The organism is Flavobacterium sp. HTF, from assembly GCF_003105115.1.
GTDB lineage: Bacteria > Bacteroidota > Bacteroidia > Flavobacteriales > Flavobacteriaceae > Flavobacterium.
In genome coordinates this window covers 115,343-173,013 of sequence record NZ_QETH01000001.1, presented here as the reverse complement: position 1 = coordinate 173,013, position 57,671 = coordinate 115,343, and the positions used below count along the sequence as shown (strand labels likewise).

Below are 57,671 nucleotides of genomic sequence, written 5' to 3'. Positions count from 1 at the left end.
AATAAAATCTTTATTCGAATTTTCCATCATATTCCGCATCAGATTCGAATACGAGGTCAGGTATTTATTGGCTTCCAGTTCTTTATTTTCAGAAATAAACTGATTGACACTATTCAAACTGTTGAAAATAAAATGCGGGTTCATTTCCCGTCGAAGTGATTGAAGAGCAATTTCTTTGTTTTTGATTTTAATGGAATACAAAGCCTTCACAATAAATAAAAACAGAAGCAGTAATAAAACCACGGATCCAATCAGAAAATAATTGAAGGTATTTTTCTTTGAAATCAGTTCGTCTTTTAAAGTTTTCTCCTTTTCCAGCTGACGGATTTTATCCTCAGTAATCTGAAATGTTTTGGCATCGATCAAAGTAGTATCAGAACGAATCAGCTTTTCGAAGTTTTCAAAAAACTGCTCATACAACGCCATGCTTTCCTTATTCTGGCCTTTGTTTTTATAATATTGAATCAGGGAAGACAGGCTTTTTTTGGCTTCCGCCGAATTTCCTTTTTGAAACGATATATCATATGCCTGCTTTAGGGATGAAATGGCTTTTTCGGGTTCTTTTTTCTCAAAATAAAGAGATGACAGAGATTGCAGTTGTTTTATCTCGGCAGTGTAATCTTTATTTTTCCTGGCATCGCTCAGTAATTTTTCATTAATAGCAAGTGCTTTATCAAACTGATTATCTTCTACATAAACCTTTGCAATTTCATTTTTGATTTTAATAACGTCTTCCGGTTTATCTTTTGCATAAACTAATGCCTTTTTATAGCTTTCTATTGCAACTTTTTTATCTTTTAAGTCTAATGAATTTTGCGCTTTCTGCACATAAGCCTCAGAAACTTCTTTGGATTTCTTTTCTTTTTTGAGCAATTCGATGTTAGAATCTACATAATCTGTCTGACTTGCAGGATTTGATGCATTTTTAAGTCGGTTTGCGTCATTTATATTTATCTTTTCTTCAGAGACATCTTTTGCCAATGAACCTGCAACTTCATAATTTTTAATCGCCGAATCGAAGTTTTTCTGATTTTCCTGTGCTTTGGCCAGACTTCTTGTCACACGCGTTTTGTCTTCGGTGAGTTTTAATTTGGTGTAGCTGTTTAATGCTCTTTTAAAATATTCCTCTGCTTTGGCATTATCACTCTTATTTAAAAATTCATTGGCTAAATTTTCATAATTCTGAGCAATTTTTGCTTCATCATTTTCATCTAATGATTTGGATAAATCATCGGCTGCTTTACTGATTTTGGCCTGCTTGCTTTTTTCACTTTTCTGCACAGGAAATGCCTGCGCTACTGTTCGGTGCGGAAACAATAGTACTGCACAAAGCAAACTAAAACTAATTAAGAATTGACGTTTCACAAATACTTTATTTTAAAAGTGTAAAGTAACCTAATTTCAAATTCCTATCCTATATTTTTCACCAAGTCAAATGACCTGTTGACCCATTCTTCCAAAAATACGTTTTTTCGATCAATACATTTGATCCATAATTCTTAAAAACCATAATCATGAAAAAACTATCCTTTACCTTTTTAGCATTATTATTCTCTTCATTTGTAATCGGACAAGCTTCGGGAAATATCAATTATCAGAATCAGCAGCATTATCCGAACCAAACTATAAACATTGATTTTCCTCAAAATACTGATATTGTTGTAAGTGTAAAAGGCCTTGCAAACGTTAAGGCAGATGCTTACACAGCCATTTTCAGCACAACCCAAACCGGCAAAACAACGAAGGAAGTTAATGAATTAATTGATCAGAGAATTATGCAGTCTCTGAATGAAATTAAACTTAAAAAAGGTGTTGAAACCTTTGTTGACATGATTTCATTTGTTCCTGTTTATGAGTATGAAACTGAGAAAAAAGTTTTTAATCGCAAAACGTATAATGAAGTGCCTGCAGGATTTGAAGTAAAGAAAAACATTCATATAAAATACTCCGATCCCAGTCAGCTGAACGAGTTTATTTCAATTTTATCCAATAATGAAATCTATGATCTGGTACTGGTTGATTATTTCTCGAATACGTTAGAAACAGTTAAGAAAGAAATGGCGAACAAAGCTAAACTTATGGTGCAGGAAAAAATAAAAAACTATCAGGAACTGCTTGGAGAAACATTTGCAAATGCTGAAAAAAGAATCGCCGATGGTTATATGGTAAATGTACCTGTTGAAATGCACAAATCATATGAAGCTTATAACAGTTCTTCCTTAAACTTAAAAAGGGCAGCAAACATCAATCAGGTTAACAAATCTGTGACACTTTATTACCAGCCGGTATTAAACAAAGAGTTTGATTTTGTAATTAACCCTGCTGTATTAGAACCTGTTATTCAGATTCAATATGAAATTAAAATAGTAATCAACAAAGAAAAGAAACAGGTAAAAACAGATAAAGAGCTTATTCTGGTTACACCAAATGGTGATTTAAAAACACTTAATATGAATACTTCCAGACAAAACTATTAATCAGGCGATAATATTTCACCAAGTCAAAATGCTGTTTCACCATTTGTCCGGAAAACGTGCTTTTTAAGTTTTTAAGTTTGGTCTGTAATCATCCAATTAAAACTAAAATTATGAAATCAAATCTTTTTATCACAGCGCTTTTTACTGCAGTAATTTCTTTGGGCTTTAATTCTTCAGAAGCAAATTCAAAATACAGAACTAAAATCGAAAAACCTGCAGAAAACACTAAAATACAGGTGGCTCTTTTGCTGGACACATCAAGCAGTATGGACGGATTAATCGATCAGGCGAAATCAAGATTGTGGAATATCGTGAATACTTTGACAACTTTAAAATACGATGGAAAAACACCGGATATCGAAATTGCCTTATACGAATATGGCAATGACGGCTTATCGCAAAAATCAAATTATATCCGACAAATAACTCCTCTTTCGACCGATTTAGATCTGATTTCAGAAAAATTGTTTGCACTCAGAACCAACGGCGGAAATGAATACTGCGGTGCTGTCATTCAGGATGCGACAAAACAGTTACAATGGGCAAAAGAAAGCAATAACATGAAACTGATTTATATTGCCGGAAATGAAGAATTTAATCAGGGTGGTGTGAACTACAAAGAAGCCATCAGCAATGCCCTGAAAAATGATATTTATGTGAATACTATTTTTTGCGGGGATAAAAAGGAAGGCATCAGTATTTTATGGAAAGATGGTGCCGATTACGGAAAAGGCAAATATTTTAACATTGATGCCAATCAGGCTGTAGAATATATTGCAACACCTTATGATGAGGAAATCTCAAAATGTGATGAAAAAATAAACAAAACGTATATCAATTACGGAGCAAAAGGAGCAGCAAAAAAAATGAATCAGGTAACGCAGGACCAAAATGCCAAAAAAGTTTCGGCTGCCAATTATACGGACCGCGCCGTGAGCAAATCAAAAGCGGTTTATAAAAATGAAAGCTGGGATCTGGTTGACAAAGTAAAAGATGATGCAGGAGCGATTTCAAAACTAAAAAAAGAAGAACTCCCAGTGGAACTTCAGAATAAATCGACCGCAGAACTTCAGCAAATAGTGACTGAAAAAACAAAAGAAAGAGAAACCATTCAGAAAGAAATTAGTGTCCTGGCCAAAAAACGCCAGCAATTTATTGACACTGAATCTAAAAAAACGAAAAAACAAGATGATTTGGGCAATACGATTAATACCTCGATTGTAGCTTTTGCAAAAGTGAAAGGGTATACGGTTGAGAAATAAATGATGTCGAAATTCAATCTTTTAAAAATGAAAAAGAGCATTTTCATCTTGCTTTTGACTGGCTTTTCCTGTGTGCTTCTGGCTTGCAGAAATGACAACGAAAAGCCATCAAAAATTATAAATTCAAAACCGGTTTATTCTTATGAAGAGAAATTAAAAAGTGAGATTACTGAAATCAGGAGTTTTTTGGGGAAAACGCCTAAATACAATTCAGATATTGCTTTCTTTTTAGATATGAAAATAGAATCAGGAAGAAATCGGTTTTTTATTTACGATTTAAAAAACAGCAAATTAGTCAGTAAAGGATTAGTGGGTCACGGCTCCGGTTCTGAAACAGGAATTCCGGGACAACTTCAATTCAGCAATACCAAAAATTCCAATTGCAGTTCATTAGGAAAATATGCCATTGGCGGTTCTTATTCGGGAAGATTCGGGAAAGCTTATAAGCTTTACGGTTTAGACAAAACCAACAGTAATGCATTTGACAGAAATGTAGTGCTTCATAAATATATTGACGTTCCTTTTGAAGAACAATCATACCCGATTTGCAACAGTCTGGGATGCCCGATGGTGAATGAGAAGTTTTTTGCCGTACTGGAGAAAACAATTGACAATTCTAAAAAGAAAATAATCCTTGTAATGTATTATTAAATCAATTCATCTTTTGATATTTGTAATCTCTGTCTTTCAAAAAAAATAATTAAATATAAACCGATGACTAAAAAACAAGCCACAGCACTTTTACTCTTAATGGTCACTTTTGCTTTTGCGCAAAAACCCATTTTTACAACTGCCAAAGTAAAAGCCGCAACCGTATATTTTAATGCCGCCGAATTATCTCAAACTGCAAGCGCAACAATACCTGCCGGTGCAAGCGAGATTGTAATCAAAAATGTGGCGGTAAATTTAAATGAAAGTTCAATACAGATTGGAGCACCTGCGAGTGTAACTGTCCTTTCGGTTCAGTTTACCAATAATTATATTTCTGAATATGAAACGGATGCTAAATCACCGGCACTTAAAATAGTGCGTGACAGTATTGTTTTGGTTCAGAAGGAAATTCAGAAAGTGAATAATACGATTAATTCGGAAAACAAAACGATTCAGCTTCTAGATAAAAACCAACAGATTTCAGGCATAAATTCTGGTTTGAACGTAACCGAGTTAATGAAAATGGTGGAGTATTATAAAAACAAGCAAATTGAAATTGCCAACAACATCAACACACTTACTGAGAAACAACAAAAACTGAATGAAACATTACGAAAACTCAATAACAAACTTGAAGTCAATGCGAATAAAGAAGAAAAAACATCGTCAGGAAAACTTGTTTTGCAGGTAATGAACCAGACGGCCGGAATTATTCCGTTTGACATTTCGTATTTGACCAATAATGCAGGCTGGACACCTTTTTATGATTTACGCGCCGAAAGCGTTACTTCGCCGATTAATATGATGTATAAAGCTCAGGTAGCCCAAAACACCGGAATCGACTGGAAAAAAGTAAAACTAACTTTGTCAAGCGGCATTCCAAATCAAAACAATCAGGCGCCAATATTGAGTTCATGGTTTCTGGCCAATCAGGTATATAATGATGAAGTTGTTGTTACTGGTTATGGAACGACGAAGAAAAGAAATCAGATACAGGGAAGTCTTGCAAAAGTAAAAATGGCGGATCAATCTATGGAAATGGCGGCTCCGATAATGGAAGAATCATCCGTTTCTAATTATACAACTGTAGCAGAAAATCAGCTTAATATTTCTTTTGATATTGATATTCCGTATGATATTTTATCGAATGGAAAAATACACAGTGTTTCTTTAAAAGAAATAAAACTGCCGGCTTCATATAAATATTATTCGGTTCCAAAAGTCGAAAATGAAGCTTTTCTGCTTGCAGAAATTGCCGATTACAGCAAATACAATTTACTGAGAGGCGAAGCTAATATCATTTTTGAAGGCATGTATGTTGGTAAAACTTTTATCGAGCCGAACCAAACCGGAGATACTTTAAACCTGAGCATGGGACGAGATAAAAAAGTATCGATCAAACGTGAAAAAGTCGCTGATAAATCGGGAACTAAATTTTTATCTGCCAAAAAAGAACAGACTTTTACTTTTGATATTACAGTAAGAAACAATAAAAAAGAAGCAGTCGAATTGTTATTGAAAGACCAATATCCGCTCAGCACCAATAAAGAAATTGAAGTAGAATTACTGCAAAGTGACGGTGCTAAAATAAATACCGAAACCGGAATCCTGACCTGGCAATTGCAGTTGAAACCTAATGAAAACAAGAAATTCAGAATTAGTTACAGAGTGAAATACCCAAAAGACCAGATTTTGAACTTATAAACAGATAACATTTTAAACACGAATTCCACAAATTAACACAGATCAATCCGTGAAAATTTATGGAATTCGTATTTATAAAAGGCCTTCTCCCAAAGCCTCGGGATCGCTCAGGCTGACATTCGGATTACGGCGCAGGATCTGGAATAATTGCCTGAACATGATTGATTTCGGCTATAATTTCTTTTGATAAAACCACATCAATTGTGGCGATATTTTCTTTTAACTGATCCATTGTTGTTGCTCCAATAATGGCACTTGTCAAAAATGGCTGTTGTAAAACGAATCCCATTGCCAGCTCCGTCAATGTTAATCCATGTTTTTTAGCAATTTCCTGATACAATTTTGTTGCCTGCGTGCATTGTTCGCTTTTATAACGAGTATATTGTGGAAAAAGATTAACTCTCGCATTTGGATGTGCTTCGCCAGTTAAAAATTTACCCGTTAAAACTCCGAATGCTAAAGGTGAATAAGCCAGTAAACCAACATTCTCATATTTTGAAACTTCAGCAGAGCCCACTTCAAAAAGTCGGTTCAATAAATTATACGGATTTTGAACGGTTTTGATTCTTGGAAGGTTTTGATATTTGCTTTCTTCTAAAAGACGCATCATTCCCCAGGCATTTTCATTTGAAACCCCAATATGTTTTATTTTTCCTTCTTTGATCAATACATCAAATGTTTCTAATGTTTCTCTAAAGCTGTCTTCCCAGACATCATCATGACCATTGAAACCACGCTGACCAAAATAATTGGTTTTGCGTTCCGGCCAGTGCATTTGGTACAAATCGATATAATCGGTTTGAAGGCGTTTTAAGCTGTTTTCAACCGCATACTTAATACTTACGGGAGAAAAATCCAATTTTTCACGCATATAACCAAAATTCGCGTTCGGACCTGCGATTTTAGATGCTAAAACCACTTTATCTCGATTTCCTGATTTTTTAAACCAGGTTCCGATAATTTTTTCTGTACTTCCATAAGTTTCCTGACGTGCCGGAACCGAATACATTTCGGCAGTATCAAAGAAGTTAATCCCTCTTTCGAGGGCATAATCCATCTGGGCATGCCCCTCGGCTTCTGTATTTTGCTGACCGAAAGTCATCGTTCCAAGGTTGATTTTACTAACTTTTATATCGGTATTGGGTAATGTAGTGTATTTCATTTACTAAGGTTCTGAGTTGCTGAGATTCTAAGGTTCTAAGTTTACCTTCTTTTTAATAATAACTTTCCAAAGGTACAAAGTGATTTTTCAATTCAGAATTTGACAAAAGTTAAAAAAACTACAAGGTTTTTTTGAGGTGCTAAGATAGTAAGCTAAATTTATGGTGATTTATCTCTCCAGCAAGTTTCCAAAACCTTGCAGATATAGATTATTTTTTCTGAAGCAACTAAACCTACAAGGTTTTGAAAACCTTGCAGGACAAAAAAAAGGTTCAAAGTTTTACTTTGAACCTTTTTTATAAATCTTAGAATCTCAAAACCTTAGAATCTCAGCAACTCAGTACCTTAGTCCCTTAATTAATACTATTAAGCATTTCAGCGATTTCATCTAATCTAGGAGTTAAGATGATTTCGATTCTACGGTTTTTAGCTTTTCCTTCCGGAGTTGCATTGCTGGCCAAAGGAGAAAATTCACTACGTCCGGCAGCCGTTAATTTTTGCTTATTGATTTTATTATTTTCACTTAAAATTGCTACAATAGCGGTTGCTCTTTTTGTAGATAAATCCCAGTTATTTGCGATTGGTCCTGAACCTGCGTACGGATCATCGTCTGTATGTCCTTCAATAAGAACAGAAAGATCCGGATTATCACCCAAAACTTTTCCAAGTTCTACAACAGCTCTTCTTCCTTCTGTACCAACAGCCCAGCTTCCTGAGTTGAAAAGCAGTTTGTTTTCCATCGAAACATAAACTTTCCCATTTTTCTGTTCTACAGTAAGACCTTTACCTTCAAAACCATTTAATGCTTTAGATAAAGTTTCTTTTAATTTTTTCATTGCAGCTTCTTTTGCGGCAATCATATCTTCAAGTTCTTTCAGACGATTTGCCGTTTTATCCAAGCGCGCCTGTTCATCAGCTAATTTCTTAGATTTTGCTTCTAATTGTGCCAGTAATTCACGGTTTTTAGCCATATTACTTTCAAGCGCATCATTGCTGTTTTTCTCAAGAGCGTTGTATGAATCCTGAAGTACTTTGTATTTTTTTTGTTCCGCTGCAAGATCTGCTTTTTGTCTGGCAAGATCATCTTTCGTACTGGCAAGATCTTTTGTTAACTTATCACGATCCAGTTCCAATTGATTTTTAGCCGTTTTTAAGTCGGCATTTTCATCAGCGATAGAGCGGTTTTCTTTTTTCAGATCTGAATATTTTGATTCAAGATCGTTGTAAATCTTTTTAGAAACACAGGAAGTTGCAGAGAGGGCAACTACCAGCAATCCAATTGAGGCTTTTTTAATCATTTTATTAGTTGTTTTTATTGGGGCGTTAATATATTTTAAGGTTCGAATTCCTCTTTCGTTTTAATGATTGATCGAATTCAAAACTGTTTTTCTTTCAACAATAACAATACCAAAATTATTCAATCTCAACCAAAACCGGACAATGGTCAGAATGTACTGCGTCCGGCAAAATAACGGCACGCTTTAATCTGTGCTGCATAGAATTGCTTACCAGGTTATAATCAATACGCCATCCCTTATTATTTCCGCGGGCTCCCGCCCTGTAACTCCACCACGAATAATGATGAGGGTCTTTATTGAAATGACGGAAGCTGTCAATAAAACCAGATTTCATAAAAGCATCCAGCCACGCACGTTCCTGCGGCAAAAATCCTGAAACAGTTTTGTTACGAACAGGGTCATGAATATCTATAGCTTCGTGGCAAATGTTGTAATCTCCGCAAATGATCAGATTCGGGATTGTAAGTTTGAGCTCGTTTATATACAACTGAAAATCATCCATAAACATAAATTTATGATCCAGTCTTTCGATATTAGTTCCTGACGGAAGATACAGGCTCATTACCGAACAATCATCGAAATCAGCACGAAGGTTGCGGCCTTCAAAATCCATGTGTTGAATTCCGGTTCCGTAAACAACATTGTTTGGTTTTATTTTGGATAATATAGCAACTCCGCTATATCCTTTTTTTGTAGCAGGATAATAATATTGATAAGGGTATCCGGCATCAGTAATTGCATCTGTCGGAATTTGCTCCTGAGTGGCTTTTATTTCCTGAAGACAAATAACATCCGGGTTTGAATGTCTTAACCATTCGATAAATCCTTTTGAAATTGCGGCTCTGATTCCGTTTACATTATAAGAAATGATTTTCATTACAGTTTTTTTTTTAGGATTTCAAATGTAATAAAAAAGTGGAAAGTTTATGTTTGAAACTACAAAAAGTAGAGTTTTTTGTTATCTTTGTTCGCTGCTCTAATAAATTAAAAATAGTACATGGGTTTAGTTACCGCGAAAGAAGTTGCAAAGGCAATAAATGTTGACAAGTACGGAGTACTGGGTACTTTTTCGGGCTGGATGCTTATGAAGGTTCTTAAGATATCTACCCTGAACAAGATTTATGACCATAATAAACATTTAGAGGACGTTGCATTTTTAAACGGAATTTTGGATGAAATGGAAATTAAATTCGAAATTCCTGAAGAAGATTTAAAACGCTTACCAAAAGATGGCGCCTATATTACCATCTCAAACCATCCGCTTGGAGGAATTGATGGCATTTTATTATTGAAATTAATGCTTGAAAGAGAACCTAATTTCAAAATTATCGCCAATTTTTTACTGCACCGAATTGTTCCGCTAAAAAAATACATTATGCCTGTCAATCCTTTTGAAAATCATAAGGATGCAAAATCAAGTGTAGTCGGGATTAAGGAAACTTTACGCCATTTGAGTGATGGTAAACCTTTAGGGATTTTTCCTGCCGGTGAAGTTTCGACTTATAAAGACGGAAAATTAGTAGTTGACAAACCATGGGAAGAAGGTGCCCTGAAACTAATCAGGAAAGCAAAAGTTCCGGTTGTACCGATTTATTTTCACGCAAAAAACAGCCGATTATTTTACTGGCTTTCTAAAATTGATGACACTCTGCGTACAGCAAAACTGCCATCTGAATTGCTTACGCAAAAAGATCGTGTAATTAAAGTTCGTATTGGTAAACCAATTTCTGTCAATGAGCAAAACGAAATTGAATCTTTCGAAGAATATTCAGAATTCTTAAGAAAGAAAACTTATATGCTGGCAAATCCTTTTGAAAAGGACACCAAACTGATTGATACTGCCAGTCTTAAAATTCCGAAAGCGCCTAAAAAAATCGTTACGCCTGCGAACGAATTAAAAATGATTGATGAAGTTAATGCTTTGAGAAACAGCGATTGCCGCTTATTGCAAAGTAAAAACTATGAAGTCTTTTTTGCCAGAGCAAAAGAAATTCCGAATGTCCTTCATGAAATTGGCCGTTTACGTGAAATTACTTTCCGCGAAGTCGGTGAAGGAACCAACGAATCTATCGACATTGATAAATTTGACCAATATTATCACCATATGTTTTTATGGGATGATGATACAAAAAAAATCGCCGGTGCTTACCGCATGGGGTTAGGTTCTGAAATTTACCCAAAATACGGAATTGAAGGTTTTTATCTGAATGACCTTTTCAGGTTTGAACCGGAATTGCATGATATGATGCACAAATCCATCGAAATGGGACGTGCTTTCATTATCAGGGATTATCAGCAAAAACCAATGCCTTTATTCCTGTTATGGAAAGGTATTATCCATACAACGTTACGTTACCCGGAACACAAATATTTATTAGGTGGTGTAAGTATAAGCAATCAGTTTTCTGATTTCTCTAAATCATTAATGATTGAGTTTATGAAATCCAATTATTATGACCCGTACATTGCACAATACATCCATCCAAAGAAAGCCTATAAAGTAAAACTGAAAGATGCTGATAAGGATTTTATCTTTGATGAGGCTGAATCTGACTTAAATAAATTCGACAAAATCATTGATGAGTTAGAGCCTGGAAATTTACGTTTGCCTGTTTTAATTAAGAAGTATATCAAACAAAATGCAAGAGTGGTAGCTTTTAACGTTGACCCGTTATTTAATAACGCCATAGACGGCTTAATGTACATCAGAATCGCTGATATTCCCGAAAGCACTATGAAACCTGTAATAGAGGAATTTCAAATAGAATTAGAGCGCAAATTATCTGAAAAAGAAGATTAGGCAAGCTTAACATAAAAACAAAAACCCGTTTCGAATGAAACGGGTTTTTTATTACAATTTTTTTTAAAGAATGATCTTTATTCTTGTCCAATCTGATTGATTTCTTCAAGTTGATTTTTAGGATCTGCACCGTATTCATTTGGCCCTTTTTCTCCTTCAGTACATGCTAATATTAAATTGTATACAGGAATAAGAACAAACCAGCCACTTTTTCCAACATCATGCATTCTTCTTACAGCAACTGCAATAGAAGGAATTAAAACTGCCATGTTGTATATTAGTCCTAATATCCCTGTTTTTGACGGTCCAAAAGTTAAACCTGCAATACCATCTACTATACCCAGTACAATTGAGATGATAACATTTGCTAAGAAAAACATCCAATATTCCTTTCTTCTGGCTCTGCCATTAAAATTAGCATAATTCTCTAAAACTACCTTTTTGTACGTTTCTAACATAATATTTTTTTTTTAAAATTAGAGCGCAAGATTATATGTTTAAAAACATAACCACACTCGTAAAAGTTATTTTTATAACAGGAAAAGACATTTGTCTGTCGTGATTAAATTGCTTCTTTCCCAATTTCTTCCATTTCATCAAACGTATCTTTTGGATCTGGTCCATAATTATTTAAACCAAAATTCCCTTCAGTACACATTAAAACCAGTATCCATATTCCGCCAATAAACGGTACAAAACGAATAAAATAAAACCATCCGCTTTTTCCAATATCATGTAATCTTCTTACAACTAATGCTAAATAGGGTATTAAAATAGCCAGAAAGTAAAGACCACAAAATCCAAATGCTACAAAAAAAGCATCATCTGCATTATCGAAAAAGCTTCCCAGAGATATTCCCAGTCCTATAATAATCAGGAAAATTAAAATTTGCGCCAGTATAAAATACCAGTATTCACTTCTTCTGGCTCTGCCATTAAAATTTGCATAGTTCTCAAAAACTACTTTTTTATACCATTCAATCATAATTGATTTCTATATTTTTAAATTATCCAAGTTTGGAATTATCCTTAAAAAGAAATCCCATTCTTTTCGAATGGGATTTTCTGTTATTTAGAACCAGCCTTTCTTACCAACCTGGTAAGTCTGGTAAAACTCTTCGTCTGTTTTTGTCAGGTATATAATACCTTCGATAAGTCCAATAATTCCTCCAATTGCCCCACAGCTAACAATGCTGATTACAAGCTGAATAATTCCTTCTTGTGTGTATCCTAAGATAAATTTATGCACTCCAAGTCCTCCTAATAAAATAGCAAGAATTCCTGCAACAACTTTTTTATTTTCTTCTCTTGGTGCTTGTGGAGTATTCCACGATTCTGGTTTTGTAGTTTCCATAGTTTATATATTATTTATTGTAATTCAACTTTTCCAATTTCGTTAATCTCTTCTATTTCATTTTTAGGATCCGGACCATATTGATTTGGGCCACGGTTACCTTCTGTACAGAATAAGATTAATATCCAGATTCCTCCAACAAACGGAATAAAAGCAACTAGATAAAACCAACCGCTTTTTCCAACATCATGAAGTCTTCTCACTACTACACCTAAGCCAGGAAGAATAGTCGCCAGAGTATAAAGACCAAAAAGAACATATCCGATAATTCCTCCGGTAAGAGCATCTCCAAAAATTCCTCCTACTACAGCTCCTATTACAACTAATAAAATAGAAATTAATGCATTCGCAAGTGCAAAATACCAATATTCACTTCTTCTTGCACGACCTTTAAAGTTTGCATAGTTTTCAAAAACCACCTTTTTGTACCATTCAATCATAATAATAAATTAGTTAGTTTATTCCTACTCTTTCGGATTTTCGGTTACTCCTTCTTCTCAAAAAATTATCTTATTTAGATTTATTCTTTAAAAAATTTCGAAGCAATATTATTAAAAATTAACAAATAAAACTAATTATCAATATAATATTTACAAGAAAATGCTCGTTATTTAAACCCAAAACAAATGTTAAGAAGAAGCATACAGTGCTTTAATTTTATCTACAATTACCTGAGCCAGCCGCTCATGGCTTTCAAACGTCCATCCCGCTATGTGAGGAGTCAGCAAAACATTTTTAGCTTCCAGTAAATACTGAAAAGCTTCGGGAGTGTTTTTATCCTGAAAAAGGGTTTCAAAAGATAATTTCTCATACTCCAGAACATCCAATCCGGCTCCAAGAATCTTTTTAGACTTCATTGCTTCCACTAAATCTGCTGTGACAATGTTTTTACCGCGTGAAGTATTTATAATCCAAAATGGTTTTGAAAATGCATTTATAAAACCGGCATTTACCATTTTGTCGGTTTCGGGTGTCCATGGAAGATGCAAACTTAAGACATCTGCCTTTTCCTGTAATTCCCGGAGCGATACCTGTGTCGCATTTTCATCTCCGACATTATCCAAAATATCATAACATAAAACCTTGGTTTCAAAACCACGAAGTTTTTTTGCAAAAGCTTTACCCATATTTCCGTAACCAATAATCCCAACTGTTTTTAAATCCAGTTCGTGACCACGGTTACTTTCCCTGTTCCACTGTCCGGCTTTTATTTCGGCGTCGGCCTGGTTCAGATTATTAAATAATGATAAAATTACGCCAAGCGTGTGTTCTGCAACAGCGTTGCGATTACCTTCCGGTGCCGCTATCAGATTGATTCCTTTCGCTTCAGCATACTCACAATCAATACTTTCCAGACCCGCTCCCACTCTAGCAATAAATTGCAAATTGACAGCTTTATCCAGAAAAGTTTTATCAATCTTAAAACGGCTACGGATTACAATTCCGTTATAATCCTGAATTTTGGCTTCAATTTCTTCTTTATCAGATTTAAAATCCGCATGATTTTCAAAACCAGCTTCTTCCAGCTGTGCCCAAAGAATAGGGTTATTACTATCTATATGTAAAATTTTAGTGCTCATTTCTTTTCATTTAAATGTGAAACAAAAATACAGCTTATTCTTTATTATTGAATTTGAAAATAAGCTTCACATTCAAACAAAATGTAGTAAATTTTTTATTGGGCATATTTTTTTTAACTTTGAAGGTAACCGCGTATTTGCATTAATCTCATTACATTTTAAATCTGCAGAATCTTTCTACAATGAAAATGACCAAAACTTTTAAAGCTTTTTTTGAAAATGAAAAATCCGGAGGGATCATTTTGCTGTTTGTGACTATATTATCACTTTTACTGGCAAATTCTTCTTTTCAAATACCTTATGTTTCATTTTGGGAAAAGGATTTTGGTGGTCATTCCATCACACACTGGATAAACGATGGTTTAATGACCATTTTCTTTTTATTAATTGGTTTAGAATTAGAACGCGAAATTTATCATGGTGAATTATCTAATATAAAAAACGCTGCATTACCGATAATGGCTGCTTTTGGCGGCATGTTTATCCCGGCATCAATCTTTCTGGCCTTAAATTATGGAACTGCGACCCAAAATGGGGCAGGAATTCCAATGGCCACGGATATTGCTTTTGCCATTGGAATCTTATCCCTGCTGGGGAATAAAGTTCCTGCATCACTAAAAATATTTTTAACCGCACTTGCCGTAATTGACGATCTGGGCGCTATAATTGTTATCGCTGTTTTTTATACGAATTCAATCTCCTTCGTAAATCTTGCTATCGCTTTAGGAATTTGGATCTTTCTTTTTATTCTGAACCGAAAGAAAGTGTATAATATCATTCCGTATTTAATTGGCGGAGTTGCCATGTGGTATTTTATGCTAAACTCCGGCGTTCATGCTACGATTACGGGGGTAATTTTAGCTTTTGTTATTCCGTTTGGAGATGGCGGAAAAAAATCAACCTCGTACAAGTTGCAACACTTCTTACATAAACCTGTTGCTTTATTCATACTTCCACTTTTTGCAATTGCAAACACCTGCATATCAATAGAATCAGATTGGCATACGGGTTTAAGTCATCCTAATACAATTGGAATTATTTTGGGGCTGGTTTTGGGAAAACCGATCGGTATTTTGCTTTTTTCTTTCATCGGAGTTAATTCCGGTATTTGCACTTTACCGAAAAGCCTGAAATGGAACCATATTCTGGGAGCAGGAATGCTGGGCGGAATTGGTTTTACAATGTCCATTTTTATAACCATATTGGCTTTTCAGAATCCTGAAACAATTGTATTCTCAAAAATTGCAATTCTGATAGCTTCTACGCTTGCTGCAGTTTTTGGATTTGTCTATCTGAAATATTTACTAACCCGAAAAACGGATTAAAAAAATGAATATCCAAAAGAAAATCTTCTATATCTCTACTTCTCTTATTGTATTGGCCTGTAATAATAAAATTCCCGAATCCGGTATTGAAACAACCCAATCGGAGCAGTCTGTTCTTCTTCAGGCAAATAAAAGCAAAAATTCTATCGAAGGAATTTATACAACCCAAACGGAACCTGGCAATAACAGTGAATGTAAAGTGTCTATAGAAATAATTAAAACCAAAAGTGGTTATAGCTACATTTTCAAAACAAAATCGAAAAATTTAAAAGGTATAGCTCTGCTAACAGAAGAATCGGGAGAAAAAAATTTAGTTTTAAAAGGAATCCAATGGGATTATTATGAAGGCGATATCAGTGACGAAGAGGAAAATGATTCCATTTCAGAATCGGGTTCTAAAGAAATGGAAATTCCCGTTGACATTGATGCCAGTTATGTTCAGGATACACTCACTATTCAGAATTATGGGAATGCAATGAATTCTTACACCAAGATTGAAGATTGTGGAAGGAAATACATTCAATTGATTAAAAAATAAAATTCCAAATACCGACTCTTGAAGTTGGAATTTGGAATTTTAGATATTACAATTTTCTTTAAAACTATCCTTTAATCTGTTTCAGGGAAGTCTTAATTCCTTTGATTAAAGACGAACTGAAACCATTATGTTCCATTTCGTTCAGACCTACAATTGTACAGCCTTGTGGAGTTGTAACACGGTCGATTAATTGTTCCGGATGTACTTTTTCTTCCAAAAGCATTTTAGCGGCTCCTTTTACCGTTTGGGCAGCAATTGCCAAAGCTGTATTAGAATCGAATCCTATTTCAATTCCGGCCTGCATAGAGGCACGAATGTAACGTAATGCATATGCAGTACCACAGGCACCCAAAACTGTCGCTGCATCCATCAGTTTTTCATCGATTACCGGAGCAGTTCCTAAATCCTGAAATAAGTCAACAATCGGTAATGCTTTTTCCCTGTCCTTTTCCGGGAAAGAAATACAAGTTGCCGATTCTCCGAACTGCGCTGCAATGTTTGGCATGATGCGAACTACAGGATATTCGCTATTAGTTTTGGTTTGCAGCATATCCAAAGATAAACCGCTTACGGCAGAAGCAATTGTTTTGTTTTTGATAACTGGTAAGATTTCGGCAAAAACGGTATCTACCTGATAAGGTTTGATTGTCAAAATTACCACATCAGCTTCCTCAATATTATGTTTATTATCTGAAGATACTGTAATCCCGTATTCTGTCAGATACTGAATACTGGCAATATTTCTTCTCGTAACGGTAACCTGATTGTTTTTAGAGAACTTTGCAATTCCCAGAGCTATAGAAACACCAAGGTTTCCTCCTCCAATAATGTGTACTTTCATCTTGGTTGGTTTTAATTTATTTTCGGCTGATTTACAGCATATTTTCCCGTCACAAATTACAGAGATTTTATAGATTTTAAATCACTATAATAAATGAATTTGTGGCAAAAATCTAAAACCCGAGAATTATTTTGGCTACTCCAAAATAAAGCATAATTCCAAAAACGTCATTGGTAGTGGTAATAAACGGCCCTGTCGCAATTGCAGGATCAATTTTATTTTTATGAAGAAAAAGCGGTACAAGGGTTCCTAAAATTGCAGCAAACATAATCACCACTATCATAGAAATCGAAATGGCTATTCCAACTAAATACTGTCCGTACATGAGAGAGTGATATCCAAGCAGAAGCAGCGAAATTATACTTCCGGAAATCATCGAAACAGTAAGCTCTTTACTAAAATAACTTCTGCTGAATTCTTTCAAGGTTCCGTTTGCCAAACCCTGCACAACAATTGCAGATGCCTGAACTCCAATATTTCCGGCTGTAGCCGAAAGCAACGGCACGAAAATAATTAAGGTTGAATATTTCTGAAAAGCGGTTTCATTGTCTTTTAAAACAAAAGAAGCGACAATTTCGATCACCATTCCTATCAAAAGCCACGGTAAACGTGCTTTTGTTAATTCCAGAACACTGTCATTTGTTTCAATGTCCTGTGTAATACCCGCAGCTAACTGGTAATCCTTATCGGCTTCGTCCTTGATTACATCTACGATATCATCAATTGTAATTCTTCCAACAAGTCGGCCTAATTCATCTACAACCGGAATCGCTTCCAAGTCATATTTTTGCATAATACGTGCTACCTCAACATCTTCGGTATCTACGTTTACAAAATTTAACTTACGGATATAAACGTCACCAATTTGTGTTTTGGTAGAAGAAGTCAATAAATCTTTTAATGATAATCTTCCTTTTAATCGGTTCTCATCATCAACCACATAAATAGAATGTACCCTGGAAACGTTTTCTGCCTGAATACGCATTTCTTTTACACAAGTAAGTACATTCCAGTTTTCGTTGACTTTGACCAGCTCTTTCCCCATCAGACCACCCGCTGTGTTTTCATCATAGCGTAATAGATCGACAATGTCTTTTGCGTGTTCAACGTCAATTAACTCCGAGATAACTTCTGCTTTGATTTCCTGCGAAAGTTCCGCAATAATATCGGCAGCATCGTTTGTCTCAAGCTCATCAAGCTCTTCTGCAATTTCTTTTGGTGAAAGGCGGCTTAAGATATTTTCACGAAGGTCATCTTCCAATTCAAGAAGAATCTCTGCGGTTTTATCACTATCTAAAACCTTAAAAATGTAGGTTGCTTCGTCAAAATCCAATTCATCAAGGATTTCGGCGATATCGGCATGGTGAAGATCATTAAGTAAAACTTCAAGTTCATTGTCATTTTTCTTAACGATATGCTCCTCTAATTGCTGGATAAATTCTTTGCTAACTTTGAACTCCATCGGCTTCTATTTTTTGAGTCAAAACAATAAATTCGTCAACGCTAAGCTGCTCCGGACGTTTATCAAAGATAATGTCTTCTCGCAATTGATCTGATAAATTTAATGTTTTCAAACTGTTACGTAATGTTTTTCTTCTTTGCTGAAAAGCCGTTTTTACAACCGTAAAAAATAACTTTTCACCACAAGGAAGACTATAATCTTCCTTTCGGGTCATTTTCATCACACCCGACTTGACCTTGGGCGGAGGAATAAAAACATTTTCGTCAACAGTAAATAAATACTCTGTATCATAGAAAGCCTGGGCTAATACGGATAAGATTCCGTAAGCTTTTGAGCCTTTTTTCTCGCAGATGCGTTCAGCAACTTCTTTTTGAAACATTCCTGAAAATTCAGGAATCTGATGTTTGAATTCTAAAGTTCTGAAAACGATCTGTGTTGAAATATTATAAGGGAAATTTCCAATAATAGCGAACTGCTTATTTTCATAAACCTCCTTAATATTGTATTTCAGGAAATCCTGAGAGATAATTTTATCTTTTAATTTTGGATAATTTTCACCCAAATACACCACCGATTCTCCATCAATCTCGATCACGTGTGTATTAACTGGCTTGTCAAGCAAATATTTAGTGAGCACACCCATCCCTGGTCCTATTTCTAAAACCTCATCATATCCCTTTAAGCTCAAAGTATCGGCAATTGCTTTTGCGATGCTTTCATCTTTAAGGAAATGCTGTCCTAAATGTTTTTTGGCTTTTACTTTTTCCATTTTTTTTCTTGTTTTGCCACGAGGGCGCAAAAGTATTCTTTTTGCAGCGAAGACTCAAAGGCTCAAAGCTTTATTTTTTGGCTTTTTTGCAACGAAGGCTCAAGACACAAAATTTTTATTTTAATTTCTTTATTCTAATGCTCCGAAATAACTTCCAATTCTGTTCTGAATGAAAGCATCTTATCAGCAAATAACTCCAGAGCTTCTCTGTCAAATTTAGGCTGATCTTCAAGATAATACTTTTCTAAAATCTCTTTATTATCAGTTGTATACTGCACAGAATAGGTTACGCCTCCCATTTCTTCTTCAACCAGAACTTTTACAATTCGGGCAGATGAAAATTTTTGGGTTGCTAAGATTTCCGGTATGTGTTTTTCCTGCATCCATTTTAACCATTGGTCATGAACGCTTTCGTGTATATTGGTGGTAACGTTGTAAATAATCATTTTTTCTAAAGGTTCTGAGATGCTGAGATTCTAAGCTGCTGAGTTTTTTTACTGTTGGTTTTAAAATCTTTTGCAAATCATCATATTACTAATTCTTTTTGTTTCGTCCCGGGACTTCGGGATGGAATTTGCTTTTTGGTATTTAATTACAAATTCTTATCTCCTCTTAATTCACGGTATTTTTTCCTCGCATCAACAAAGTAAATACTATCCTGATGATTGAAAATTACTTTTTCATATAAAGGCTTTGCCTTTTCTGTATCTTTTAATTCGTCGTTGTATATTTCTGCAGAAAAAAACAATGCTTCGTCTACATAAATTCCGTCGCTGTGATGGTCAATTATTTGCTGGTACTGGCTTAACGATGAAGCATAATCTTTCTGGCTTTCGTAAATTTTCCCTAAACGCAACATTGTTACAGCTTCTATTTCCTGCCCTTTAAAACTCTTCAGAATATTCTGAAACTGGGCAATAGCTTCGGGTTTTTTATTTTGGTAAAGCAGAAAATCTCCTTTTGCAAATTGCTTTAATGCCGTTTGTGTCGAGTCTGCAACCGTATTATCATTAATCAGTAAAAAATATTCAAGAGCATCATTGGCAATCAATTGTGTGTTGGCTGACTTTAATTCCTTGAATTGTTTTAATGCCCATTCAAAATCAGTTTTATAATAACTTGTTTTTGCTGCTTTTAAACTTGCTTCATGCGACATGACATCATTCTTAAGATCCAGCTGAATCTGTGAATAATAAATCAGTGCCTGATTGAATTTTTCTTCCAAAAGCAAAATATCACCCAGTTCCATTTTGGCATCTGCTCTTTGATATTCGTTCAGATTAAGGTCTAATGCTTTTTTTATTATTGCTTTGCCTTCCTCAGGTTTTTTTAAATTAAAAGCCAGAAAATGTGCCTGAATGATTTGCAAAGATAAGCTAAATGGAGTTATTTCGTAGGTAGTAAGCAATTGCTGCAATTCTGCATTTATTGCCGGATAATCTTTCTCCTGAGATTTAGCTATTTTAATTTCCATTAAACGCGCATTGGTCTGAATCAGCAGATCTATGTCTTTGGTATTTAAAAGAATGAAATTTAAAATCTCTTCGGCTGTTTCTGTATCATCTTCGTTTAAGGCAAACTGACTAAGGTTCACAATACTGATTAACGACTCCGGTTCTCTTTTGTAAATCGCTTTTTCCTGAATAAAGGCTTTTCCAAATTCTTTTTGCTGTACATAAAACCAGCTTAAATAATGATTCCAAAAAACATCCTGATCTTTTTGTGTTCTAAGGATTAACGCTTTTCGCATCGCATCCTTAAAAGCTGTGTTGTCTGTTTCGCCGTTCATAAAACGCGCTAACTGTGTTTGAATCAGGTTTGAATTTTGAGGATTCTTATACGATTCTGTCAACAGAAGATCAATCATCTGATCAGTCTTTCCGATCTGACCATACAACATTCCGATCTGAAAATTAAAATTATAATTGGGCTGAATTTCCATCGCCACCTGATATGCTTTTAAGGCATATTCCAGCAAAACCTTTTTCTCAAAAGAGTTAGCAATACCGTAAACGTCATTTGAATTGGTTTTTATTTTTTCAATCGCCTGATCGTAATAGTTTTTGGCTTTGGAATCGTTTTTTTGTAATTGAAAATTATAGCCTAATTCAACCAGAAAAACACCTTGTCTGTATCGGTTGTACCTTTCCTGAATTGCTTTTTGGGCTATATCAAACTGTTGCAATTGCTGATAACAATCTACCGTTCTTAAAAAATACTGAGTGTTGGATGGCGAAGCATTTAAAAGCTGTTCGTAACTAATTTTAGCTTTCTCGAAATCTCCTTTATCGTAGTAATACTGAGCTAACTGCTCATTTTGAGAAAACATAAGACCTGACCACAACAAAACGATATAGATAAAGATGTTTTTCATATTTCAGTTTTTAAATGTGGCATTTTAAATAATTAAGAAACCTAACAGGTTTTATCCCGAGGCTTCGGGACTGTTAGGTTTGACTCTAAATTACTAAAAATTTAGTTTATAATATCAAATCCGCAGTAAGGACGTAAAACTTCCGGGATTACGATTCCTTCAGGCGTTTGGTAGTTTTCTAAAATTCCTGCTAAAACTCTTGGCAAAGCCAATGAACTTCCGTTTAGGGTGTGTGCTAATTGGTTTTTACCATCTTTGTCTTTAAAACGTAATTTAAGACGGTTTGCCTGGAAAGTTTCGAAGTTAGAAACTGAACTGATTTCTAACCAGCGATCCTGTGCAGTAGAAAATACTTCAAAATCATAGGTCAAAGCAGATGTGAATCCCATGTCTCCGCCGCAAAGACGCAAAACTCTGTATGGTAATTTCAGCTCCTGCAAAATGCTTTTCACATGTTCTACCATTCCGTCAAGTGCCTGATAAGAATTATCCGGATGTTCGATACGAACAATTTCTACTTTATCAAATTGATGCAAACGGTTTAATCCTCTCACGTGCGCTCCATAAGAACCCGCTTCACGACGGAAACATGGTGTATAAGCGGTATGTAAAACCGGCAATTCGCTTTCGTTTAAAATGACATCACGGAATAAATTCGTAACCGGAACCTCAGCTGTTGGAATCAGATATAAATCATCAATTGTAGAATGATACATCTGCCCTTCTTTATCCGGCAATTGTCCTGTTCCGTAACCTGAAGCCTCGTTTACCAAATGCGGTACCTGAACTTCGTTATATCCTGCAGCTGTGTTTTTATCTAAAAAATAATTGATTAAAGCACGTTGCAGACGGGCACCTTTTCCTTTGTAAACCGGAAAACCAGCACCTGTAATTTTTACACCCAATTCAAAATCGATGATATCGTATTTCTTTACCAGTTCCCAGTGTGGCTGTGCGCCTTCGTGCAAAACCGGAATATCTCCTTCCTGAAAAACATTAAGATTATCATCCGGAGTTTTCCCTTCAGGAACAATATCTGCCGGAAGATTTGGTAATGTGTATAATTTGTTTGTTAATTCGACAGCCAAAGCTTCTGCTTTTTCGCCCAATTCTTTGCTTTTTTCTTTTAGCGAAACTGTTTTTTCTTTTAGGATTGCGGCTTTAGATTTCTCTCCCGCTTTCATCAGCTCGCCTATATCTTTGGATAATTTATTAGATTCCGATAAAGTATTGTCTAATTCTACCTGCGCAGCGCGACGGTTTTCATCTAATTGCACCACTTCTTCAACAACGCTTTTAGCATCGATATTTCGTTTTGCCAAAGCCTTGATTACTTTCTCCTGATTTTCTCTAATAAATGCGATTTGTAACATAGCTTGATTTTTGTAACTATTGTATTTTTTTTATAATGGAAGCAAATTTAAGGAAATGTTTGTTAAGATTGCGGACAAACTTATCGCTTAACTACAATTTCACAGAGTTGTACAAAACAAACACAGATTTTCTAAAGTTTGAATGTAACTTTTTGTTTCATTTTCGTGAATCTCTGCAAAATAAATGCTAATCTCTTTTGATCTCACGTCCTACAAATTCTTCTAAGGCAGCAAACATTTCATCTACAGAAAGCACCTCTGTATCCGGATGAGATTTTAGAAAAGCGGCATTTAATTCGGCCAGATTTTCATCCAGTTCAAAAAACAAATCATTATTCAGTAAATCACGAAACGGATTTGGGCCTTCAAATTTTGCTTTTAGGAACTTCCCTAGTTTGATAGTACTTTGTAAACGCAGTTTTCTGTTTTGTTCCTGAAATAATGCCAGATGTTTTTCGGCACCAATAAATGCAAGACCTTCCTCGATTAATTCGTTCAGTTCTTTGTTCCATCCGGAATCATAAACAAATCTGGCAAAATTTCCTTCGGTGTATTTTGAGGTATAATAATCTAAATAATAACTCATCAATGCGTCTTCGTGAATCAGATCGTCGTCGATTTTTTCTTCACGCATCAGGTTGATTACCGAAATATTAGAATTGATAACATCCTGGGGATTACCGCTGTTTGCTGCGGTTTCTGAAATTATGATTCTGCCGAATTCCATTTTGAGTTTGTTTAACGGGTTTGCTGCAAATTTCGGAGAAAATAATGGAGAAAAGAAATGGTTTTTGAACATAAAAAAACAGCAGTAAACTTTTGCCTACTGCTGTCTTATAATTTATTCAGAAAAAATTAGAATCTCTCTACACTGAAGCGACCTTGTGTAACAGTAAATGTCTTATCACCCTGAGTTCCTGAAAAACTAAAAGTTCCTTCGATTCTGCTAGCGTTTACTTTTGTAATATTGATTGTTCCTGATGTTGCACTGGCATTGGTAAGTTCCGGCTTAAAAGAAAAACTTGCCTGATAAGTGGTTGTAAGGTTTTGCAAATCATAAACTACATTATGACTTCCAACTGTTGGATTTAAAGGCAACCATAAAGTAACTTTTTGATACGTATCATCAATTCCTGTGGAACCTGAAATATTTATATTATCAGAAGAAGAGAATGATGACTCATAAGTGTAATCACTTTCTTTGTACTTGAACTGGATGAAATCTGTTGTCGGTTGATCATCATTTTCATCATCTTTAGAATCATCACTACTGCATGATGTTGACATTGCTAATGTAAAAATAGCAATCGCAAAAAACATAATTTTCTTTAAATCTTTCATTTGGGCTTTATTTTAATTTTATTGAGGCAAATATAGAGTTATTACTACAAGAAAATTGTTAACAGGAATTTTTTTGAGGCTGAAAATATGTTAAATATCTATTGAAAAGCTAAGAAATTCAAACAAAATATACTTATTGTTAAAATCAAAACTAAAAATTGAACTTATCCAAATCAAACTAAATGAGAGAGTTGCCTTTAATTTTTAAAGGGAAAATGTTTTTCCAAAAATAAAAGGAATAAAAAACTTAATAAAATTATACTTTAGCACCTTTTTATACCAAAAACAAACGTTATTCCAGAATTTTATGAAAAAAACTTTACTTTTTTTATTTGCTTTTGTATGTATTCTTTCGAGTTGTTCAAGTGAAGCAGTAGTCTGCTATTTACCTGATGTCACAACATCAAGCAACTCCCCGCTTGTCCCGGGTGGAACATTACAACTAAAAACTCCTTTTGAGGATAATCCTGAATTAAATTATGTCTGGACGGGACCAAATAATTTCCAGTCAAACCTTCCGAATCCGGTAATTGCAAATGTTACCGTTGCCATGGCGGGGGAATATAAATTAAAAACCACCAAAGGTATTTGTGAAAGCAACGAAACTTCGACTCTTGTTGAAATCAATGCGCCAAATATTCCATGTAACCCTAACAAAAATACCATGACCTTTGAAGGTGGTTCTTTTTCTCCACTTACATTCTCAGTGTATACTACAAATTACAATAGCAATTTCGAAATCAGAGCTGGTAATTTGCAGGGTGATCTTACTATAGAATTTGCAAGTGAAGATGTTCCAACACCCGGAGTTTACAGAATTTGCCCGGATTGCCCAACTTCTTTCTTAGAAAAAGATCAGGTTTGTGTAAAATTTAACTACATCGAATATTCTGTTGCCAGAGAAGGCTTAGTATATCTGTCATCATCAAACGGAAAGCTTACGGCAGTTTTTTGTAATGTTATTTTTAAGCCATCTATTTTCACCTTGAATTCATCCGTAAACTTAACAGAGAATTAAAATGAAAAAGTTATTACTCCTTCTTCTTTTTGTCTCGACGTTCTCATTTGCACAGTCATCTTACATCGTTGATAAAAAAGGGAATAAGTCACTTGTCAGGGATGCACTCACAGAAGTCATACTGGTTGACAAAAGAATATCCTATGTTAATGTTGGAAAAAGCTGGGAAAAGTATATCAAGTTCGAAGATCTTGATTATGCCTTTTTAGGTCTTAGTTACTTAAAATCATTTCACTTAAACCAAAAAAAACGAGCTAAGGTATATTTTGTGTTTGCAGAAAAAGAAGACAAAAAACTTATTGGTGTTGCTATAACCGTAACATCATCTACAGCTACCGGGAAGTTTATGTCTTCTAAAACATATTATGAACTATATGTCATTGACAATAACGAAACCATAATAGATCAAATTGATGCAACATCAGGAAGATCAGATGAAAACATAGAACTGCGGGGAAAAATCGCTCCTATGGTCAGAAAGCATTTTTCTGACTGTCCTGAAGTAATATCAAAACTGCAGAAATATGATGTTGCCGACGAAGAGAACAGAAATATCCTGTCTTTTATTTCTGATACTGATTACATTGAATGCAAATAAAATTTAAACAATGAAAAAACTAACAATACTTATCACAATATTCTTTTTTAATTTATCTATTTACAGTCAGGCTCCAAGAGGTTTTTACCTTGCAGCTGGGTTTAACCAGACAGATTTAAAATCATCTGATTTACTTAGTGAAGGCAAACCTGGATTTTATACATCGTTAAATATGCTTATGGGCTATCATGAAAATTATAATTATCAACTGGAAATTGGTTACAAACAAAATAACATAGATGTAAAATATGTAGAAGGTGATTTCAGTGGAGCAAAAACATCAAAATACAAATACGCCGATTTTAATTTTGGCCTTTATTTAAACTACTACATTTTAAAACCTGAAGAAGACGAATTCTTTGTGGGTCCGCAGGCAGGTATATTCGCTACAGTTGTAGACCCGTTTGCACCCGCTAAGGGTTCAGATGTTACGGGGCAATATTATTTACCTTATCTGTTGGATGAAAATGATTTATCAAATTCTTCAAAATTTAATTATGGTGTTGGTCTTGGTATAACGGGAGGATATAATCGTTTTCGATTTGACTTAAGATACAGCTTAGGATTGGTCAATACATTAGGCGATGTTGAAGTAAACAGTTATAATGAAACCAATACATATACCGGACCGAGTCTTAGTGGTAAAACCAATAGTTTGACATTTGGAATAAGCTATAAAATATTTGCTTTCACTAAGGAGTAAATTCATCGGTTTTAAATTTGTTTTGCAATGATTAAGAAGAATCCTTTTGTCTTATTTATAAAGGGTCAATTAAATTGCAAAACATTTTTATATATTAGTTTAAAAATCAAACCATTATTAAAAAAGGCAACGCAACCTTTTATAAAAAAAAATATCTGTTAATAATACGAATCACGCAAGGTGATTCCGTCTTTTCATAACCAAAAAAACAAAATCATGAAACAGATTATTTTATTATTTAGCATTTTATTTTTATTGACAGGTTGCAGCAGTGATAATGATTCAGAAGTATCAGAAGTACAATTTTCGGTAATCGGTCAGGGAAATCATTTTAACGGAAACTTTGAAAGTCCCAAAACAAATCTGGTTATTAAAAATAATGATCAGTGGAATATTTTAAAAAATCGTCTGACCTCTTACTCAATAACTCAACTGAACGAAACTGATATTGATTTTGAAAAGTATCAAGTGATTGCTATTATTGATGAAGTACGCCACAGTGGAGGATACTCTGTCGATATCACAAAAATTAGTCAAACAAAAACAAGCATAATTGTCAATGTAGAGCAGCTGACAAAAGGGGACCTAACTTCTGTAATAACGCAGCCTTTTCATATTGTCAAAATTGCAAAGACTGCTAAAAGAGTAGTGTTCAAATAAATCAATTCCTAAGATGAAAAATATTCTAAAAAATGTGACCCTGTTTTTCATCTTAGGAATTTTCTACATTATTGGCGGAAGCCTTTATGCCATAATTCTAATAACCGGAAATTCTGCCCAGGATGGATTACTTGGGATCTATATTCTTTTTAGTCTGATTCCGGTTTTTATACTTTTATTACTTGAAAGAGTACTGGTTCGGAAATTTGGTAACCAAAAAGTTAACAAAGCACAATTTTATTTTGTTTTATTTGTAGTATTTTTATGGATTGTCAGGACGATTGCAAATTTATGATTTGTCCTTCTGGCAAAAGTAATCCTGAAAAAATATGCATTTATGAAACAAAGAACAACATTAGAATATTACGTATTGGATGTATTTTCCAATACAAGCTATAAAGGAAATCCTTTGTCAGTTGTTTTTACAGATGGTGATTTAGAACTGGAAGTGTATCAAAACATTGCCAAGGAATTTGGCTACTCAGAAACTTCTTTTGTTTATTATTCGCCTGCACAAAAAGCGCTTAATGTTCGTTCCTTTACTCCTATAGGTTTTGAAATTGACGGTGCCGGGCACAATTTACTGGGTGCAGTTTCCGGGGCTTTACTAAAAAAAATGCCCATCTTTAAGGATCAGGAAGAAAACAATCGTTTTGTAATGATGAAAAACGCCCCAATTCCGCTAACCGTGAGTTTTGAGCCTGCAACCGGAGACCCGATTGTACAGATGCATCAGAAACAGGCTGTGATTAAACATCAGGTTCCTACTTATAAAATAGCAATAGCACTAGGTTTTAAGATTGAAGATTTAGAAATCGATATGTTGATTCCTACTGTGGTACAAACGGAAGTTTCACACACAATGGTTCCGGTAAGAAACAGCAAATTACTGAACGAATGTATTCCGGACAGCAAACTATTAATCGAAATCTCAAAAGAGTATCAATTCGAGGGATTTTATTGTTTTGCCGTTTCTGATGAAAATCAGGATCATATTGTTGAAGCCCGCTTCTTTAACCCGATAATTGGTATCGAAGAAGATCCGGCAACAGGCACGGCAGCCGGCCCGCTGATTGCCTTTCTGACCAAAAACAGATATGCAGAAGTGAATAAGGAATATAAAATCCTTCAGGGTGTCAAACTAAACCAGCCTTCTGTAATCGAGGTAATGAACCGCGAAAAAGATGTTTTGGTTGGCGGTTCATCTGTAATCACGATGCGTGGCGAACTTTATGTTTAATTCATTACGATATAGAAATAAAAAAAGCTGCATTATAAAATGCAGCTTTTTTTATTTTGAAACAGAATCTTAGTTTGTTTTCATCGGAGGTAAGTCAAATGCGATCGAATCATGTTCGAAATTATTACGGTGTCCTCCATCGCAGAAAGGTTTGTTTGCAGATAATCCGCAACGGCAAAGACCCAGTGCAGATCTTCCCTGTAAACCGTAAACCGTTCCTTCGGCATCCATAATTTCAAATTCTCCTTCTATTTTTATAGATCCGTTTTTATTGATAATAAGTTTAGTCTTGCTCATAAATTTGCTTTGTTTTTCGCTGCAAAGGTTGCAAAATATATTCTTATTTAAGAAAGGCAAACGTAGTTTAAACTGGTTCTACTTAAATATACGATTTTCTGATCTCAGATACGATTGATTTACTTCGCATCAGATTCGTCAGTGTTCTTCTTCTCATTCATTTTTGCCACTAAAGCTTTTAAACGAAGTGCCCTTTCTCTTTTTTCTTCCTGAATTTTGGCCTTTTTCCGATTGAGTAATTTGGTATGCAAAGCCTTATTCTTTGTGTTTTTTTCAGGTCCTTTTGCCATAATTTTACATCTTAGTTATTGCTTTTGCAAAGATACGGGTTTTGCTGTTTACAGATTTGTTTACCTGGCAAAGTAAAGTCGAACATTTTCGGGATACGAATTTACAAGGTTTTATAAACGAAGTTTTTAAACGTAACACTTCCTTTTCCGATTGAGCAAAGACCAATTCTCAAACCCAGAAAACCACTTAAAACATTGTGGTTGTAAGAAGAAACCTCAACCGAATTTTCTATTTTTTTCCATTCTTTTCCATCAATACTGTAATACATATCGACTGTGTTTTCGATATTTTTAAGTCGAAGAAAAACTTTCTTTTTATGTGTATTCTTTTCCGTTGTAAATTGCCAGCCTCGCAGATTCGTCAAAATATTGGTTTGATCTGCCAAAATTCCCGAAAAGTACCTGTTGTCATAAAAGAGAACCAACCCTCCCGTTGCATCTCCTTCTATTTCCATTTCGACCTCAGCCGTATAAGAATGTCCACCCGGAACTACTACAAGAGGCGAACTGTTTCCGACATTATCCCCTTTTCCTTGTATCGTCAAAGCATTATTTGCAACTTTAAAACGGGAATCTTCCACTCCGTTATAAAACTTCCATTGCGGCTTAAGTACCGTTCCGGAGAAATTGTCTGTCAGAGAAAATTCCGGTAAGGCAACTCCTTTTGGTTTTGTAATCGGTTTATCGGTCTGGATCTCTTTAGGCATTTTGTACCAGCCGTCTTTTGTCCATTCTACCGGCTGCAATAAAGTCTGGCGCCCCAGGTTATAGAAATTTTTCTCATACGCATGAAAAAGCATCCACCATTTTCCGTTTATATCTTCAAAAATCGTGCTGTGTCCTTTAGACCACCAGGTTTCAGAACTGCTTTGCGTACGCAAAATCGGATTGTGCGGCGAATTTTCCCAAGGTCCTAAAGGCGATTTTGATCGGGCAGAAATTACCATATGGCTTGTCGCCGGTCCGGCAGTTCCGCCTTCGGCTACTGTGAGATAATAATATTCACCGCGCTTAAAGAGCTTCGGACCTTCCATACAAAAACATTCAATACTCCATTCTCTGGGTATTTTCCAGCCATCATAAACGTGTTTCAGCTCGCTGGTTACAGAAAGTCCGTCTTTTGAAAGGGCAACATAACCGCCATTACTGAAATATAAAAATCGATTTCCGTTTTCATCCGCAATATGTCCCGGATCTATATTTCCTATTTTTAAATCAACAGGTTCGCTCCATGGACCATTAATAGAGTCAGCAGTCACAACAAAATTGGTATTATTGGCCGGAAAATAAATATAAAACTTATTGTTATACTTTATCAAATCGGGAGCCCAAACCGCACCAACATATTTATGAAGGGCATTCGTTACCGGTTGCCAATTCATCAAATCCGTCGAATGCCAGATTAAAAGTCCGGGATAATATTCAAATGAAGAATGAACCACATAATAATCTTTTCCGTCCCTGAGCAAACTCGGATCAGGATAATCTCCGGCAAAAATCGGATTCGAATATTGATTCTCCTTTAGATTTTTCCCTGATTGCGACTGAGAATAAACACAATAGGAAAACAGGATTAAAAAGGTAAGATATATTTTTTTCATGTTTCTGATATTTTTTTCAAATATAGTCAAAAAGACTATAAGGTTTTTGTTGAAGGAAATTTTGTGATTATTGTGCGGAGATTCACAAAGAAAAATTATCGAATCACTGCGCAATATTAAAATCTCAATTCTATTGCTTATTTTTGCACTCAATAAAATTGAGTTATGATACAGAATCCAAAAAGATATACTATTACGGCTGCTTTGCCTTACACCAACGGACCTATACATATTGGGCATTTGGCGGGGGTTTATGTACCGGCAGATATTTATTCGAGATATTTACGTTTGCAGGGAAAAGATGTTGCGTTTATTTGCGGAAGCGATGAACACGGTGTTGCTATTTCGATGAAAGCAAAAAAAGAAGGTATTACGCCACAGGAAGTTATTGATAAATATGATGGAATTATCCGCAAATCATTTTCAGATTTTGGAATTTCTTTCAACAATTATTCAAGAACTTCTGCTAAAATTCATCACGATACGGCTTCTGAATTCTTTAGGACTTTGTATGATAAGGGAGATTTTATTGAAGAAGTTACAGAGCAGTTGTACGATGCAAAAGCGAATCAGTTTCTGGCAGACCGTTTTGTAGTGGGTACTTGTCCAAGATGTGGTAATGAAGGAGCTTACGGAGATCAGTGTGAAAATTGCGGATCGACTTTGAATGCTACGGATTTGATTAATCCAAAATCAACAATTACGGGAGAAACCCCAATTTTAAAAGCAACAAAACACTGGTTTTTACCTTTGGACAGATATACTGAATTTCTTCAGGAATGGATTTTGGTCGGACATAAAAGCGACTGGAAACCTAATGTTTACGGACAGGTTAAATCATGGGTTGATGGCGGACTTGAGCCTCGCGCGGTAACACGTGACCTTGACTGGGGAATTGACGTTCCGGTTGAAGGTGCAGAAGGGAAAAAACTTTACGTTTGGTTTGATGCGCCTATCGGATACATTTCTTCTACAAAAGAATGGGCAGCCCGCGAAGGAAAAGACTGGGAACCGTACTGGAAAGATCAGGATACCAAATTGGTTCACTTTATCGGAAAAGACAATATTGTTTTTCACTGTATCATTTTTCCGGCAATGCTAAAAGCCGAAGGAAGTTATATTTTACCAGATAATGTTCCGGCAAATGAGTTTTTGAATCTGGAAGGAAACAAACTTTCGACTTCTAAAAACTGGGCGGTTTGGCTGCACGAATATTTAGAAGAATTCCCGGATAAGCAGGATGTTTTGCGTTATGCTTTAACATCAAACGCACCGGAAACAAAAGATAACGATTTTACCTGGAAAGATTTTCAGGCCAGAAATAACAACGAATTAGTTGCCATTTTCGGAAACTTTATTAATCGTGTTGTGGTTTTAACCAACAAATATTACGATGGTGTTGTTCCGACGCCAAATGAATTTACAGAAATTGACGAAGCCACTTTAGCAGAATTAAAAGCCTATCCGGCTGTGATTTCAAGTTCGGTTGAGCGTTACAGATTCCGTGAAGCTTTGGGAGAATTGATGAATGTTGCCCGTTTAGGAAACAAATACCTTGCTGACGAAGAGCCGTGGAAAGTAATGAAAGACAATCCGGAGCGTGTAAAAACTCAAATGTACGTAGCGTTGCAAATTGCAGCTGCACTGAGTGTTTTGGCTGAACCGTTTTTGCCTTTTACAGCGGCTAAACTTTCAAAAATTCTAAACATTAAAGATTTAAGTTGGAATTTGGAATTTGAAGATTGGAATTTATTTCCTCAAAACCACAAAATTGGCGAAGCAGAACTGCTTTTTGCAAAAATTGAAGACGAAGAAATACAAAAACAAATAGATAAATTGGAAGCTACAAAAACCGCAAACCTAGCCGAAAGCAAACAACCGGAACCACAAAAAGACTTAATTCAGTTTGAGGATTTTGCGAAAATGGATATTCGTGTCGGAACAATTTTGGAAGCGGAGAAAATGCCAAAAGCAAACAAACTTCTGGTTCTTAAAGTAGATACCGGAATTGACGTTCGTACCATTGTTTCGGGAATTGCAGAAAGCTTCTCTCCGGAAGAAATTATCGGTAAACGTGTTTCTGTTTTAGCAAACCTTGCTCCAAGAGCTTTGCGTGGTGTTGAAAGCCAGGGAATGATCCTGATGACAACAAATGCAGAAGGAAAATTAGTTTTTATAAATCCGGATGCTGATGCTCCGAATGGTGAAACGGTAAATTAAACTGATTTAGACATATTCATTTGTCATTTCGAGGAACGAGAAATCGCACGCAAGATTCACGCACTGTTGTTGAGTTTCCTGTGCGATTTCTCATTCCTCGAAATGACAACATTGGCAAAAAAACAAACTAAAATTCCTACAATTTGTTATTTGTTTCAAATTTATATTTGTAAGTTTGTTTCGACTAAATACTGAAGACTTTCAATAAAAACTTATTTAAAGTTAATAATAAGCGAACCCTCGTTATGGTGAAGGAGTGGGAAACCACCCTAAATCTATCTTCGGATATTTAGTCACACCTAACACGAGGGTTTCGTGCGTTTAATATTTTCGATTATGACTAAAGAAAATGAAAAAACATCAGAAAAGGCTGTAATGACGGCAATGGCACAATTCCTTTCAAATCTTTGGTTTGAAGAAGACTTTAGGGAACAGCCAGATCATTTAACCGAAATTTTCAAGATTATGCTTGAAAGTGAAATGGGAAATGACCTCAGCCTCCGGACAAAAATGATGAGCTGCATCAGAACCAGTAAAATGTTAGCCAAAACGCTCGAACCGTTTTCGGATAAACAAATTCAAAAGGCCTGCAGCAAATTCGCAACAGTTTAAAACCAACAAAAAAGCGTGAGTCGATTAATATTTTTAGCTGATTCACGCTTTTTGTTTTCTAAATATTTTAAACCAATTATATTTGACGAAAATCATTAACCAAAAGCCAACAACTTGATTTATGTTTAAAAAAATACTTACAGTAATATTTTTCTTCAGCGCTCTATTATCTTTTTCGCAAGAACTTGTGAATTACACTCCTGTTGAGTTAAAACGAAACAGAGATGTTTTTCAAATTGTTGACAATAACAAAAAAGAAACAACTTTATTTATTAGTGATAAAGAGAAAGTAAAAGCTATTTTACTGAATGAAAAAATGCAGATAACTGACAGTATCTCTACCGAAAGACCAGACAAAAAAGTATATACCGATATGATAGGTTATAATACCAATAATTCTAATGCAAGATTATATTGGTCATCTTCAAACCATAAACAGATTTTTTCACAGCTCTACGATTTTAGGAACAGAAAAATTTCAATAAATCAATATACTTTGCCATTTAAAGATGAAGTCTATTTGCAAAAATTCAGTTCAAAAGATAAATTCTATATTCTAAGTGTTATAAAAGAAAGTAGTATTTTTAAGCTGCATATTTTTGACCAGGATGGAAAATACGATACAAAATCTATAGATTTAAACACTTTACGCTTTTATAAAAAAGACTACACAAAAACGAGTTTATATGGTGTTCTGGAAGAAAACTTCCTCCCTTTTGAATCTCCATTTTCTATTCAAAATATTATAACTGAAAACCCAAGCTCAATAGCAGATGGCGCAAAAAAAAGAAAATGTTATTTCAACGAAAAAGAAATTATAATTACGCTAGATACAAATGTCGATTACACGCAAATTCTAACAATAAATTTAGACAGTTACACTATTAGAGAAAAAGTTATTCAAAAACCTATTATTGTAACTCAAAACCGCAGTAATCTAAACTCTAATTCGTTTTATTTTGATAACAAATTATATCAGATTAAAAGCTCTCCTGACTCTTTTGCCTTTACAATTAAAAATCTGGAAGGAGATTTACTAAAAGAATTCAATGTAACTCCCGATACTCCTATAGATTTTAAAAATTCAGATATTTATCAGGAAGGAAGCGATTTCGGAGGGAAAAGAATATTAGAAAACAGTTCTCAATTTATCCGAAAAGTAAACAATTTATATTCTGGAATTTCATGTTATCATATTGGAGAAAATACACTTGTAACTCTTGGTAGCGTTTCTGAGTTGAAACAATCTACGGGACAAATTGCTCTAGGCCAATTCGGTCTGGTTGGCGCAATTGCTGCTTCTGCTATTTATTATAATCCAACGATGCAAAGTTTTAATTCATACGCTAATCGAAAAGTTGTGAAGATAGAATGTTTATTCGACAAAGATAATAATCATATTAAAGAAGAATTAAAACCGCTTGCCTTTGATAAAATCAGAACTTTTTTTGATGAAAATACAGATGTTTCATCACAGACCTTATACAAATTAGATTCAAATTATTATCTGGGGTATTACGACAATAAAACAAAAGAATATATCATTAGGAAATTTTTTGATTAATTAAAAAAATTAGTACACGTTTAAAAAACACCCCATGAAACTGACCAAACCAAGATTAGCCTTAATCTGCGGTATACTCTGCATTTCCATTTTTCCGATTTTAGTAAAACTCCGTCTCGCTCCCGGATTGATTTCGGCATTTTACCGTATGGCATTTGCTGTAATATTGCTTTTGCCTTATGTGCTTTTGAGTAAAAATTTTAAACTTCCAACAATAAAATTTACTCTTTTGGCAGCGCTTTGCGGAATCTTATTTGCTTCGGATGTTGCGGTTTGGAATATTGCGATTCAGGAGTCAAGTGCAACACAAGCTTCTTTATTGACCAATTTATCACCGGTTTGGGTTGGTGTTGGTACATTTTTGTTTTTAAAATCAAAACCGGCAACGAATTTCTGGATCGGAACTCTGGTCGCTTTATTGGGAATGATAACTTTGGTAGGTTTTGAGTTTTTTATCGAAATGAATTTCAATCAGGCATTTCTGTTTGCGGTTTTATCCGGAATTCTATATTCGATCTATCTTTTGGTCAGCAAAAATGTATTGTCACAGGTTGATGTGTTGTCTTTTATGACCATTAGCTTACTGGCTTCAAGTATTTATCTGGGTATTCTTTGTTATTTGCTAAACGAACCTTTCTCAGGATTTTCAAATACCGGTTGGTTTGTGTTATTATTGCAGGCTGTGATTTGCCAATTGTGCGCCTGGCTTTCTATTAGTTACGCTACTCAACACATGCGTGCTACAAGGGTTTCGTTAAGTTTATTAAGTCAGGCTGTAATTACTTCAATATTAGCTTGGTTGTTTTTGGAAGAACGAATAACTTTACAAATGGTTTTTGGCGGAATCATTTTGCTTTTCGGAATCAGAATTACTTTTTACGATAAGACGATTTCTCTAAAGAGACTATTTTCAAAAAATTAATTAAAAAGGTTTCACGCAGATTTGGCAGATTGAGCAGATTATTTATCAAAAAAATTAGTCTCAATTCCTGAATTCGTGGTAGAATGTTTCACGCAGATTGAGCAGATTAAGGAGATTTTTTTGAATCATTTTAAGCTGCGGCAAAAAATTTGTGCCAATTAGTGTAATTCGTGGCAGAAAGCTTCACGCGGATTGAGCAGATCAGGCAGATTCTTTTTGAATCATTTTAGTCTTTTAAACTGTGGCGAAAAATTTGTGCCAATTCTTGTAATTCGTGGCAGAAAGCCTCACGCAGATTGAGCAGATCAGGCAGATTCTTTTTGAATCATTTTAGTCTTTTAAACTGTGGCGAAAAATTTGTGGGAATTCGCGTAATTTGTGGTAGAATGTTTCACGCAGATTGAGCAGATTAAGGAGATTTTTTTGAATCATTTTAGTCTTTTAAACTGTGGCGAAAAATTTGTGGGAATTCGCGTAATTTGTGGTAGAATGTTTCACGCAGATGAGAAGATCAGGCAGATTCTTTTTGAATCATTTTAGTCTTTTAAACTGTGGCGAAAAATTTGTGCCAATTCGTGTAATTCGTGGCAGAAAGCCTCACGCAGATTGAGCAGATCAGGCAGATTCTTTTTGAATCATTTTAGTCTTTTAAACTGTAGAGAAAAATTTGTGGGAATTCGCGTAATTTGTGGTAGAATGTTTCACGCAGATTGAGCAGATCAGGCAGATTTTTTTTTGAACTATTTTAGTCTGTGGCAAAAAATTTGTGCCAATTCGTGTAATTCGTGCGAAAACCCAAAACCTGAAACCTGAAACCTGAAACTTGAAACAAAAAAACCCTGAAACAAAAAAACTATGTTACATAAAAGCAAAATTCCAAACCTTAAAGTAATTGCATTTGATGCTGATGATACTTTATTTGTAAACGAACCTTATTTTCAGGAAACCGAACATAAATTTTGTGCTTTGATGGAAGATTATCTTTCCCATCAGGGTATTTCGCAGGAATTATTCAAAATTGAAATTGAAAACTTACCGCTTTACGGTTACGGAATCAAAGGATACATTCTTTCCATGATCGAAGCGGCAATGAATATTTCAAACAATACCATTCCCGTTGAAGTCATTGAAAAAATCATTCAGTACGGAAAAGAATTACTCGAAAAACCAATCGAACTTCTTGACGGAATCGAAGAAACGCTTCAGGCTTTGCATGGAAAATACAAACTGGTCGTTGCTACAAAAGGCGATTTAAAAGATCAGCACAGCAAATTGCACCGCTCAGGTTTGGGACATTATTTTCACCATATTGAAGTTATGTCAGACAAACAGGAAATTGATTATGAAAAATTGCTTGGACGTCTGGATATTCAGGCACACGAATTTTTGATGATCGGAAATTCATTGAAATCAGATGTATTGCCTGTTTTGGGAATTGGCGGTTATGCGGTTCATATTCCTTTTCACACCACCTGGGAGCACGAAAAGATTAGCCATAAAGTAGAACATAAACATTTTAGTTCTTTTGAAAAAATCACAGAAGTGATTAATAATTTATTGTAATGAAGACACTTTTAGATTTAGAAAACTGGAACAGAAAAGAACATTTTGCTCATTTCCGACAAATGGAAGAGCCTTTTTTTGGGGCAACCGTAGAAATTGACTGCACAAAAGCCTATCAAACGGCAAAGAGCCTCAATGTTTCTTTTTTTATCTATTATCTGCACAAAACTTTGGTGGCTGTAAACACAATTGAAAATTTTAAGTACAGGATTTCAGACGATAAAATTTACATCAATGACCGTGTCGATGTTTCGGCAACTATTGGGCGTGAAGATGGCACTTTCGGATTTTCATTAATTGAATATAATCCGGATTTGAAGATATTCCAAGAAAATGCCCTGGCAGAAATTGCACGCATCCAAAACACTACCGGACTTTTTACAAGAGAATTTAATGATGATAATGTTATTCATTTCTCGGCAATTCCGTGGTTAAATTTTACATCGCTTACGCATGCCCGCAGTTTTACCTATCCGGATAGCTGCCCGAAAGTTTCTTTCGGAAAAATGATGACTGCTGAATCCGGAAAAAGAACCATTTCAATGGCCGTTTATGTTCACCATGGCCTGATGGATGGTTTGCATTTAGGCCAGTTTGTAGATTACTTTCAGGAACTGATGAATTCATAACAGGATTCGGGCGTTAATTTTGAATTGATTTTATTCTTAAAAAATATGAGGAAACTATTTCTGTTTTTAACTGTGATTTACCATACTCTTCTGTTGGGTCAGACAGTAGTTACCACTTACCCTCTGGATATTAAAAACCCAAAAGAATCAGATCAGATTTTAAACTTTGAAAATGCGGTTACCCATGAAGTTGTTACGTTTATAGCTTCACAGGAAAACTTTACCATTTTAAAATACAATAGCGCCTTATTCCTCACAGACCAGTTTACCGGTCCGGTAGAATTTAAAAACAGGTCGCTGATGGGATATAGCTTCAGCGAAGACGGGAATCCCACTTTATACTGGTATTCAGAAATATCAAAAGATATTATAATTGTCAAATATTATTTTGAATCCAAAGCATCAAAAGCTTTAAAATTTCAATTTGAGGTTTCAAGCGAGTTAATTGTTACTTCATTTCAAAAAGACAACACTTTTAATCTGTTAACACAACACAAATCTGCACCCGCGCTTATTCTATATGTTTTTAAAAACGGAATTGTTGAGGAAAAAATACTTGATTTTACGCCTTTTAAGTTTCAGGACAGAAAAACACAACCCCGATCTTTAAATCAGATCCTCAGGGATTATCCTATTGAAAAAATGGAACCGGGTCAATATAATCCGTTATCCAAAGTTGTCAGTAAGACCAAATTGTACCTGTTAAGCAATCGGTTGATTTTGACTTTTGATCACAGTCTGAAAAAAACGCAGTTGTTTGACATAAACCTCAACAATCTTGAAATAAAAGAGCAAAACTTTTTGCAGCCGGATCATAAAAAAGTAAGCCGGTCTTCTAACTCTTACTACCATGAAAACAAACTGTTTCAGATTAATGTCAATTCAGATGAACTTTTGCTGGATGTAAAGCAACTTGATTCTCAAACGGTAATGAAAAGTATTGCGGTTTCAAAAAACGATACAATCCGTTTTAAAAATTCTCCTTTATTGATTCAAAGGGATAATTTTAAACCAACAGAATTAAAAAATACCGCTAAGTTTCTGCAGCAGTTATCTTCTTCAGATCTTGGTGTATCGGTTTTTAAAAACAAAAAGAATCTTTTTATTACCCTCGGAGGACAGCAACTAATAGATCAGGGTTTTGATGGATTTCAACCAATCGTAATGTCAAAAAGCATTTTTTTTGAAACAATCTGGACCAAAGCATTGGAATTTACTACGGAAGAACAGCAGCCGCTTGCCTTAGATAAAATCTATCTCTTTATGGACAGCCACACAGAAGTGGCACTGGAAAATATAATGAAATTTAAAGATTACTTCATTTTAGGCTATTTTGATACTAAAACAAAACAGTATACCATGCGTAAGTTTACTGACGGATATGATTAAAACCCTTATTCGCTTCATAAAAGACAAAAATTAATTTTTACTAAGACACTTATTCCTAATCACTTAATGTAATTGTAATATTTGTCTTATTTTTTTAAGCTTATTTTGATATATTTATGTCTTAAAGTGGAAGAAAAACCCTTCAATTAATTGTTGGTTTGCGGAAATTTAAATTTTAAAAAAATGAAAAAATTCGCAAGTTTATTAATGTTTTCGCTTGCATTTGCAAACGTAAATGCACAAAGCGAGAAAACAACTTCTGATGGTTATAATAAATGGTCCATAGAAGCTTCCGGAGGTTACAATAAACCACAAAGTCCTTTTAGTGATAGTTATTTTACATCTACTCCAAGCCCGTACACACTTGATTTAGGGTTCCGTTACATGCTGAACAATGAATTCGGTCTGAAGCTGGATGCAGGTTACAACAGATTAACAAACAAAAAAAATTCTGCAGATTTTGATACCAAGTATTACAGAGCAGATTTACAAGGTGTTGCAAACCTTGGAAGAATCATGAATTTTGAAACCTGGACTAACACTTTTGGTTTATTAGGACATGCTGGTTTTGGTGTTTCAAGATTAGACAGCAAGGACAATGGTAAGGACTACATGGGTAATTTTATTGTTGGTATTACAGGACAAATCAAATTATCAAACAGAGTAGCACTAACAGCTGATTTTAGCAGTATTGCCAATTGTTCACAAGATTTAACTTTTGATGGGGCCAGAATCCCGGATTCAAGAGGATTTAACGGAAAACTTTTTACAGGTACTGTAGGTCTGAATGTTTATCTAGGTAAATATGCAAAACATGCTGACTGGACTGTGAGAAGCAACAATGCTGATGTTAGCGGTTTAGAAGGCAAAATTGCCGATCTTGAAAATCAGGTTAAAACAATAGCAGATAAAAAACCAACTGTTATAGAAAAACCAGTTGCAGGTCCTGCTCCGGTAGAAAAAGATCTGATTAAAAACATGATCAACGATAAGTATTTCAGTGTTTATTTTGATTTCAACAAATCAACTCCTGCTGAAACATCAACTGCTGCTTTAGATGTTGTTTTGACTTACTTAAAAAACAATCCGTCTTCATCTGTTGATTTGTTAGGATATGCTGATCAGATTGGTAAATCAGAATACAATGAAAAATTATCTCTTGCAAGAGCAAACAATGTAAAAACCATCTTAGAGAAAGCTGGTATTGCCCCTTCAAGAATAAATGTTTTAGCTCAGGGAGCTGATACAACTATCGCAAAAGATTCTGAAGAAGCCAGAAGATTAGCACGCAGAGTTACTTTCAAAATAAAATAGATTACAGTTTTTTTAATTAAAATTAGCCCTAAAGGAATTTCTTTTAGGGCTTTTTTGTACTCAGCAAATATGTGATTATTTCATCACTAAAATCATTTCTGCCATTTTCATTGTATTTAGTCTGAATCTGAATTGTTTACAATAGCTGATAACAGAAGTCTTAATTCCTTAATTTTTTTTAACTTTACAAAAAACTCAAGATTATGTTATCAAAAAATATAGAAGAAGCATTAAACAAGCAAATCAGAATTGAAGCTGAGTCTTCACAAACTTATTTATCAATGGCTTGTTGGGCAGAAGTACACGGATTAGAAGGAATTGCTCAATTTATGTACACACAGTCAGACGAAGAGCGCGCACACATGCTTAAATTAGTAAAGTATGTAAACGAGCGTGGCGGACATGCAGTAATTACAGATTTAAAAGCTCCGAAAATAACCTATTCTACATTTAAAGAAATGTTTGAAGAACTTTATAACCACGAAATTTTTGTATCAGAATCTATCAACGAATTAGTACATATTACTTTTTCAGAAAAAGATTATGCTACACACAATTTCTTACAGTGGTATGTTTCTGAACAAATCGAAGAAGAAGCTACAGCAAAATCTATCTTAGATAAAATTAACCTGATAGGTGAAGACAAAGGCGGGCTTTACTTGTTCGACCGTGATATTCAGCAATTAACAGTTACAAGTTCTATTGCAATCAATCCAAAATAAAAATAGTTAAAGTTTATTTAGAATACATAAAAATAACTTTATTCGTTTTATATTTGTCTCAGTTTTATAATTGAGATGAACTGTGAGCAAGAAAGATAAAGTTAAGGACAAAGACAAAAAGAAGGATAAAAAGAAAAAAAAAGAAATCCTTGATAAGATTAAGAAGATTGAAAACTGTAAATCTTCCTGCTGTGAGAAATATAAAAAGAGCGAAAAGAAACGCTGCTCACGCTGTCCTATGTTTGATTTATTCAAAAAAACTGCTTAACAAAATATAGAAAACCCACCGAGAAATCAGGTGGGTTTTTATTTAAATCACAATCGTTTTTTCAATTAAAATTTATGGAAAACCCAATTATACCAAAATCCAGCCTTGATTTTTTATACCAGCTAAAAGAAAATAACAACAAACCCTGGTTTGAAGAAAATAAACCGAAATACCTGACCGAATTAAACCATATCGAAACTTTTGCGGGTGCTTTACTTCATGAATTATCCAAAACTGATGTTCTGGAAACAGCTTCCGGCAAAAGAAGTGTCTACCGTATTTATCGTGACATTCGCTTTTCAAAAGACAAAACTCCTTTTAAAACTTTTTGGGGAGGCAGCTACACGCGCGCAACAGCAGCAAGACGAGGTGGTTATTATTTTCATATCGAAAAAGGAAATAGTTTTTTTGCCGGTGGTTTTTGGGGACCTAATGCAGCAGATTTAAAACGAATAAGAGCAGAATTTGCTCATGACCCTGAAACTTTTGAAAAAATATTGAACTCAAAATCGTTTGTCAGCAACTTTGGAACTTTGCAGGGCGAACAGCTCAAAACAGCTCCAAAAGGTTTTGATGTAAATCATCCGGCGATTGATTTGCTTCGTTTTAAACAATTTTTGGTCATAAAGCGATTTACAGATGACGAAGTATTGAGTCCGTTATTTCTGGAAAAAGCCCTCGATGCATTTAAAAACATGAGACCATTTTTTGATTATATGAGCGAAGTACTTACAACTGATATCAATGGTGGTTCAATTTTGTAAAAAACAACACTTTCTAAAATATAAAACCCGACAATTCCGATACATCGGTACTGCCGGGTTTACTAATCAATTCAAAATCTTATTTACTTAGCAGTAAAATTTCATTTACAACAACTTCCGTAATATATCTTTTTTCTCCGTTTTTATCATCATAGCTCCTGTGTGTAAGTTTTCCGTCTATAGCAACTTCTTTCCCTTTCACAACATACTTTTCGATAATTTCAGCCGTTTTTCCCCAGGCTGTAACACGATGCCATTCTGTTTGCTCTACCTTCTCGCCTTTATCATTAGTGTACCTTTCGTTTGTGGCGATAGTCAGATGAGCTAGTTTTGTTCCGCTCTCTAAGATTTTAATTTCCGGTTCGTTTCCAACGTTTCCAATTAATTGCACTCTGTTTTTCATTGCATTCATGGCATATACTATTTAAATGTTTTTATAATGAATTCGTTTATCAAATTCGACATGGCAAAGATGCGGCAGTGATCAAGAAACATGCGGTTGCAAAGTATTTACTTTCGGTTGTAATTGCTTGTAAACGTTTGCAAATGGAAAATAGTTTTCGTATATTTGAGATAAACCTTACAAATATATGCAGGCACAAATTAATAAAGTCGAATTGAGAAATCTGGAATTTGACGATTACAAGCAGTTAAAAAACTCAATGGTCGAATCTTATCCGGAAATGGCCAACTCTTATTGGAGATCTAATGATATCAAAAAATTACTTTCTATATTTCCGGAAGGTCAGTTTGTTATACTAGTTGACGGAATCGTGGTAGGATCTGCGCTGTCGTTAATTATTGATGAAAAATTTGTCGATAAAAAACACAATTATAATCAGGTCGTTGGTAATTATACTTTTTCAACCCATAATCCAAACGGGGAAATTTTATATGGTATTGATGTATTTATTCATCCACATTACCGTGGTTTACGTCTTGGGCGTCGTTTGTATGATGCCAGAAAGGAACTTTGTGAGCAATTAAACCTTAAAGCAATTGTATTTGCCGGAAGGATTCCAAATTATGCGCAACATGCCAAAAAAATTACGCCAAGAACTTATATTGATAAAGTAAAGCATAAAGAATTGCATGATCCGGTACTTTCTTTTCAGTTAAGTAACGATTTTCACGTTTTACGAATCATCAAAAATTATTTAGCAGGCGACGAAGAATCAAAGGAATTTGCTGTGCTTTTAGAATGGAACAATGTCTATTACGATGATAGTCCGACACTTCTTACCCAAAAAAGTGTTATCCGTTTGGGATTAATTCAATGGCAAATGCGCCAGCTCAACAATATTGATGCTTTGTTTGAGCAAGCCGAATTTTTTATTGATGTCGTTTCAGGTTATGGAAGTGACTTTGCTTTATTTCCGGAACTTTTCATAGCACCTTTAATGGCAGATTACAATCATTTATCTGAAGCAGAAGCTATTCGGGAACTCGCCCGTTACTCTGACCCGATCAGGAAGCGTTTTCAGGAATTTGCAATTTCGTATAACATCAATATCATTACCGGAAGTATGCCTTACTTAGACAATGGTAATTTATATAATGTTGGTTTTTTATGTAAAAGAGACGGAACTTCTGAAATGTATACCAAAATACACGTAACGCCAAATGAAGTTCAGCATTGGGGAATGAAAGGCGGATCTCACTTTCAGACCTTTGATACTGACTGTGGCAAAATCGGAATTTTGATTTGTTATGATGTCGAGTTCCCGGAACTTTCACGAATTATGGCAAACGAAGGCATGAACATTCTCTTCGTTCCTTTTCTGACAGATACCCAAAATGCATATACCCGAGTAAAACATTGTTCGCAGGCCAGGGCTATAGAAAATGAATGTTATGTTGCCATTGCAGGCTGTGTGGGTAATTTGCCAAAAGTAAACAACATGGATATTCAGTATGCACAGGCATCCGTTTTTACACCATCTGATTTTGCTTTTCCGAGTAATGGAATAAAGGCAGAAGCAACTCCCAATACCGAAATGACCTTAATTGTTGATGTCGATCTGAATCTGCTCAAACACCTCCATGAACATGGTAGCGTGCGTATCCTGAAAGACCGAAGAAATGATTTATATGAAGTTAAAAAAATAGAGAAATGAAAACATGCCTTGAATGTTCTGAAAAAATTGTCGGCCGTGAAGACAAGAAATTCTGTTCGGACAGCTGTAGAAATGCCTATAACAACAAAATAAATAAGGATAGTAATAATTTCATGCGAAATATAAACAATAAATTACGCAAAAATTACCGTATTCTGTCAGAACTGAACACAGAAGGAAAATCAAAGACAACCAGAGAGAAAATGATAAACAAAGGCTTTGATTTTGATTTTTTTACTAATATTTTGCAGACCAAAACAGGCAACACTTATTATTTTCTATACGACCAGGGATACAGGTCATTAGACAATGATTATTTTATGCTTGTGAAAAAAGAAATTTAGTATATTTCGACTATGAAAAAAAATCCTACTTCAATACTAGCTTTTCTATGCATAATTGCCATTTTGGCAATAATATATGCGACAATGATGCCTCAGTGGGTTTCTAAAAATGAAGAAGCCTTAGCGGAATTTTCAACAGAGAGAGCATTAAACCAGGTCAGAATCATATCGCAAAAACCCCATTTTGTAGGTTCGACAAATCATGAACTGGTTGCTAATTATCTTAAACTTGAACTGAACCGAATTGGTTTAGAAACTTCTATTCAGGAAGGATATACACTCAATGACAAAGGTTTATTGGTAAAATCAAAAAACATCCTTGCCCGTATAAAAGGATCTGATAACTCAAAAGCGCTTTTACTTCTTTCCCATTATGATAGTGCCCCACACTCATTTTCTAAGGGAGCCAGTGATGATGCCTCAGGAGTTGCCACTATCCTTGAAGGTGTGCGTGCTTTTTTATATTCAAATCAGCCTCATAAAAATGATATTATCATTCTTTTTTCTGATGCCGAAGAATTAGGATTAAACGGTGCAGCCCTTTTTGTAAACAAGCATCCGTGGTCAAAAGATGTAGGTTTGGTTTTAAACTTTGAAGCCAGAGGTTCTGCAGGTCCAAGCTATATGCTTATGGAAACCAACAAAGGAAACGAAGCTCTTGTTAAAGAATTTGCAAACGCAAAGACCAAATTTCCGGTTTCAAATTCACTAATGTACAGCATTTACAAAATGCTGCCTAACGATACCGATCTTACTGTTTTCAGAGAACAGGGAAATATCCAGGGATTTAATTTTGCTTTTATCGACGGGCATTTTAACTATCATACTCAACAGGACGATATCCAGCATTTAAACAAAACTACGCTTACTCACCAGGGAACATACTTAATGCCTTTGATGAAGTATTTTTCGAATATCGATTTAAATACAACAGCCAGTACAAAAGACAATGTTTATTTTAATGCTCCTTTCGGATATTTTATAAGTTACCCTTTTGAATGGGTTGCCCCTATGACATTTATTGCCTTAGGATTATTAATTATTTTTATCTTCATCGGAAAAGTAAAACGTGTCATCTCTTTCAGGGAGATTTTCAGAGGATTTGTTCCATTATTGGGATCCGTTATCATTGCAGGACTGGTTACTTTTTTAGGATGGAAAATTATTGGGGAGATATATCCGCAGTATTCTGATTTTTTGAATGGGTTCACTTATAACGGACATGCCTACATTGGGGCTTTTGTAACACTAAGCATTGCAATTTGTTTTGCTTTTTACCACCATTTCTCAGAAGGAAAAATTACGATGAATCATTTCGTAGCACCTTTGTTGCTTTGGATCATCATTAATGCCTTTTTGGCTAATAGCTTAACGGGAGCAGGATTCTTAATTATTCCCGTTTACTTCGGAATATTTTTATTTGGAATTTTCGTTATCACGCAACATTACAGTTTAGGACTGAATTTATTGTTTAGTATTCCTGCATTGGCAATTGTTGCTCCGTTTATCGTAATGTTTCCGGTTGGTTTAGGGTTAAAAATACTTTTCGGAAGCGCTGTTCTTACTGTTTTGCTTTTCGGATTATTGCTTCCGGTATTTGGGGCATTTTCTAAAAAAGGAGCCTGGACAATGTTGTTCTTTGTTATTTCGATTGGCTTTTTTGTGTATGCGGGTATCCATTCGGGTTACGAACAAGGCAAAGCGAAATCAAACAGTTTACTGTATGTTTATAATGCCGATAACGATTCGGCAGTCTGGACAACTTACGATACAAACCTTGATGACTGGACCAAATCATACCTGGGACAAATGAATCAAAAAGCAGTTGGTCTAAACGGGCTTCCAATAGCAAGCAAATACAACTCAACTTTTAGCTACAGCGCCATTGCGCCAAAAGTTGATGTTCCGAAACCAACTATCACCTTCATAAAAGACAGTGTAGTAGGCAACAACAGGTATTTAAAAATAAAAATCACACCAAATCGCAAAGTCAATCGTTACGACATTTATGCAAACCGAAAAATGACGTTTTACAATTTTAAGGCGAATGGAGTGGAAACTTCAGGTCAAAAATCAAATCGTTTAGAACGTGATGATATAAAAATATTATGTTATTATGTTGTAGGAAATGAACCGCTTGTAATGGATTTTTACATTAATAAATCATCTGTTTTTGATATGGATCTTATTGAAAGTTCTTTTGATTTAATGACAAATCCGTTATTAAATATCAAGCCAAGAAGCGAATGGATGATGCCGACACCTTTTGTTCTGAATGATGCCGTTTTAATTCAACAGAAAATAAAAAGATATACAGCGCCTTTGAAACCGATTGAAACTGCTCCTGTAAAAGATAGTGTCGTTATTGCAAAAGATAGTTTAGCGCCGATTGCTAAACCCGAATAAATAAAATAATTATGGCAACAAACATTTCTACAATCATTCTCAATGCCCCAGTCGAAAAAGTATGGAATGCCTTAACGCAACCGGAATTGGTCAAGCAATGGCAGTATGGAAGTGATTTACTTACAGATTGGAAAACCAATCATGAAATCAGATTTAGAAATGAATGGGAAGGCCAGGTTTTTGAGCAATGGGGAACTGTTTTAGAAGTTATACCAAATAAGAAAATTAAATATTCGTTGTTTTTTCCAAGACCCGAATTAGAAGATAAACCGGAGAATTATTTTATCATGAGTTATATTTTATCTGAAGAAAATCAGAAAACAAAACTCGAAATAATTCAGGAAGACAATCGTCCCGGAGCTGTACAGGAAGAACCACAAGGTGAAGAAAATCCGATTCTTCAGGGATTAAAAGCTTTGATTGAATCGTAAATTAGGTTCAAAGGTACAAAGATTTAAAAAAGCACTATGAAAATAGTGCTTTTTGTTTTTTAGATATGCTAAGAAACCTTAGAACCTTAGAACCTTAGAACCTTTGCTCCTCTGCACCTTTGTACCTTTGTACCTGGAAAATTAACACGCACATTCTATTTTCGATCCCGTTTTTATACCATTTGTACCTTCAGTAGCATAACCATCAAACTTCCACCACTCTATTCCTCCCATTAGCTCTTTTACTTTAAAACCTAATTTTGCCATATTGAGTGCGCCTTTGGTTGAAGCGTTGCAGCCAATTCCGTCGCAATAAGTTACATACAAAACTTCTTTATCCAGATGTTTAGTTGTTTCCGTGTTCATTTCGCGATGCGGAATATTAATAGCTGTCGGAATATGTTCCGCTTCAAAACCAAATGCTTTTCGGGCATCAATTACAACCACTTTTTCTCCGTTATTCAAAACATCAAACAAATCAGAAGGATCCATTTCAAATGCTAATTTATTCTCATAATGTTTAATCTGTGCTTCCATTGTATTATCGTTTTTAGGATTAATTTTTTCAAAAGTAACTGAACATTAAACACCATAATAACGAAAAGAATTCATCAATTTGATTACTTTTTTTCATGAAAATCCATTCTAAAATTTTGTTCCTTTGTATCTAATTCTATAAAAATGGAAATACGTCATTTACGATTGATCAAAGCAATTGTCGAAGAAGGAAGCATCACCAAAGCAATTGATAAACTTCACCTGACACAATCGGCGTTGAGTCATCAGCTCAAAGAAGCTGAATATCAATTGGGAACTGCGATTTTTTTAAGAACAAATAAAAAACTGGTTTTGACTCAGGCCGGAGAAAAAATCTATGAAACCGCCAAAGAAATCTTAGAAAAACTTTCTCAAACCGAAACCCAGATCAAACAAATGGTTTTTGGTGAATATGGCGAAATCAGAATCAGTACCGAATGTTTCTCAAGTTACCACTGGCTTCCTTCGGTTTTAAAGCAGTTTCATCTTTTGTACCCCAATGTTGAATTAAAAATTGTAGCAGAAGCGACGCATATTCCGCTACAAAAATTATTGGAAAATGTAATTGATATTGCTATTGTCAGCGACCAGATAAAGGACACGAATATTAAATATACTGAGCTGTTTCAGGATGAAGTCGTTATGGTGGTTTCAGAAAATCATTGCTGGGCAGATAAAAAATACGTTGTTGCAGAGGATTTTATCAATGAACATTTGCTGATTCACTCCCTTCCGATGGAAACGGTTACTATTCATCAGTTTCTTCTGGCTCCTGCCAAAGTCACTCCAAAAAAAATTACGCCTATGCCATTAACCGAAGCTTCGCTGGAAATGGTCAAAGCAGATATGGGCGTCATGTCAATGGCAAAATGGGCTTTGTTGCCACATTTAAAAACGAGTCCGGTAAAAGCGATTAAGATTGGTAAAAACGGCTTAAAAAGAAAACATTTTATTGCCGTTCGCGAAAATCAGCAATACCCTAATTATTTTCATCATTTCATAACCTTTTTACAAACCGAAATCAATCTTCAATGGAATATTCAATAAGAAATTGCGAGCCATCAGATTTGCCCCAATTAATTGTTTTGTGCCAAAAGCATGCAGAATACGAAAAAGCCGATTTTTCTCCTCAAGGGAAAGAAAAAGGCTTAAAAGAAGCTTTATTTAGTAAACATCCCAAGATGTTTTGTCTGGTTGTGGCAATTGATGATGATATTGTGGGTTATGTTTCTTATAATTTCACCTATTCAACCTGGAGCGCTGGCGATTTCATTTACATGGATTGTTTGTTTTTGGAGGAAAAAGCCCGAAATTTTGGAATTGGAGAAGTTCTAATCAATAAATTGAAGCAAATCGGAAAAGAGAAAAACTGCGTCAACATGCAGTGGCGTACTCCACAATTTAACGAAAGAGCTATTAAATTCTACCAAAGAATAGGTGCAAAAGGAAAAGATAAAGTTTGCTTTTTTCTGGATTTGTAATCAAAAAACATTTTCTTTTTGTCATTCTTAGCGACGAAGTATCACAATCAAAACCTCGACAAAGATTGGCGATTTAGCATGCGCCCCGAAGTTTCGGGATTGTGCGATCCTTCGTCGCTAAGAATGACAAGTTTGTGTATAACCTTTGTAACTTTGCAACTCTGAACCTTTGCAACTTTAAAATAAATGAAACAAATAAGCATATTAGGCTGTGGCTGGCTAGGTTTACCCTTAGCGAAAAAATTAATCGAAAAAGGAAATTCGGTAAAGGGATCAACAACTTCAGAAAACAAACTTCCGATTCTGAAAAACTCAGGAATAAACCCTTTTTTGGTTACACTTGAAAGCGAAAGTGTTTCTGAAAGTATAAATGAGTTTTTAGCGGAAAGCGAAATTTTAATTATAGATATTCCTCCTAAGCTGCGCGGAAATAATCCGGATACAGAAAAGAAAGTTTTTGTAGAAAAGATTACCCATCTGATTCCGTTTATAGAAAAATCAACTATCAAAAAAGTACTTTTCGTAAGTTCAACCTCTGTATATGGAAATGAAAACGATTTTATTAATGAAGAAACAATTCCAAATCCAGAAACGGAAAGCGGGAAGCAATTGCTTTTGACCGAAAATATTCTTCTTGAAAACAAAAACTTCCAAACCAGCATTTTACGCTTCGGCGGATTAATCGGCGAAGACCGTCATCCTGTAAAACATTTATCTGGAAAAGAAAACGTTGAACATCCTGATGCTCCGGTAAATTTAATTCATCAAAAGGATTGTATCGGGATTATTAAAAAAATCATAAACCAAGCAAAATGGAATGAGGTTTTCAATGCCGTTGCGCCTTTTCACCCCACTAGAGCGGAATATTACACTCAAAAAGCCAAAGAACATAACTTAGCTTTACCAAAATTCAGTTCTGAAAAATCGAGTATTAAAAAAGTTATTACGAGCGAAAAAATTGAGAATGTTTTGGATTATCAGTTTAACCTGGAAAATTATTAGAGATTGTTAGGAGGAGCGAAGTCGAAGCCCGGTTTCATAAGCCTTCGACTTCGCTCAGGATAACAATCGTTGTTAACAAATTCCAACTTAAATTACTTATATAACTTATATGGTTTAAAAAAACTTTGCGAACTTTGTGTAAACGTTAGCGCCTTTGTGGTAAAAAAATATGGAAACAGTTTATATTAACTCTCCTTTAGGAATCACCAAGATCATTGGAGATGAAAATGGTATTGCTGTAATTTCTGTTTCTGATGTTGGAACCAATGAGGTTTCTGCAGAAGTTCCAAAGGTTTTAAAAGATGCCGTTTCTCAACTTGAAGAATATTTTAACGGAAAAAGAACTGATTTTGATCTAAAACTAAATCCAAAAGGCACAGAATTTCAACAAAAAGTATGGAAAGTGTTGTTAGAAATTCCATACGGAAAAACCGTAAGTTATATGGATCAGACCAAAAAGCTCGGCGACATAAAAGCGATTCGTGCCGTAGCGTCTGCAAATGGTAAAAATCCGCTTTGGATTGTTGTTCCCTGTCATCGTGTAATTGGTACAAATGGTTCACTTACTGGTTATGCCGGAGAAATATGGCGAAAAAAATGGCTTTTGGAACATGAAAACCCGAGCACACAACAAAGTTTGTTTTAAAACAAACACAAATTTCACAGATTTACACAAATTAAAATTATACTATTATATTTACAAAACTATTATTTGTGTAATTAACTAAGTCTAAATCATTCGTGTTAATTAGTGTAATTCGTGTTTAAACTAAAAATATGATTGAAAAAATAAACCTCAACAACATTCTGTTTCTGGATATAGAAACCGTTCCCGAAGAAGAGAATTTTAATTCGCTTGACGCAGAAATGCAATCGCTTTGGGATCTTAAAACACAATATCAGCGAAAAGACGATTTTACGCCTGAAGAATTTTATGACCGTGCGGGAATCTGGGCAGAATTTGGAAAAATCATTTGTATTTCGGTTGGGTATTTTACGATTAAAGGCGATATTCGAAATTTCAGGGTGACTTCTTTTTTCGGAGAAGAAAAAAAAATCCTGAAAGATTTCAATAATCTTCTAAATAATCATTTCAATCAGCCGCAACATCTTTTGTGCGGGCATAATGCAAAGGAATTTGATATCCCGTTTTTAGCACGACGAATGATTATCAATCAGATTGCTATTCCTGACAAATTAAATTTATTTGGAAAAAAACCATGGGAAATTCCGCATCTGGATACTTTAGAATTATGGAAGTTTGGTGATTATAAACATTTTACTTCCTTAAAATTGCTGACTAAGATTCTTGGTGTTCCTTCTCCAAAAGGCGACATTGACGGAAGTCAGGTTGCACATGTTTTTTATGTCGAAAAAGACATTGACCGCATTGTAACCTATTGCGAAAAAGATACGATTGCCGTAGCACAGATTTTTCTGCGCTTGCGCCGTGAAGATTTATTGATTGACGATGAGATTATTCATGTTTAGTCTTTAAGTTGCTAAGCTACTAAGGTTCTAAGATGCTAAGTTTTTTTGCTAAAATGTTTAAATGAACTTCAATAACTTATATGGTTTAAAAAAATGATTCACGAGGAAATTTCACATCATCGTTTGGTTGCTCAAAAGCTTTATAAATCAAGTCCTTGTTCGCCACAGGAAATTGTACAGCATTTAGGCGCAATGCAGGCTCAGGATTATACGATGGCGAAATGGGCAATTGGTTCCCGTTGCGATGCCTCCGAAAAAGAAATAGAAGAAGCTATCGATTCAGGGAAAATTATCAGAACTCATATTTTGCGTCCCACCTGGCATTTTGTTTCTGCCGAAGATATTTACTGGATGCTTGATATTTCAGGACCTCAGGTAAATCGTATGGCAATCTCGGCTGCTAAAAAGTTTGGTTATGATATTAAAAAGCTTGAACAGGTTAAAATTTCTATCGAAAAGCTGTTAGCCGGAAACAATCATTTGACCCGTGAAGAAATTATGCGGGAACTCAACGTTAAAAAAACTTCAAGTGACGATTTTTTAAGTGCTGCCATTATGATGAATGCTGAACTTGATGGTTTGGTCTGCAATGGAAAAATGAGAGGCAAAAAAATTACATATGCTTTGCTCGAAGAAAGGGTTTCTAAACCAAAAAGTAAATTATCCAAGGAAGAAGGACTTGCTAAATTAGCCAAACGTTATTTCGAAAGTCACGGACCGGCAACTTTGCTGGATTTTTCATGGTGGTCAGGTTTTGCACCTACAATTTGCAAATCAGCTATTAATGCAATTGAATTGCAATTAAACCATATAACTATTGATAATCAGGATTATTGGTTTGAAAAAACATCCCACAATGTAGATCAGTTCCGCGAAAGCGTGCACTTTCTTCCGGCATTCGACGAAATTTTAATTTCATACAAAACCCGCGAAGTTTCAATTTTAACAGAACATCAATCAAATGCTTTTACCAATAATGGCATCTTTAAACCGATAATTCTAGAAAACGGAAAAGTAATTGGAACCTGGAAAAGAACCGTTAAAAAAGATCAAATCAAAATTGAGACTCAGTTTTTTCATGAAACTGAAATTCATAAAAAAGAAATCCTCTTTGAAGCGATTAAACCTTTTGAAAACTATTTAGAATCCAAAGTTACTATTGAATAAGGCAAATTTTCACATAAAATGAACGTTTTTATGGAAAAGCTTCTTCTTTGAACAGTAAAATCTTTATGCATTATATTTTGAAATAATTACATTTACAAAAAAATATAATTATGGTACTAAGTAGATTCTGGTTAGTTATTTTTATTTCTTCGATTGTTTTTATTGTAGTTAGTTTAGTGACTGCCGATACCTACACGATGGATTATGTTTTGAATGGAAAAAAAGACGATCCGATTCTGGTTTCCGAAAAATATGCTGAACAGCTTCCTGCTTTTATCAAAGACAGTATCAAAAAAGCGCCGGATCAGACCATGGTTATCAATCGTGATACGCTAAACTCCGATACTACTTATGTTTATAAAAACAAAACTGTAAAAATTTACAGCGGACTTCAAAAATCCGATGGTTTATTGCCTACCTGCAAAAGTACTCTGGTTGATTTAATTTTGCCCCTTATTGCCTATCTGGCTTTCTTTTGCGGATTAATGGAACTTTTAATTATTTCAGGTGCTTCCGGAAAATTAGCAAAAGCCCTGAGTCCGGTTTTTGTAAAAGTTTTTCCGAGTATTCCCAAAAACCACCCTTCTATTTCCTATATGACCTTAAACTTTGCTGCTAATTTCTTAGGATTAGATTCTGCAGCGACTCCATTTGGTCTTAAAGCAATGGAAAGTTTACAGGAAATAAATCCCGAAAAAGACAAGGCAAGTGATGCCCAGATTATGTTTATGTGTCTGCATGCGTCGGGTTTAACTTTAATCGCAACTTCAATTATCGGATATCGCGCCGCTGCCAATGCAAGCAATCCCGCAGATGTGATGCTTCCTTGTATCATTACTTCGTTTATCGGAACTATTGCCGCTTTTCTTATTGTTGGAATCAAACAAAAAATCAACTTTAAAAGTGCTTCTTTAGTTATTGCCTTAATGGTTCTGATTGCCGGAATTATTGGTTTGCTCATGTATGTAAATCATTTGGATTTAATCGGAAAAAACATTTTCACTTCAAATCTTTCTGCGTTGATACTGATCGGTATTATTGCTTTTACCCTGATTTTCTCTTTCATTCATGAGAGAAAATTTACTGAAGCCAACACAACCGTTTTTGAAAGTTTTGTAGTGGGTGCCAATAATGGTGTTAAAACCGGAGTTACCATTTTTCCTTATGTATTGGGAATGCTGGTTGCCATTTCGCTATTCAGAAACAGTGGCTTATTTGAAATCATCAGCGATGGTATTGCTTTTGTCTTCTCTAATATGGGTGTAAGCAAAGAAATAACCAATGCGCTTCCGGTTGCCATGCTGCGTCCGTTTAGTTCTGCCGGATCACGAGGATTCCTGATCGATTCTATGAATACGTTTGGAGCAGATTCTTTGACCGCGAGATTGAGCAGCATTTTTCAATGCAGCGCAGAAAGCACTTTTTATGTTATTGCGGTTTACTTTGGCTCTGTAAATATCAAAAACACCCGTTATGCTTTGGGTACCATGCTTTTGGTTGATTTAATCTGTGTAATTACGGCTATTTTTGTGGCTACCTGGTTTTTTTAAATTCAGATAAATAATTATGAACCGAGCCGATGGCTCTCCAATTTATTGGATTCTTTGCGTTTAACCGGATTAAATCCGGCCCTACAATATAGAATCGAGCCAATGGATCTTTAAATCAATGAACTAAAATGTTCCGAAGGAACAATTTATATTGTAACAACAGATTTTAATCTGTTCATTACAAAAACATTACGCCATAAATTAAAAATGTAAAAGTTCCGGAGGAACAATCATATTGTAGCAACGGATTTTAATCCGTTGATTATGAAATACGTTACGCCAGAAGTTCCGGAGGAACGATTCATATAGTCATAAAAAAGAAAGTTAAATATTACAATTTTATTAATTCTGCTAATAAGAATAATTTATTTTGCATATAAAAATCATTGAAGATGGCGAATACTTATTATCAGATTTATGTGCAGGTCGTTTTTGCTGTAAAATACCGGGATGCCATAATTTCGGAAGAATGGAGATCAAAATTGCTTGGTGTAATTGGCAATCTGATTAATGAAACAGGATGCAAAACGATTATTGTAAATGGTGTTGAAGACCATGTTCATTGCCTTTTAGGGCTAAAACCTACTATTTCTATTTCAGATTTAATGAAAGTTGTAAAAGCAAAGTCATCTAAATTTGTGAATGATAATCAATTATCAAAATCAAAATTTAACTGGCAGGAAGGTTATGGTGCATTCTCATATAGCAGATCACAAATAGATTCGGTTTATAAGTACATAGAAAATCAAAAAGAACATCATAAAAGAGAAACGTTTAATGATGAGTATTTGAACTTTCTCAATAAATTCAATGTTCCATACGAAGAAAAATATATTTTTGAAGACCTAATTTAATTCCATGAAAATAACATATATTTTTATTTTAATCCTTTTGGCCGGCTGTCAAAAAGAACAGAAAAAAAATCAAATTGCCAGCGTAAATAATATCGAAACTCCTGAAGTCGCTATAATTGATACAAAAGAAACGGAGGCTCCGGCTTTAAAAACAGATACGATTCTTCTTTCTAAAGACAAAAATGGATTAGTAAATTACGTTCTGGCAAATCTTGTCGGTCAAAAAGCAGATAAAGACAGTATTGTAACATCGAAATTCAGACTTGACTTTTATCAGAACAACACTATAATTGCTTCTTCAAAAATATCCATCAAACATTATGAAAAGGGTTCGGAATGGAGCGGGTCTTTAGGTTTGACTAATTCATCCGATAAAGATTCTCATTTCATAAAAATTGATTCGGGTTATCCTGCCTGTGGATATACATTTAGCAATTATTTGTTTTATCTGAAAAACAATGATCTGCAACTCGTTCATGACTGGGAATCTATGTCAGACAGCGGATGGGGAGTATGGACAGAATTTGTAAATAACGGCTCTGAAACCGGAAAAGACCCTAAAATGTTTTATTGCAAAACTGTTGCATTTGAGCCTGCAGATGATGATTCAGAAGATTCCGGAATCTTAACTTACTCAGATTAAATCTCTTTTTCTTTAAAAGGAAATCAGTGGAAAAAACAATTACTTTCAGCAAAAGACAAAACTTATTTTCAAAAGAAGATGAGCCTTAATGAATTTTACAAGCAGGATTAAACCTCGTAATTCAAATCCTTTCTAAGATAAATAATTTTTAACTTTGTAAAAAAACAAAGCAATGATTGATTTTATATACCAGGATCCTTATCCAATTTTAAAAGATGAGACACAATACCGCAAAATCACTTCAGATTTTGTAAAAGTCGAACAATTTGGTGAACGCGAAATACTAACTGTAGATCCGAAAGGATTAGAGTTGTTGGCTGAAGAAGCATTAACAGATGTTTCGTTTATGCTGAGAACAAGTCATTTACAAAAATTAAGAAAAATTCTTGATGATCCCGAGGCTACAGATAACGATCGGTTTGTGGCTTACAATTTGTTGCAAAATGCTTCTGTTGCTGCCGAAGGCCAATTGCCAAGCTGCCAGGATACGGGAACTGCAATTGTAATGGCAAAAAAAGGAGAAAGCATCTTTACTGGTGTTGATGATGCAGAATGGTTAAGCCGAGGAATTTTTAATACATATCAAAAACGTAATTTACGTTATTCACAGATTGTACCAATTTCGATGTTTGAAGAAAAAAATTCAGGATCAAATCTTCCGGCGCAAATTGATATTTATGCTAAAAAAGGAACTTCTTATGAGTTCTTATTTATGGCCAAAGGTGGAGGATCTGCCAATAAAACATATTTATACCAGCAGACAAAATCATTATTGAACGATAAATCTATGGATGCTTTTGTCCGTGCAAAAATCAAAGATTTAGGAACTTCGGCCTGTCCTCCTTACCATTTAGCTTTGGTAATTGGCGGAACTTCAGCGGAAGCCAACTTAAGTGCTGTTAAAAAAGCATCTGCAGGATATTATGATCATCTGCCTACTTCGGGAAATATGTCCGGTCAGGCT

The 57,671-nt window shown here is 34.9% G+C and carries 59 protein-coding genes (2 of these 59 running past the window's edge); 37 read left to right on the top strand and 22 right to left on the bottom strand.

All coding sequences use genetic code 11. The annotated features are described in order from the left end of the window. Window positions 1–1,365: the 5' portion of a histidine kinase gene (locus tag DCO46_RS00740; protein WP_243416226.1), read on the bottom strand. 459 nt of this gene lie to the left of the window's left edge; the window shows 1,365 of its 1,824 coding nt (coding positions 1–1,365); its start codon is at window positions 1,363–1,365; its stop codon lies beyond the left edge, outside the window. Window positions 1,366–1,514: 149 nt separating this feature from the next. Between DCO46_RS00740 and DCO46_RS00735 the strand changes: the two genes are divergently transcribed. The 4 genes from DCO46_RS00735 to DCO46_RS00720 all read left to right on the top strand — a co-directional run bounded on the left by DCO46_RS00735 (window position 1,515) and on the right by DCO46_RS00720 (window position 6,094). Beyond that, entirely contained in the window at window positions 1,515–2,477 is a 963-nt protein-coding gene (locus DCO46_RS00735; RefSeq protein WP_116750679.1) for an SIMPL domain-containing protein, read from the top strand. A gap of 110 nt (window positions 2,478–2,587) precedes the next feature. Then, window positions 2,588–3,739 (top strand): vWA domain-containing protein, encoded by a 1,152-nt coding sequence (locus DCO46_RS00730; RefSeq protein ID WP_116750678.1) that lies wholly within the window; start codon window positions 2,588–2,590, stop codon window positions 3,737–3,739. Window positions 3,740–3,766: 27 nt separating this feature from the next. Beyond that, complete coding sequence (locus tag DCO46_RS00725) at window positions 3,767–4,390, top strand: murein L,D-transpeptidase catalytic domain-containing protein (RefSeq protein WP_116750694.1); 624 nt, start codon at window positions 3,767–3,769, stop codon at window positions 4,388–4,390. 63 nt (window positions 4,391–4,453) lie between these two features. Next, window positions 4,454–6,094, top strand: coding sequence for a DUF4139 domain-containing protein (locus DCO46_RS00720; protein WP_116750677.1), 1,641 nt, complete (start codon window positions 4,454–4,456; stop codon window positions 6,092–6,094). Between the two features lie 124 nt (window positions 6,095–6,218). Here DCO46_RS00720 and DCO46_RS00715 read toward each other — a convergent pair whose 3' ends face one another. The 3 genes from DCO46_RS00715 to DCO46_RS00705 form a co-directional block, all read right to left on the bottom strand. After that, entirely contained in the window at window positions 6,219–7,256 is a 1,038-nt protein-coding gene (locus tag DCO46_RS00715; protein WP_116750676.1) for an aldo/keto reductase, read from the bottom strand. A gap of 352 nt (window positions 7,257–7,608) precedes the next feature. Beyond that, window positions 7,609–8,553 carry a flagellar motor protein MotB gene (locus DCO46_RS00710; protein ID WP_116750675.1) on the bottom strand — a complete coding sequence of 315 codons (945 nt, stop codon included), beginning with the start codon at window positions 8,551–8,553 and terminating at the stop codon, window positions 7,609–7,611. A 115-nt stretch (window positions 8,554–8,668) separates the two neighbouring features. Then, window positions 8,669–9,430 (bottom strand): exodeoxyribonuclease III, encoded by a 762-nt coding sequence (locus DCO46_RS00705; RefSeq protein ID WP_116750674.1) that lies wholly within the window; start codon window positions 9,428–9,430, stop codon window positions 8,669–8,671. A 120-nt stretch (window positions 9,431–9,550) separates the two neighbouring features. On the opposite strand from DCO46_RS00705, the gene DCO46_RS00700 reads away from it, so the two are divergent. Further along, entirely contained in the window at window positions 9,551–11,353 is a 1,803-nt protein-coding gene (locus tag DCO46_RS00700) for a GNAT family N-acyltransferase (protein ID WP_116750673.1), read from the top strand. A 77-nt stretch (window positions 11,354–11,430) separates the two neighbouring features. On the opposite strand, the gene DCO46_RS00695 is transcribed toward DCO46_RS00700, so the two are convergent. The 5 genes from DCO46_RS00695 to DCO46_RS00675 all read right to left on the bottom strand — a co-directional run bounded on the left by DCO46_RS00695 (window position 11,431) and on the right by DCO46_RS00675 (window position 14,287). After that, entirely contained in the window at window positions 11,431–11,811 is a 381-nt protein-coding gene (locus DCO46_RS00695) for a DUF805 domain-containing protein (protein WP_116750672.1), read from the bottom strand. 104 nt (window positions 11,812–11,915) lie between these two features. After that, on the bottom strand, window positions 11,916–12,338 hold the full coding sequence (locus tag DCO46_RS00690) for a DUF805 domain-containing protein (RefSeq protein ID WP_116750671.1): 423 nt from the start codon (window positions 12,336–12,338) through the stop codon (window positions 11,916–11,918). An 87-nt stretch (window positions 12,339–12,425) separates the two neighbouring features. Beyond that, window positions 12,426–12,707: a TM2 domain-containing protein gene (locus DCO46_RS00685; protein WP_116750670.1), complete on the bottom strand. Its 282-nt coding sequence runs from the start codon at window positions 12,705–12,707 to the stop codon at window positions 12,426–12,428. 14 nt (window positions 12,708–12,721) lie between these two features. Further along, window positions 12,722–13,147, bottom strand: coding sequence for a DUF805 domain-containing protein (locus DCO46_RS00680; RefSeq protein WP_116750669.1), 426 nt, complete (start codon window positions 13,145–13,147; stop codon window positions 12,722–12,724). Between the two features lie 189 nt (window positions 13,148–13,336). Continuing rightward, window positions 13,337–14,287: a 2-hydroxyacid dehydrogenase gene (locus tag DCO46_RS00675; protein WP_116750668.1), complete on the bottom strand. Its 951-nt coding sequence runs from the start codon at window positions 14,285–14,287 to the stop codon at window positions 13,337–13,339. A 182-nt stretch (window positions 14,288–14,469) separates the two neighbouring features. On the opposite strand from DCO46_RS00675, the gene nhaA reads away from it, so the two are divergent. Both nhaA and DCO46_RS00665 read left to right on the top strand, forming a co-directional pair. Beyond that, window positions 14,470–15,612 (top strand): Na+/H+ antiporter NhaA, encoded by a 1,143-nt coding sequence (gene nhaA / locus DCO46_RS00670; protein WP_116750667.1) that lies wholly within the window; start codon window positions 14,470–14,472, stop codon window positions 15,610–15,612. A 4-nt stretch (window positions 15,613–15,616) separates the two neighbouring features. Then, window positions 15,617–16,150, top strand: coding sequence for a hypothetical protein (locus tag DCO46_RS00665; RefSeq protein ID WP_116750666.1), 534 nt, complete (start codon window positions 15,617–15,619; stop codon window positions 16,148–16,150). Window positions 16,151–16,214: 64 nt separating this feature from the next. Here the strand turns inward: DCO46_RS00665 and proC are convergent, their stop codons facing one another. The 8 genes from proC to DCO46_RS00625 form a co-directional block, all read right to left on the bottom strand. Beyond that, window positions 16,215–16,991, bottom strand: a complete 777-nt coding sequence (gene proC, locus DCO46_RS00660; RefSeq protein ID WP_116750665.1) for a pyrroline-5-carboxylate reductase — start codon at window positions 16,989–16,991, stop codon at window positions 16,215–16,217. Between the two features lie 112 nt (window positions 16,992–17,103). After that, window positions 17,104–18,453, bottom strand: coding sequence for a magnesium transporter (gene mgtE / locus DCO46_RS00655; RefSeq protein WP_116750664.1), 1,350 nt, complete (start codon window positions 18,451–18,453; stop codon window positions 17,104–17,106). Beyond that, window positions 18,437–19,222: a 16S rRNA (adenine(1518)-N(6)/adenine(1519)-N(6))-dimethyltransferase RsmA gene (rsmA, locus tag DCO46_RS00650; protein WP_116750663.1), complete on the bottom strand. Its 786-nt coding sequence runs from the start codon at window positions 19,220–19,222 to the stop codon at window positions 18,437–18,439. The genes mgtE and rsmA overlap by 17 nt, the downstream gene beginning before the upstream one ends. 134 nt (window positions 19,223–19,356) lie before the next feature. Next, on the bottom strand, window positions 19,357–19,668 hold the full coding sequence (locus DCO46_RS00645) for a DUF4286 family protein (protein ID WP_116750662.1): 312 nt from the start codon (window positions 19,666–19,668) through the stop codon (window positions 19,357–19,359). 146 nt (window positions 19,669–19,814) lie between these two features. Beyond that, a complete protein-coding gene (locus DCO46_RS00640; RefSeq protein WP_116750661.1) occupies window positions 19,815–21,596 on the bottom strand; it encodes a tetratricopeptide repeat protein in 1,782 nt (593 codons plus the stop codon). Between the two features lie 101 nt (window positions 21,597–21,697). Further along, window positions 21,698–22,969, bottom strand: a complete 1,272-nt coding sequence (gene serS / locus DCO46_RS00635; RefSeq protein WP_116750660.1) for a serine--tRNA ligase — start codon at window positions 22,967–22,969, stop codon at window positions 21,698–21,700. Window positions 22,970–23,156: 187 nt separating this feature from the next. Then, a complete protein-coding gene (locus tag DCO46_RS00630; protein ID WP_116750659.1) occupies window positions 23,157–23,696 on the bottom strand; it encodes a hypothetical protein in 540 nt (179 codons plus the stop codon). 128 nt (window positions 23,697–23,824) lie between these two features. After that, window positions 23,825–24,310: a DUF6252 family protein gene (locus DCO46_RS00625; RefSeq protein ID WP_116750658.1), complete on the bottom strand. Its 486-nt coding sequence runs from the start codon at window positions 24,308–24,310 to the stop codon at window positions 23,825–23,827. Between the two features lie 307 nt (window positions 24,311–24,617). On the opposite strand from DCO46_RS00625, the gene DCO46_RS00620 reads away from it, so the two are divergent. From DCO46_RS00620 to DCO46_RS00595, 6 genes are all read left to right on the top strand, one after another. Then, window positions 24,618–25,328, top strand: coding sequence for an immunoglobulin domain-containing protein (locus tag DCO46_RS00620; protein ID WP_116750657.1), 711 nt, complete (start codon window positions 24,618–24,620; stop codon window positions 25,326–25,328). 1 nt (window position 25,329) lies between these two features. Beyond that, window positions 25,330–25,926: a hypothetical protein gene (locus tag DCO46_RS00615; protein WP_116750656.1), complete on the top strand. Its 597-nt coding sequence runs from the start codon at window positions 25,330–25,332 to the stop codon at window positions 25,924–25,926. A gap of 10 nt (window positions 25,927–25,936) precedes the next feature. Further along, a complete protein-coding gene (locus tag DCO46_RS00610; RefSeq protein WP_116750655.1) occupies window positions 25,937–26,629 on the top strand; it encodes an outer membrane beta-barrel protein in 693 nt (230 codons plus the stop codon). Window positions 26,630–26,845: 216 nt separating this feature from the next. Next, window positions 26,846–27,289, top strand: coding sequence for a protease complex subunit PrcB family protein (locus tag DCO46_RS00605; RefSeq protein ID WP_116750654.1), 444 nt, complete (start codon window positions 26,846–26,848; stop codon window positions 27,287–27,289). A gap of 13 nt (window positions 27,290–27,302) precedes the next feature. After that, window positions 27,303–27,584: a hypothetical protein gene (locus tag DCO46_RS00600; protein WP_116750653.1), complete on the top strand. Its 282-nt coding sequence runs from the start codon at window positions 27,303–27,305 to the stop codon at window positions 27,582–27,584. Between the two features lie 42 nt (window positions 27,585–27,626). Next, complete coding sequence (locus tag DCO46_RS00595) at window positions 27,627–28,529, top strand: PhzF family phenazine biosynthesis protein (protein ID WP_116750652.1); 903 nt, start codon at window positions 27,627–27,629, stop codon at window positions 28,527–28,529. 69 nt (window positions 28,530–28,598) lie between these two features. Here DCO46_RS00595 and DCO46_RS00590 read toward each other — a convergent pair whose 3' ends face one another. The 3 genes from DCO46_RS00590 to DCO46_RS00585 form a co-directional block, all read right to left on the bottom strand. After that, window positions 28,599–28,826, bottom strand: coding sequence for a CDGSH iron-sulfur domain-containing protein (locus tag DCO46_RS00590; protein ID WP_116750651.1), 228 nt, complete (start codon window positions 28,824–28,826; stop codon window positions 28,599–28,601). Window positions 28,827–28,945: 119 nt separating this feature from the next. Further along, window positions 28,946–29,116, bottom strand: a complete 171-nt coding sequence (locus tag DCO46_RS22590; protein WP_165828775.1) for a hypothetical protein — start codon at window positions 29,114–29,116, stop codon at window positions 28,946–28,948. A gap of 101 nt (window positions 29,117–29,217) precedes the next feature. Beyond that, window positions 29,218–30,717, bottom strand: coding sequence for a family 43 glycosylhydrolase (locus DCO46_RS00585; RefSeq protein WP_116750650.1), 1,500 nt, complete (start codon window positions 30,715–30,717; stop codon window positions 29,218–29,220). 165 nt (window positions 30,718–30,882) lie between these two features. On the opposite strand from DCO46_RS00585, the gene metG reads away from it, so the two are divergent. From metG to DCO46_RS00530, 10 genes are all read left to right on the top strand, one after another. Then, window positions 30,883–32,937 carry a methionine--tRNA ligase gene (gene metG / locus DCO46_RS00580; protein WP_116750649.1) on the top strand — a complete coding sequence of 685 codons (2,055 nt, stop codon included), beginning with the start codon at window positions 30,883–30,885 and terminating at the stop codon, window positions 32,935–32,937. A gap of 336 nt (window positions 32,938–33,273) precedes the next feature. Beyond that, entirely contained in the window at window positions 33,274–33,549 is a 276-nt protein-coding gene (locus DCO46_RS00575) for a hypothetical protein (RefSeq protein WP_116750648.1), read from the top strand. Between the two features lie 121 nt (window positions 33,550–33,670). Next, window positions 33,671–35,113, top strand: coding sequence for a hypothetical protein (locus DCO46_RS00570; protein WP_116750647.1), 1,443 nt, complete (start codon window positions 33,671–33,673; stop codon window positions 35,111–35,113). A gap of 34 nt (window positions 35,114–35,147) precedes the next feature. After that, complete coding sequence (locus DCO46_RS00565; RefSeq protein WP_116750646.1) at window positions 35,148–36,035, top strand: DMT family transporter; 888 nt, start codon at window positions 35,148–35,150, stop codon at window positions 36,033–36,035. A gap of 855 nt (window positions 36,036–36,890) precedes the next feature. Further along, entirely contained in the window at window positions 36,891–37,598 is a 708-nt protein-coding gene (locus DCO46_RS00560; RefSeq protein ID WP_116750645.1) for an HAD family hydrolase, read from the top strand. After that, complete coding sequence (locus DCO46_RS00555) at window positions 37,598–38,227, top strand: chloramphenicol acetyltransferase (RefSeq protein ID WP_116750644.1); 630 nt, start codon at window positions 37,598–37,600, stop codon at window positions 38,225–38,227. Before DCO46_RS00560 ends, DCO46_RS00555 begins: the two co-directional genes overlap by 1 nt. Before the next feature lie 45 nt (window positions 38,228–38,272). Continuing rightward, window positions 38,273–39,616, top strand: coding sequence for a hypothetical protein (locus DCO46_RS00550; RefSeq protein WP_116750643.1), 1,344 nt, complete (start codon window positions 38,273–38,275; stop codon window positions 39,614–39,616). A gap of 183 nt (window positions 39,617–39,799) precedes the next feature. Then, window positions 39,800–40,930, top strand: a complete 1,131-nt coding sequence (locus DCO46_RS00545; RefSeq protein WP_116750642.1) for an OmpA family protein — start codon at window positions 39,800–39,802, stop codon at window positions 40,928–40,930. Window positions 40,931–41,133: 203 nt separating this feature from the next. Beyond that, window positions 41,134–41,652 (top strand): ferritin, encoded by a 519-nt coding sequence (locus tag DCO46_RS00540; RefSeq protein WP_116750641.1) that lies wholly within the window; start codon window positions 41,134–41,136, stop codon window positions 41,650–41,652. Between the two features lie 342 nt (window positions 41,653–41,994). Then, the gene (locus DCO46_RS00530; protein ID WP_116750639.1) at window positions 41,995–42,684 is read left to right on the top strand and encodes a DUF2461 domain-containing protein; all 690 of its coding nucleotides are present in this window, start codon (window positions 41,995–41,997) and stop codon (window positions 42,682–42,684) included. A gap of 79 nt (window positions 42,685–42,763) precedes the next feature. Here the strand turns inward: DCO46_RS00530 and DCO46_RS00525 are convergent, their stop codons facing one another. Further along, window positions 42,764–43,096: a single-stranded DNA-binding protein gene (locus tag DCO46_RS00525; RefSeq protein WP_116750638.1), complete on the bottom strand. Its 333-nt coding sequence runs from the start codon at window positions 43,094–43,096 to the stop codon at window positions 42,764–42,766. Window positions 43,097–43,274: 178 nt separating this feature from the next. Here DCO46_RS00525 and DCO46_RS00520 point away from each other — a divergent pair, with 178 nt between their 5' ends. The 4 genes from DCO46_RS00520 to DCO46_RS00505 are packed head-to-tail and all read left to right on the top strand — an operon-like array spanning window position 43,275 to window position 47,982. Further along, window positions 43,275–44,801, top strand: coding sequence for a carbon-nitrogen hydrolase family protein (locus DCO46_RS00520; protein ID WP_116750637.1), 1,527 nt, complete (start codon window positions 43,275–43,277; stop codon window positions 44,799–44,801). Further along, the gene (locus tag DCO46_RS00515) at window positions 44,798–45,145 is read left to right on the top strand and encodes a hypothetical protein (RefSeq protein ID WP_116750636.1); all 348 of its coding nucleotides are present in this window, start codon (window positions 44,798–44,800) and stop codon (window positions 45,143–45,145) included. Before DCO46_RS00520 ends, DCO46_RS00515 begins: the two co-directional genes overlap by 4 nt. 12 nt (window positions 45,146–45,157) lie before the next feature. After that, complete coding sequence (locus DCO46_RS00510; RefSeq protein WP_116750635.1) at window positions 45,158–47,551, top strand: M28 family peptidase; 2,394 nt, start codon at window positions 45,158–45,160, stop codon at window positions 47,549–47,551. An 11-nt stretch (window positions 47,552–47,562) separates the two neighbouring features. Continuing rightward, window positions 47,563–47,982 carry an SRPBCC family protein gene (locus DCO46_RS00505; RefSeq protein WP_116750634.1) on the top strand — a complete coding sequence of 140 codons (420 nt, stop codon included), beginning with the start codon at window positions 47,563–47,565 and terminating at the stop codon, window positions 47,980–47,982. Window positions 47,983–48,123: 141 nt separating this feature from the next. Here the strand turns inward: DCO46_RS00505 and DCO46_RS00500 are convergent, their stop codons facing one another. Beyond that, window positions 48,124–48,519, bottom strand: coding sequence for a rhodanese-like domain-containing protein (locus DCO46_RS00500; RefSeq protein WP_116750633.1), 396 nt, complete (start codon window positions 48,517–48,519; stop codon window positions 48,124–48,126). 144 nt (window positions 48,520–48,663) lie between these two features. Between DCO46_RS00500 and DCO46_RS00495 the strand changes: the two genes are divergently transcribed. The 10 genes from DCO46_RS00495 to DCO46_RS00450 form a co-directional block, all read left to right on the top strand. Continuing rightward, entirely contained in the window at window positions 48,664–49,566 is a 903-nt protein-coding gene (locus DCO46_RS00495; RefSeq protein ID WP_116750632.1) for a LysR family transcriptional regulator, read from the top strand. Continuing rightward, the gene (locus DCO46_RS00490) at window positions 49,551–50,000 is read left to right on the top strand and encodes a GNAT family N-acetyltransferase (RefSeq protein ID WP_116750631.1); all 450 of its coding nucleotides are present in this window, start codon (window positions 49,551–49,553) and stop codon (window positions 49,998–50,000) included. Before DCO46_RS00495 ends, DCO46_RS00490 begins: the two co-directional genes overlap by 16 nt. Window positions 50,001–50,186: 186 nt before the next feature. After that, on the top strand, window positions 50,187–51,002 hold the full coding sequence (locus tag DCO46_RS00485) for an SDR family NAD(P)-dependent oxidoreductase (protein ID WP_116750630.1): 816 nt from the start codon (window positions 50,187–50,189) through the stop codon (window positions 51,000–51,002). A 169-nt stretch (window positions 51,003–51,171) separates the two neighbouring features. Continuing rightward, on the top strand, window positions 51,172–51,648 hold the full coding sequence (locus DCO46_RS00480) for a methylated-DNA--[protein]-cysteine S-methyltransferase (protein WP_116750629.1): 477 nt from the start codon (window positions 51,172–51,174) through the stop codon (window positions 51,646–51,648). Window positions 51,649–51,779: 131 nt separating this feature from the next. Then, the gene (locus tag DCO46_RS00475; protein WP_116750628.1) at window positions 51,780–52,493 is read left to right on the top strand and encodes a 3'-5' exonuclease; all 714 of its coding nucleotides are present in this window, start codon (window positions 51,780–51,782) and stop codon (window positions 52,491–52,493) included. Window positions 52,494–52,586: 93 nt separating this feature from the next. Further along, on the top strand, window positions 52,587–53,660 hold the full coding sequence (locus tag DCO46_RS00470) for a winged helix DNA-binding domain-containing protein (RefSeq protein WP_116750627.1): 1,074 nt from the start codon (window positions 52,587–52,589) through the stop codon (window positions 53,658–53,660). Window positions 53,661–53,770: 110 nt separating this feature from the next. Beyond that, a complete protein-coding gene (locus DCO46_RS00465; protein ID WP_116750626.1) occupies window positions 53,771–55,210 on the top strand; it encodes a nucleoside recognition domain-containing protein in 1,440 nt (479 codons plus the stop codon). A 392-nt stretch (window positions 55,211–55,602) separates the two neighbouring features. Then, window positions 55,603–56,064: an IS200/IS605 family transposase gene (tnpA, locus tag DCO46_RS00460; protein ID WP_116750625.1), complete on the top strand. Its 462-nt coding sequence runs from the start codon at window positions 55,603–55,605 to the stop codon at window positions 56,062–56,064. A gap of 4 nt (window positions 56,065–56,068) precedes the next feature. Then, on the top strand, window positions 56,069–56,707 hold the full coding sequence (locus DCO46_RS00455) for a hypothetical protein (protein WP_243416225.1): 639 nt from the start codon (window positions 56,069–56,071) through the stop codon (window positions 56,705–56,707). A 172-nt stretch (window positions 56,708–56,879) separates the two neighbouring features. Then, window positions 56,880–57,671, top strand: partial view of a fumarate hydratase gene (locus DCO46_RS00450; protein ID WP_116750624.1) — the beginning only. It continues 813 nt past the right edge of the window; only the first 792 of its 1,605 coding nucleotides appear in the window; its start codon is at window positions 56,880–56,882; its stop codon lies off the right edge, out of view.

Coding starts and splice junctions, on each gene's coding strand:
- DCO46_RS00640 (WP_116750661.1), bottom strand. CDS start 21,596: ATGAAAAACATCTTTATCTATATCGTTTTGTTGTGGTCAGGTCTTATG.
- DCO46_RS00630 (WP_116750659.1), bottom strand. CDS start 23,696: ATGGAATTCGGCAGAATCATAATTTCAGAAACCGCAGCAAACAGCGGT.
- DCO46_RS00540 (WP_116750641.1), top strand. CDS start 41,134: ATGTTATCAAAAAATATAGAAGAAGCATTAAACAAGCAAATCAGAATT.
- rsmA (WP_116750663.1), bottom strand. CDS start 19,222: ATGGAAAAAGTAAAAGCCAAAAAACATTTAGGACAGCATTTCCTTAAA.
- DCO46_RS00730 (WP_116750678.1), top strand. CDS start 2,588: ATGAAATCAAATCTTTTTATCACAGCGCTTTTTACTGCAGTAATTTCT.
- DCO46_RS00475 (WP_116750628.1), top strand. CDS start 51,780: ATGATTGAAAAAATAAACCTCAACAACATTCTGTTTCTGGATATAGAA.
- DCO46_RS00690 (WP_116750671.1), bottom strand. CDS start 12,338: ATGATTGAATGGTATAAAAAAGTAGTTTTTGAGAACTATGCAAATTTT.
- DCO46_RS00545 (WP_116750642.1), top strand. CDS start 39,800: ATGAAAAAATTCGCAAGTTTATTAATGTTTTCGCTTGCATTTGCAAAC.
- DCO46_RS00585 (WP_116750650.1), bottom strand. CDS start 30,717: ATGAAAAAAATATATCTTACCTTTTTAATCCTGTTTTCCTATTGTGTT.
- mgtE (WP_116750664.1), bottom strand. CDS start 18,453: ATGGAGTTCAAAGTTAGCAAAGAATTTATCCAGCAATTAGAGGAGCAT.
- DCO46_RS00675 (WP_116750668.1), bottom strand. CDS start 14,287: ATGAGCACTAAAATTTTACATATAGATAGTAATAACCCTATTCTTTGG.
- DCO46_RS00620 (WP_116750657.1), top strand. CDS start 24,618: ATGAAAAAAACTTTACTTTTTTTATTTGCTTTTGTATGTATTCTTTCG.
- DCO46_RS00685 (WP_116750670.1), bottom strand. CDS start 12,707: ATGGAAACTACAAAACCAGAATCGTGGAATACTCCACAAGCACCAAGA.
- DCO46_RS00575 (WP_116750648.1), top strand. CDS start 33,274: ATGACTAAAGAAAATGAAAAAACATCAGAAAAGGCTGTAATGACGGCA.
- DCO46_RS00480 (WP_116750629.1), top strand. CDS start 51,172: ATGGAAACAGTTTATATTAACTCTCCTTTAGGAATCACCAAGATCATT.
- DCO46_RS00590 (WP_116750651.1), bottom strand. CDS start 28,826: ATGAGCAAGACTAAACTTATTATCAATAAAAACGGATCTATAAAAATA.
- metG (WP_116750649.1), top strand. CDS start 30,883: ATGATACAGAATCCAAAAAGATATACTATTACGGCTGCTTTGCCTTAC.
- DCO46_RS00565 (WP_116750646.1), top strand. CDS start 35,148: ATGAAACTGACCAAACCAAGATTAGCCTTAATCTGCGGTATACTCTGC.
- DCO46_RS00455 (WP_243416225.1), top strand. CDS start 56,069: ATGAAAATAACATATATTTTTATTTTAATCCTTTTGGCCGGCTGTCAA.
- DCO46_RS00715 (WP_116750676.1), bottom strand. CDS start 7,256: ATGAAATACACTACATTACCCAATACCGATATAAAAGTTAGTAAAATC.
- DCO46_RS00625 (WP_116750658.1), bottom strand. CDS start 24,310: ATGAAAGATTTAAAGAAAATTATGTTTTTTGCGATTGCTATTTTTACA.
- DCO46_RS00705 (WP_116750674.1), bottom strand. CDS start 9,430: ATGAAAATCATTTCTTATAATGTAAACGGAATCAGAGCCGCAATTTCA.
- DCO46_RS00645 (WP_116750662.1), bottom strand. CDS start 19,668: ATGATTATTTACAACGTTACCACCAATATACACGAAAGCGTTCATGAC.
- DCO46_RS00710 (WP_116750675.1), bottom strand. CDS start 8,553: ATGATTAAAAAAGCCTCAATTGGATTGCTGGTAGTTGCCCTCTCTGCA.
- DCO46_RS00510 (WP_116750635.1), top strand. CDS start 45,158: ATGAAAAAAAATCCTACTTCAATACTAGCTTTTCTATGCATAATTGCC.
- DCO46_RS00610 (WP_116750655.1), top strand. CDS start 25,937: ATGAAAAAACTAACAATACTTATCACAATATTCTTTTTTAATTTATCT.
- DCO46_RS00470 (WP_116750627.1), top strand. CDS start 52,587: ATGATTCACGAGGAAATTTCACATCATCGTTTGGTTGCTCAAAAGCTT.
- DCO46_RS00500 (WP_116750633.1), bottom strand. CDS start 48,519: ATGGAAGCACAGATTAAACATTATGAGAATAAATTAGCATTTGAAATG.
- tnpA (WP_116750625.1), top strand. CDS start 55,603: ATGGCGAATACTTATTATCAGATTTATGTGCAGGTCGTTTTTGCTGTA.
- DCO46_RS00680 (WP_116750669.1), bottom strand. CDS start 13,147: ATGATTGAATGGTACAAAAAGGTGGTTTTTGAAAACTATGCAAACTTT.
- DCO46_RS00495 (WP_116750632.1), top strand. CDS start 48,664: ATGGAAATACGTCATTTACGATTGATCAAAGCAATTGTCGAAGAAGGA.
- DCO46_RS00560 (WP_116750645.1), top strand. CDS start 36,891: ATGTTACATAAAAGCAAAATTCCAAACCTTAAAGTAATTGCATTTGAT.
- DCO46_RS00570 (WP_116750647.1), top strand. CDS start 33,671: ATGTTTAAAAAAATACTTACAGTAATATTTTTCTTCAGCGCTCTATTA.
- DCO46_RS00530 (WP_116750639.1), top strand. CDS start 41,995: ATGGAAAACCCAATTATACCAAAATCCAGCCTTGATTTTTTATACCAG.
- DCO46_RS00700 (WP_116750673.1), top strand. CDS start 9,551: ATGGGTTTAGTTACCGCGAAAGAAGTTGCAAAGGCAATAAATGTTGAC.
- DCO46_RS00555 (WP_116750644.1), top strand. CDS start 37,598: ATGAAGACACTTTTAGATTTAGAAAACTGGAACAGAAAAGAACATTTT.
- DCO46_RS00600 (WP_116750653.1), top strand. CDS start 27,303: ATGAAAAATATTCTAAAAAATGTGACCCTGTTTTTCATCTTAGGAATT.
- DCO46_RS00595 (WP_116750652.1), top strand. CDS start 27,627: ATGAAACAAAGAACAACATTAGAATATTACGTATTGGATGTATTTTCC.
- DCO46_RS00605 (WP_116750654.1), top strand. CDS start 26,846: ATGAAACAGATTATTTTATTATTTAGCATTTTATTTTTATTGACAGGT.
- DCO46_RS00515 (WP_116750636.1), top strand. CDS start 44,798: ATGAAAACATGCCTTGAATGTTCTGAAAAAATTGTCGGCCGTGAAGAC.
- serS (WP_116750660.1), bottom strand. CDS start 22,969: ATGTTACAAATCGCATTTATTAGAGAAAATCAGGAGAAAGTAATCAAG.
- proC (WP_116750665.1), bottom strand. CDS start 16,991: ATGAAAGTACACATTATTGGAGGAGGAAACCTTGGTGTTTCTATAGCT.
- DCO46_RS00550 (WP_116750643.1), top strand. CDS start 38,273: ATGAGGAAACTATTTCTGTTTTTAACTGTGATTTACCATACTCTTCTG.
- DCO46_RS00695 (WP_116750672.1), bottom strand. CDS start 11,811: ATGTTAGAAACGTACAAAAAGGTAGTTTTAGAGAATTATGCTAATTTT.
- DCO46_RS00490 (WP_116750631.1), top strand. CDS start 49,551: ATGGAATATTCAATAAGAAATTGCGAGCCATCAGATTTGCCCCAATTA.
- DCO46_RS00520 (WP_116750637.1), top strand. CDS start 43,275: ATGCAGGCACAAATTAATAAAGTCGAATTGAGAAATCTGGAATTTGAC.
- DCO46_RS00525 (WP_116750638.1), bottom strand. CDS start 43,096: ATGAATGCAATGAAAAACAGAGTGCAATTAATTGGAAACGTTGGAAAC.
- DCO46_RS00720 (WP_116750677.1), top strand. CDS start 4,454: ATGACTAAAAAACAAGCCACAGCACTTTTACTCTTAATGGTCACTTTT.
- DCO46_RS00485 (WP_116750630.1), top strand. CDS start 50,187: ATGAAACAAATAAGCATATTAGGCTGTGGCTGGCTAGGTTTACCCTTA.
- DCO46_RS00465 (WP_116750626.1), top strand. CDS start 53,771: ATGGTACTAAGTAGATTCTGGTTAGTTATTTTTATTTCTTCGATTGTT.
- DCO46_RS00725 (WP_116750694.1), top strand. CDS start 3,767: ATGAAAAAGAGCATTTTCATCTTGCTTTTGACTGGCTTTTCCTGTGTG.
- DCO46_RS00505 (WP_116750634.1), top strand. CDS start 47,563: ATGGCAACAAACATTTCTACAATCATTCTCAATGCCCCAGTCGAAAAA.
- DCO46_RS00735 (WP_116750679.1), top strand. CDS start 1,515: ATGAAAAAACTATCCTTTACCTTTTTAGCATTATTATTCTCTTCATTT.
- DCO46_RS00665 (WP_116750666.1), top strand. CDS start 15,617: ATGAATATCCAAAAGAAAATCTTCTATATCTCTACTTCTCTTATTGTA.
- DCO46_RS00615 (WP_116750656.1), top strand. CDS start 25,330: ATGAAAAAGTTATTACTCCTTCTTCTTTTTGTCTCGACGTTCTCATTT.
- DCO46_RS22590 (WP_165828775.1), bottom strand. CDS start 29,116: ATGGCAAAAGGACCTGAAAAAAACACAAAGAATAAGGCTTTGCATACC.
- nhaA (WP_116750667.1), top strand. CDS start 14,470: ATGAAAATGACCAAAACTTTTAAAGCTTTTTTTGAAAATGAAAAATCC.